Consider the following 57,671-nt stretch of genomic DNA (forward strand, 5'->3'; position numbering starts at 1 on the left):
TCTGTGTCCGCTTCAGCTTCCACTGCTGCTTCTTCGGTGCCTGCTTCTACATTAGTATCAGTGTCCGCTTCAACTTCCGTCACTTTATGATCTTTATTATATTGTACAAATTTGACTTTATCTGTTGCGATGTCTCTCACTTGCCACCCTTTATGAGAGCCTTCTAGCTCTCTTACAGTTTGTGACACCAGTTGTCCGTGATGATTATACGCTTGTTTACTCAGTTCTCCTGCTTCTTGAGCAGATACGGAAGCACCTGCTGAAATGAATGCAGAAGTCGCAAGTGACATCGACATCAACACAGGGAGTAATTTTTTTCGATAGTTTGGTTTTTCAGATCGTTCATTAAAGGGTCTACCTGCTGTCATGATGTTTTACCTCCTTTAAATCAAATCTTCCTCATAGTGTCTGGCTTTAGTTCCCAGTGCTGTATTCTTTTATTTACATTATCATTTATGTATAGGCATCACCTACTTCCTAGTATTTAAGCAGCTTGTATTTGCTGCTTGTCTACTAATGTAAAGTAAAAATGTTTTGATTCTATGATAAGAATAAGAAAAGATTATGATCTATTTTTTAAATCATTTATTAGTAAAGTTGGAATAGGTACCCTAATCTTGATTAAGGTACCGGTATAGATGTTTAAACTCTCCACTATATAATATGACTAAGGCGATAACGTATCGGTGATAACGCTGATCTATAGGAGGTTCATATTCCTTTAATTCCTGGTGTATATTTTGGAGATGAATCACGATTTTGGGGTGACTTGCAATAGATTTTGCCATTCGTTTTGCATATTCTCTTGCTTGTTGATCTCTAGGACACAAATCCACAAGGTCGTTGAATGTCATGTTGTACTGTGCTAGCAAAGACTTATATTGTTGTATCTCATTCATAAGTGCATCTTTTCTCGTCCTTGTTAGCATCTGCCTTAACATATTCATCTCTCCTATCTCTTATAAAAAACCCCTCACCTAGGGAGGGTGAGGGGTACTATGGGTCATAGGGGTAATGTGTGATACAAAAAGTATTTTTGCCTCAATGTACTGCTACATTAGACTTAATCACTCATGATTTCTTTATGGTTTTTATTGATCTTGCTCTTCTTGTTCATTGTCTTCAACAGATTCTTCTTCAGACTCTTCAGAGCCCTCTTCATCTAGTGTGTTATCTCCTAGATCTGTTTCACTGTCTTCAGGTGCATCGACAGGACCATCCTCTTCCATACCGCCTTCAGGAGCGTCAGGCTCTTCATTCATTGACGGTGCTTCCATATCTTCTTCTAGTCCTGGTTCTGCTGGTTCTTCTCCAGCACAAGCCGCAAGTGCACCTATAGACAGAATTGCAACTAATAGCAATAAACTTTTCTTGCTGAATAATTTCATATGATCTCCTCCTTTGATGTTATGAGCTGTGTTTTTTGTGCTGCATGTATAATATACAAAGGAAAGATGACCATTCTATTTTTGAACTGCTAACAATTTATTAAAAAAATATGAAGGAATTGTGTTCGGGTCATGGTCATAAGAAAAAAGAGCCACAGCTTACCCTGTGACTCAGGTTCAAGTGATTAACTTGGACGGGGTTTATCTTCTTATGGCATCGTAAGTCTGAACCAACCCATGGCCATACAAATGAGAATTGCCAAGGTATTGCGCGGTGTTATTGAGTAACTGACGTAACTGAGCGTTGGATAACCATGGTTTTGCTTGCCAAACTGAAGCCGCAGCCCCGGCAACATGTGGCGAAGCCATAGATGTGCCGTTAAGAGAAGAATAACCATTACCAGGCACTGTGCTTAAGATGTTAACCCCGGGAGCAGATATTTCAACCGCCGGTCCATGACTTGAGAAGGATGCACGGTTGTTGTTGCTATCAGTGGCTGCTACGGCCATGACAGAATCATACTTAGCAGGGTAACCCACAGTGTCTCCCCATCCGGAGCTGTTTCCACTGTTCCCAGCAGCAGCTACAAGTAAGATACCTCTATTATAAGCGTAGTCACACCAGTCTTTTAAAATGGATGAGCTTGAAGATCCCCCTAAACTCATATTAATGACATCCATATTATTGTTGATGGACCACTCAATTCCTCTAGCGATCCCGGAGTAAGATCCTCCTCCGTTATTATCTAGCACCTTAACTGCGTATAATTGTGCACTTGGGGCAACGCCCAACACACCAACATGGTTATTAAGGGCTGCCACGGTCCCTGCTACGTGTGTACCATGACCGTTCCCATCATAATAGGGGTCACGATTGGCACTATCTGTAAACACGGAGTACCCATCGTAAACTGTAAGATCTTCATGGCTTCTGTCTATCCCTGTATCAAGAATGGCGACCTGTACACCACTACCGGTATACCCTGCATTTTGAGCATCTGTCCCTTGTACACGTGGAACCCCCCAAGGCACGGTCTGCGTCGCTTCCACTTCAGCATCTATTTCTACGGCTTTTACCTGTGGGTTTTTCTTTAGACCTTCAGCCTGTTTCTCTGTTAGTTCCACATGCACAACAGGCAAGTGCTCAAACTCATATAAAATCTCAGCATCTTCAACACCAAAACTGTTTAAAACATTAGCCTCAATCTCTTCGGTAAACTGTACGAGATACTCTTCTTGCTCTGCTTCTGTGGCAAATACCACCGGTGATACCAGCATGAAACATAAAGATAAAGCTAATGCAATGGACAAAAACTTCTTCATTCAACAGTCCTCCTAAAATTTTGATATGTCTCCCTCAGGAGCACTTTCATTGTATGGAGATTACTGTCCATTTTCAATATTTTATAAACATTACAAAAAATAGATATTTTTTACATGCCATTTTTACTCGGTCAGCATCATGTTTTGTCTTTCTGTCATAAACTTGTGAAAACATACAGCTTCAACTTTTACTTAAATACTCTTTTTATCACCGACATGGGTTTTACCTCAAACAACATGACTCAAATTGATAGTTGACTGAATATTCTTGTATAATGAGGCGTGAGGTGGCTTTATGAATCTTGGTAAACGTATTGATCGGTTAAGGAAAAATCGACACATGTCTCAACAAGCCCTGTGTAAAGGTATCATCTCTTCTGCCCACCTGAGTAACATCAAACGCGGTCGATATGCCCCAGCAGAAGACATTCTTCAATTGTTAGCGGAAAGATTACACGTCCCACTTGATTACCTCCTTCATCATGATCAGGAATGCCCTCAAGTTGAATCCAAACTCCAGCTATTGAAGCAACATCTCTTTTTACACAACGTTGTCATGTCCAAGCAAATGTTGATCCATATAGAAAAAGCGCATCCGTATATTACCTCAGTCACTCAAGAATTTTGGTTCTACACCTTGTCCTGTTTATATGAATTGAGACATGGTACCCCTGAGGAAGCACTGCCCTTTTACGAGCATCATATCGACACCCTCGTAGATGAAGAAGCACTCACTCATCTCCATCATACGGTACAAGAGTCGTACTACCAATTACGCGCAACAATCGCTTTCTATCAAGCCCAATATGAAGAAAGTTTGTATTGGAGTAAAAAACAGAGAAGCGTCACCATACAGCCCCTAGCCAAAGCGGATGTCCTCCATAATATAGGTATGGCCTTTCTGCAGTTATGTCAACGGAACGAAAGCCGCCAAGCTTTAGAAAAAGCATTGCACATTTATAAACAAAATGGTCAATCTTACAAGGCCTGCAAAACATTAAACGTGTTATTTGTCCTACTATGGGAGTTAGAAGATTACACTTTAGCGGAGGAAAAGTTACACCAGGCCTATTACATCGCTTTAGAACACACGTATGACCAACTACTGGCCAGTATCCAATATCATTTCGGTCTGTTATATAAGACGAAGGGCCTCTCTACTTTGGCAAAAGATTGCTTCGCTCACGCTTCTACCCAAATGGAACAATCAGACTCTCGAGATATTAATCATGTTCTCTGCTCCTGGATGGAGCTTTTGCTAGAAGAGGAAAGGGTGGAAGAAGCGACAAAGATATTACATAAGGCTGAACAACATGTTCATTCGGAGGGTGACAAACATCATCTTCTCGTATTAAAAGCGAAAATACATGCGATTAATGGAGAAAACGCTAAGTATATTAAGTTGATGAACAAATCCATTCATTATTTTCATGAGAAAAAACATTGGCGACAGGTGGAACATTTTTCACGGGAACTAGCAGAGCATTTATATCATGAAAGAAGGTACAAAATGTCCGCGGACTTCTTTAGACGTACGGTTGAAGCGATACAGTACCAAAAATAAGGAGGAAAATATGAAGGGTTTCGCAGGTGGAAGTGACCGAGGCGTTGTTGGAGGACTATTCAAAAGGCCAAAGCTACACAAGCTCGGCCTTTTTTATTAGCTTCAATATGAAAGTCTGCTTTTATCTACTTCTGAAAAATTCAGCATATAACCTAGGACAATGGCCCTTACGATACGATCCAAGATGACATATGGTATAGTACAGTCATCAAAAGGAGGGATTGTTCATGGGTTATAACAACTTCGCGTTGATTGTGGTGCTTTTCGTCCTTCTTATCATCGTAGGATGCGAATGCAACATCTACTAAAATAGACTTTGGGATCCATGATGAGACTTCCGGTTTGAAAAAAAGGTTTTTCTATAATCTAAAAGGACACGGCACGCCGTGTCCTTTTTACATATATCATTCGTATCCGTTAGTTGTATTGATGAGTTCTTAAAAGCTAGATCGACGTCAAAACGTTTATTTTTTAAAACATCTCAGAAATGGTTTTCGCTTGCATGTGTAAAATGAGATAATCCGGTCCGCCAGCTTTGGAGTCTGTACCAGACATCTTGAACCCACCGAACGGTTGGTACCCCACAATGGCACCAGTACAGTTACGGTTAAAGTATAGATTTCCTACATGGAAGTCATGCTTAGCTTTCTCCAAGTGAGCTGAATTTTGTGAGATGACAGCGCCGGTTAGACCATATTCTGTGTTGTTGGCAATGTCGATTGCGTGATCGAAATCTTTAGCTTTACTAAATGCGACGACAGGTCCAAAAATTTCTTCCTGCATGATGCGTGCTTCAGGGTCTAAATCAGCGAAGACAGTGGGTTGAATAAAGTAACCTTTGCTGTCATCTCCTTCTCCACCTGCCACGAGACGTCCTTCGTTTTTACCGATATCAATATACCCCATGATCTTCTTATAAGCTGCATCATCAATGACAGGTCCCATGTAGACGTCACGAGAAACGGGTTCTCCGACACTGAGTTCTTTTGTGATCTTAGCCACTTTTTCTAGGACCTCATCATAAACATCTTCATGAACGACGGCGCGGGAACCTGCAGAACACTTCTGACCAGAGAATCCAAATGCAGATACCACAATTGATTCAGCCGCTAGGTCTAGATCAGCTTCTTTGTCTACGACGACAGTGTCTTTCCCACCCATTTCAACGATCACACGCTTGAGATGGTTTTGACCTTCTTGTACTTTTGCTGCTCGTTCATATAACCGAACCCCTACATCACGAGAGCCTGTGAACGTGATTAAGCTGGTCTTCGGATGATCTACAAGATAATCCCCTACTTCAGAACCACTTCCGGGCACGTAGTTGACGACTCCCTTGGGCATACCAGCCTGTTCTAATACCTCTACAAACTTTGCTGATACAACAGGTGTGGTACTTGCAGGTTTGAGTAGAACGGTGTTACCTGTTACCATTGGGGCGACTGTCGTCCCGGCCATGATAGCAAAGGCAAAGTTCCATGGTGAGATTGTCACAGTCACACCTGTTGGCGTGTAGATATAACGATTAAGCTCCCCTTCACGGCTGTTAACAACCTTACCATCTTTAAGTGCAACCATTTGTCGTGCGTAATACTCCATAAAGTCGATCGCTTCTGCTGTATCTGCGTCCGCTTCCTTCCATGGTTTTCCCGCTTCCTTTACAAGCCATGCAGAAAATTCATGCTTACGACGACGAACGATGGCCGCTGCGCGGACTAAAATTTTAGCACGTTCTTCAGGGTCCACTTTTCTCCAAGATTGAAAGACTTCATCCGCAGATACAATCGCTTTCTCAGCGAGTTGTTGGTCTGCTTTAGATACGACCCCAATAATCTCCTCTTTGTTAGAAGGATTACGAGAGATGATTTTATCCTCGGTTGAAACACGTTCACCATTAATGATAAGTGGATACTCTTTCCCTAACTCGCTTTCGACTTGCTTAAGTGCTTCTTCAAAAGCCACTCGATTCTCATCAACCTTAAAGTCTGTAAAAGGTTCGTGTTTATACGGTGTAAACATATTTTCCCCTCCAATATCACTTTTTTGTGAAATTTCCCTCAACAGAAAACGCATTCAAAATCTTTCTACTTAAAGATAACAACTTTTGTGGTGTCTTGTAAATATGAATCTATTTTGCTAGAACGTCATAAATACGCTCAATAGCCCAATCTAGATCTTCTTGGGAGATGATTAAAGGCGGCGCAATACGAATGACATTCTCGTGCGTTTCCTTACACAGTAGCCCTTTTTCCTTTAATTGCTCACAGTACTTTCTTGCTGGTTCATTGAGCTCGATGCCCACAAACAAACCTCTGCCTCGCACTTCTGTAATCATGGGATTCTCGATCTTTCTTAATTGATCTATGAGATAGGTGCCTAGTTCTAAAGAACGTTGGATCAGGTTTTCTTCCTCAAGTACTTCTAGTGCCGCGACAGAAACCGCACTCGCTAAAGGATTGCCGCCGAACGTTGAACCGTGTGATCCTGGCTCAAATACCCCTAAAATATCCTGGTTTGCCGCTACGACGGAAATCGGCATGACACCTCCACCTAGTGCTTTACCGAGTATATAAATATCAGGGACGACTTCATCCCAGTCACAAGCAAACCATTGACCGGAGCGCCCTAACCCTGCTTGAATCTCGTCGGCCATGAATAACACTTTTTGCTCTGTACATAGCTCACGTACCTGCTTCAAGTAACCTTCAGGCGGGATATTAATCCCTGCTTCACCTTGAATCGGTTCTATTAAGAAAGCCGCTGTATGCTCTGTGATCGCTTCTCTTAGGGCTTCTATATCCCCATAAGGAATAACCTTGATGCCTGGTAGCAACGGTCCAAAGCCACGTTGGTACTCTTCACTAGAAGAAAGTGATACAGCTGTTAGCGTACGCCCATGGAAGTTGTCTTCGCACACGATAATTTCCGCTTGATTTTCAGGGACACCTTTGACGTCATACGCCCAGCGACGTGCAGCTTTAATCGCTGTTTCAACAGCCTCTACCCCTGTGTTCATAGGAAGCACCATGTCTTTATTGGTCAGCTTTGAAACCTTTTCATAGAATGGTGCAAGCTGATCGTTATGGAAGGCGCGTGACGTTAACGTGATTTTATCCGCTTGATTTTTCAAGGCTGCAATGATCTTGGGGTGACAATGCCCTTGATTCACAGCGGAGTAGGCACTGAGCATATCCAAGTACTCGTTCCCCTCCGGATCCTTGACCCAGGCTCCTTTTCCTTCCGAAATGACGATGGGCAATGGATGATAATTTTTTGCGCCATAATTTTCCGTTTGTTCAATAATGGTCTTGGTCCTTGTCGTGTTTGTCATACTGCACCGTTCCTCCTTCACTTATTTTCATAAAAGGAGAGCTATCTCTCCGTAAACCTAGTGATATTCATCTTTCATATACCCTCATGCAAATTTTATGCCAACTTTTTTATGGCCATGACAGCAAGAACAAAACAATAAAGCAAAATTATTTTTCTATTAATGAAATATTTTTGCGGTGTTGCGCCCATTTTTTTGTCATAATGGTAATATGACAGTACTTATACTGAAAATAATATTTGCGGACTAAGCCCCCGCCCCTTAAAATAGCAGTAGAGAAGGAGGTCTCATATATGGCACAACAACAGTCTCTCCAAAAGCAATATCAATTGATTAAGATCTATGAAACCCTCCTGAACGAGATTGATGTTGGTGTTCACGTCATAGACCAACACGGTAAGACCCTTATTTATAATAAGAAAATGATGGCCATCGAATCTTTGTCCAAGGAAGATGTTTTAAGTAAAGACTTTTTAGATGTGTTTATGTTTGAAGAGGGTCAAGGGAGTACTTTATTACAAGCGTTACATCATGAAAAAGCATTTAAGAATATGAAACAAACGTACTTCAACAACAAAGGAAACGAGATTACCACAATAAATGATACGTTCCCCATTTACGACGAGGGGGTTGTCATTGGTGCCATTGAAATCGCAAAAGACGTCACTAAAATAGAGCGACTAATAAAGAAAAATATGAGTCGGGATGGTCATACCCGATATACCTTCGAGAGTATTATTGGGGAAAGTCCAGCTATTAAGGACGTGGTGGAAAATACGAAAAGGGCGACACGCACACCTTCATCTGTCCTTATTATTGGTGAGACTGGGACCGGAAAGGAATTATTCGCTCAAAGTATTCACCACGGTAGTGATCGCTCCTCTGCCCCATTTATTTCTCAAAATTGTGCCGCACTACCGGAAACCCTAATTGAAAGTCTATTATTTGGCACTAAAAAGGGGGCTTTTACAGGCGCAACTGAAAAACCAGGCCTGTTTGAACAAGCGGAAGGAGGAACTCTGCTATTAGATGAGATCAATGCGCTTAGTCCCATGCTACAGGCCAAGCTGTTACGTGCCATTCAGGAAAAATCGATTCGGCGAATTGGCGACACAGTCGATCGCAAAGTCAATGTGCGTATTATCTCAACCATGAATGAGGACCCGATTGAAGCGATCGCCAATCATCGTTTACGTAAAGACCTTTTTTACAGATTGGGTGTTGTATCCCTATTTATCCCGCCTTTACGAGAGCGCAAAGAGGACATCATGTTACTCGTCTCTCATTTTATTAACAAATACAATGCATTATTTCAAATGGATGTACAAGGTGTGAGTTCAGAGGTTGAGGCATTACTTTTGAGCTACGATTGGCCAGGGAACGTCAGAGAGTTAGAGCATGTGATCGAAGGGGCTATGAATTTATTAATGGATGAACACACCATAGAAGTCAGTCATCTTCCCTACCACTTTCGTCACAAAACACAATTCAACTACCATTCAGGTCATGACACCTCCCAAATTTCTCACGCTACGGATGAGATGAAGCAACCCCTTAGACCCTTAAAGGATTATTTACTTGAGGCGGAGTCGTATTATATTAATAAAGCGTTAGAGCGACATGATCATCATATGACCAATACAGCTCGAGCCCTGGGGCTAAGTCGTCAGAGCTTACAGTACCGTATCAAACGGTTACAAGAACGCACGTAAGGTCATTGCGTAAAGACAAACACCCTTTCTCAGACAATGTCGTCTTGAAAGGGTGTTTGTTATATCACGGCGATCACAAGTCCATTCATTGAATCCGTTCACCGCATACGCTATTCTTATACGCCATCAAAGCTATAGAATAATATGTGCCATCAGTACGATGACAGGTAACGTGATTAACGTACGCTCAATAAAGATAATCATCAGATCAGTGAATTTAACGGGTAGTTTAGAGGCGAGTAGGAGTCCCCCTACCTCAGACATATAGATGAGCTGTGTCACGGATAGACAAGCGATCACAAATCTGGTAAATTCACTCTCAATCCCGCTACCGATGATGGCAGGTAGGAGCATGTCAGCAAAACCGATAACCATTGTTTCCGCTGCTTGGGCCGCTTCAGGCACTTGCAATAGTTGTAATAACGGCACAAATGGCGCTCCTAAATAGGCGAATAGTGGCGTATGTTCAGCGATAATAACGGCCACTGTACCGATGGCAATGACCACAGGGATAACTGCGAACCACATATCTAGCACATTTTTTACACCGCCGCTGAGGGTTTGGACAGGGTTGCTGTTTTCCTTAGCTCGTGCCACCGCCTTATAAAGCCCTCTTTTTAAAGGAGAAAGACCGTCAGTTTTATGATCCTCCTCTTGTTGCTGCTCTTCTATATACGTATCAGGCTTACGAGATAAGGGTGGGATACGCGGAATAATGACCGCTGCAATCAACCCGGCCACAACAAGCGTGAGATAATAAGGCATAAATAGATGTTCAATCTCCAAATAACTTAAGACAACAATGCTAAACGTAATCGATACGACGGAAAATGTCGTCCCGATCACAGCAGCCTCACGTTGCGTGTAAAACCCTTGTTCATACTGTTTATTCGTGAGTAATACCCCGATGGTGCCATCTCCCATCCAAGATGTGAGACAATCGATGGAAGATCGACCCGGTAATGTAAAGATAGGTCTCATCACTCTATTCAACAGTTCCCCACATAGCTCCAGTAGACCAAAGTTCAAGAGTAAAGGTAGTAATAACCCAGCAAATAAGAAAATAGTAAACAATAATGGCGCTAAATCAAATAATAGTAATCCACCAGTAGCAGCGGACCAAATCCACTCCGGGCCTAACTCATATAAGGTTAAAACGGCTAGAATCAATCCTAACACACGAATCATGACCCAAACAGGATGGACATCAAACAACTCTTTCAGTACTGGGCGTTGTTGTACAAACGATGGTTTAGACATTGAACTCCATACCGTCATGATGGCAACGAATAATAGCATTATCGTTAATAAGGACGGTAAAATGCCCTCTAACAGCTCTCCTAATTGTTCGGCAAGAAAAGCAACCGGAATGGTAATCCCATCCTCTGCGGTTGTAATAGGGAACATAAATAATAAGATCCCTATGACAGACGGTATAATAAAGTATAGATAATCGTAGGCCTTAAAGTTAGCACGCTGCTGAACGTTCGCCTTCTCCGTCTGCTTATCACTCATAATATGACCTCCTTCATTAAAGCGCTTTCTCATCTTAATCTCTTTTAGACATCCTGGTGTCATGTGACTGTTTATGCGATCTATCACTCACTCATCTCAACTGAACTCTCTCGTCAACCGACGTGTCGTGCTATCAAAGATTGTTTTCTAGTTGTATGTTCTATACTTTAACATTCGCATAGATATGACACAATACTAGTATAGCAAAAGTTATTCGTTGCGCCACATCAACACGAGTAAAAATGCTGAGCGAATTGATTTATATTTAACCAACACCTATTATTTGGAAAAATTAATGCTAACTTGAGGCACTTTTTTCGCGTCATTCTTTGTAACATACGAACTATGACTTCCCTTTATCCTTATACTTTCTAACACTCGTTTGAGTCTGCCTTCCCTATCTACTTGAAGCATCATGTTTAGCATTGATGACTAAAATCATATGCTATGTTGAAATGAGACTTTGTCCCCATATGATGAAACTTTTAAAATTTACCCACGTCTAATAATGGTGAGAAACAACACATTTTTCAAACTGATTTGGGAGGGATATCGGCATGAAACTTGGTTATATCTCTTGCACGGCCGTGCTCGGGATGATGTTGATAGCAACGGGATGTGCTAGTACAGAAAATTCTTTGGCCGCAAACGACCCGGGCTTTGATGAGAGTGCCAATACCACAGAAACGGATACGTCTAATGCTGTGCCTCAGGAAGATCCTTTTACAGGCTATGATATCACACAAAAAGGAGAGCCGTTCTCAGCGTTAGAAAAGGCCATCACTAAAATATTGAATGGTGAGGAAAGCTCTTTGTTCAATGAACAGACTGCAGGAATGTTAAACGGCGTGTCCATCATGGTAGATGGGACGACTGTGGTCGATTTTAAGAACTTGAGTGACCAATTAGGTGCGTTATCGACTGCTGAAAAAGGACAATTAGCTCAAGAATTAAATACCGCAGTCTTTCAATTTGAACAAGTATCTAAAGTTTACTATCAATTTGATGGTAGTTTTATAGACTGGTGTCATTGGCTAGAGATTGTCGAGGAACCTGTTACGAGGGGTATGTGGGAGTCATCAAATGCCTCCGCAATAACGTCAATCATGATAGTTTCTGATTTGATCGGTTCTTCGCGTTCATTATTACGGTCTCCATAAGTATAAGAAATTACTATTTCACGGTTATTCACCCATCCTTCAATGAAATGACCATGATGATCTGCAGGCAGGTTTGGAAAATCGATGATCTGTTGATTACCAGTTTCTAGATTTACTATTAAAAAGTGTTTAGGTGGCTTTGTACCATCTTCTTGATATATCGTTGCGGCGTATTCTTGATTTGGAGAAACATGAAATTGGCCTCCTAATCTCCCTGTCTCTGATTCAACCTTTATGACTTCATTAGTTTTAAGATTATATAATCTAAAGTGGTTCCATTTTAAATCCACGGGATAAATAAGATAGTCTCCCTTTGTTTCAACAAATGCTGTCTCAGGTATAATCGTTGTTTTTTCTTTTGTTTCCATGTTGTACTTCCCTACATTTTCTTTTTCATTCCATTTTTTATAGAACAGTGAACCATCATACCAAGTTAGAGGAAGAGCATTCTCCACTGCCAACTCTTCTTTCCCACTTTCTAAATCAACTGTCCAAATATCAAAGCGTTCCTCATTCTCTCTCTTGGTCACATAGGCAACAGCATGACTAATTTCACTAACTTTAGGATTCTTAGCCCACACGTGATAACCTTTATCTTCTCTACTCATGATTTGATCTTTAGAGAAGCCACCAACAGTATCTTTTGTTACTTTACGAACTTGGTCATTGACCGAATCATAGACGAATATATCCTGGTTTTCTTCAAAAGTATAAAACTTTCTATTCTCTGAAACCTGCAGTGCTGGGTTACTTTTTCCCTTTTGTGATGATATAACCGTTTTATCTTCTAAATGAATTTTTATTAATTTTAACTCACCATACTCGTATTGAATGTCCACTTTTTCATGATCTAAATTTGTTAATTCGTTTGATTCATAACTCAATACAGATTCTGAGCCAATGTTAGGTAAACCGTCCTCACCGTAGTCATGTGCCTCCTCCTGTGATATTCTCTCAACTAATACATTTTCGTCAGTTCCGGTCTCTACCACTTTAAACTCGTTTTTGAATGTAGGTAGCCCATGAGTAGGTCCATCAGCAAACAAAAAAACACTTGAAAGAGAAAGGGAGCTTATAATAACTGTTGTTCCAACTATTGTTGCTCCTACTATGGTTAAAGTCTTTTTGTTTTTCACTACTATCATCCTCCGTTATATATAAATGTTCGGCTACTTTAACACAATGCTGTCTAGGTAACCAACATTATGAGAATGGAATGTTGTCTTTAAAATTCCAAAAATTTAAATATATTTCTTTCAAAACAGGAAAAACTAACATTTAAATGAAATAAATATAATAACAAATTTTATCACTTACTAAACTGGAGGAGAAATAGATGAGAAATATTTTATTCACAATAATAGTATGTATTATGGTTATCACTGGATGTTCAGTTCAAAACACTCAATCTTCAGCATTCGATGAGGGTGAGTTAACTGAAAAAGTGGCGAGTTTAGAGGAACATATAAATGATTATGAAGAAGAATTACAAGAACTTAGAGGTTTAGTTGATACACATAAAGCCATGTACACTGAACAAGCTAATATGACCCGTATTGAACTTACACAATTAAAACACCTTATTAATCACCTTCCAAATATCACACATCGACAAGGTTACCTCGACCTTATTAGTAACGAAACAGCGACTATCCAATTGGCATACAAGATAGAATCTGATGAGGCCCCAAACGGCTTTATGATAGAAGAAGGCGAACAGGAAGTTAAAAATGTATCAGAAGATGTCATGATTTACATATTAGAAGGCACTCAATTAAAATCACTTGATTCAGTTAACGCGTTAAGCGAAACTCTGAAAGATCATCAAAGACTGTTTGATTTATATTTTCTGCAAGGGGAATTACTCCTTGTTTCTGAAGTTTATTTACCTTAGCGTGATGTTTAATCAATATCTGCCACTATATTCACATAGTTGGAGGTAAAAGCACACTGCTAGACCCTAGAGGCTAGTCCATATTTTCTGTATATTAAAAATAATAGATGTTGTCAGTCTGTTAGACGTTAAAGAAAGAGGGTATAACATGCTAAATAAAACCATTCAACTATGGGAAAATATAGATCATGTCACGTTACACACCTACATACATGATCATTCATTAGAATTTCAAGCCAATCAAAAGCGACCTGCGATTATCATATGCCCAGGCGGGGGATATCTAGGAACATCTGATCGAGAAGCGGAACCAGTAGCTTTACGCTTCGCCGCTCTAGGGTATCATACGTTTGTGCTCCGATATACCACTTATTATAAAGAGTGGGTGAAGGATACTAACAACCCACCTGCCCCAAATGAAGAAGCAGGATATCCTCAGCCATTATATGACTTAGCCAAAGCGATATTAACGGTACGAGAACATGCCCCCAAATGGCTAGTAGATACGGATAAGATTGCCGTATGTGGATTTTCGGCAGGTGGTCATTTAGCGGCTAGTATGGGTGTTCACTGGGACGGTCAACTTTTAAATGATAGGTTTACCGTTAATCAGGAACTGTTAAGGCCAAATGCAGTTATTCTCGGATATCCTTTAGCAGACTACCAGCTAATGAAGGAAAAAGTTTTCTCGGAAGGAGATGATTTCGCTAAACACTTTTGGAATATTGCTATCAAAGCTTTCTTTAAAACCTCTGAACCGACCAATGAACAGCTTTATGAGGCGAGTCCTGTTCACTTTGTGTCATCCCAAACACCACCGACCTTTATCTGGCACACAGCTGACGATGCTCTAGTTTATGCCGAAAATGCTTTAAACTTCGCAACTGCACTAGCGAAAAATAAAGTGCCATATGAATTACATGTATTTGAAAGTGGCGTGCATGGATTATCATTATGTGACGAAACAACAGCAGAAAACGAAAACCATTTAAATCCAGAATGTAGCGTTTGGGTTGATCTAGCGAATCATTGGTTGAAAAACCACTTTGACTAGTTCCTAAGCTTCGTAGTTTTGGAATAGGAATTTTGTTAGAATTAATAATGTCCGTTATTAACTAGGGCGGTTAATAGAAATCTCACGGTCTATCTTTTTACAGTTGGACTATAAAGGGCTTTTTTTAATAAAATAGTTAAACGCAGTAGCAGAGTATGAACATTCATACTAATACGGGGTGGAAATGATGGATAAACAAAGAACATTATTTTATGGATTTATTATTGGTGTCATATTGATGGTTTTACCTCTACCAAAATTCTTTTTTTGGGAAGATGTTCTGGATGTAGTAAATATTTTATTTGATTACAGTGGCTTTTTCTTGTTTGTGATTTGCGGATTTCCTTTAATAAACAATGTTTTAAGACATCTTATTAGTAATCAAACATAATGGTTTGTTATGAGACACACAGTGTACACTCAGTGTATATGAGATTTAAGGGAGGCCCTATGTATCGGGACTCCCTTCATTTTGATCGATTCGTAAACTACAGAGTCAATCAAAAGACTGTTTATTACGACCGCCGCTTCTGCTTCACTTTGTAAAACTCATGGAAGAGCTTCATGAGCGCCCTCTTCTCAATCCTCGACACGTATGATCTGGAGATGCCTAGTTCTTTGGCAATTTCTCTCTGCGTACGTTCTTTCTCTAAATCTAATCCAAACCGTCCGATGATGACTTCTTTCTCACGCTCATCGAGGACGTGAATATGTTCATATATTTTGTTTTTCTCCATTTGAAGCTGGACGAGATCAATGACGTCATCCATGTCTGCCTTTAGGACATCTATCAGCGTGATTTCATTCCCTTCCTTATCAGTACCGATAGGGTCATGTAAGGAGACGTCTTTCTTCGTTTTCTTAAGAGAGCGCAAGTGCATGAGTATTTCATTCTCTATACAACGTGCGGCGTAGGTGGCCAGTTTGGTGCCTTTGTTAGGAGAGTAGCTCTCCACACCTTTGATCAATCCGATCGTGCCTATGGAGATGAGGTCTTCCGTATCTTCGCCCGTGTTTTCGAATTTCTTAACAATATGGGCAACGAGACGTAGGTTGTGTTCAATCAAGAGATTTCTGGCTTCTTCATCTCCTTCTTGAAGCCTGGCGAGGTAACTGTCTTCTTCTTCATCACTTAGAGGTTGAGGAAACGCGTTGTTTTTAACATAAGAAACAAAAACCATCAGCTCTTTCAGTAATAAAGCGATGGTTGTCATGAGACCTGGCAAAAGCTTTCACCTCCAAAAAGCAGATTACTATTATCCTATGAGGCAAAAGCGTTGTCCGTGTCTGTCCCACTTAAAAATTATGCTAAACATTAATGTCGCATTCATCTCGTCGTATTTGTGTCTGGTATTTGTAACGTGAAAAAATTCCCTTCAATCACCCACCATCGTTAATCGTTATGTGAGGAATGCCTCCCGCTTGTGTGGATGTTTGACTTGGGCTGAGAACGAGACTGTTGCCAATACTGACGGGCAAATAAGACGCCTAAGGCCAAGGCACCTATCACGTCCGTTATCCAGTGAAAATGAACCAGTAAGAGGGCGGTGACCAGAGCTATCCATCTCTCCACTTTGTGGTACGTGCGACATAACCAGTTTTGAATAAAAGAGGCAAACGCAATGATCCCTAGTAAGGCCGTTAAGATATTGACGAGGACGATGGGCCATGGATCGTCTGTGAGTAAGAGTATAGACGGATTTAAGGCGAAGGCAAACGGTAATAGCAACGCCCCCGAGTCGTACTTAAACCCTTGCACCCCTGTACGTAGGGGTCCGGCTTTGGCAATCCCGGCTGTCGCGTAGGCGGGTAGATTAATAGGTGGGGTATCATCCGCTAACACGCCATAGTATAAGACGAATAAGTGTGCGACCAAGACTGGCAGTCCTAATGTGACGAGAACGGGTGCGACAATGGCCGCTAGAATAATATACGTAGCTGTCGTCGGTAAGCCTAAGCCTAATAATAAACAAGCGAACATGGAGAGAATTAAAGCGAAGTACAGCTGCGTATGATCTGTGACCATAAACGCCGGCAACATGGCCGTCAGATCTTCAGAGAATCCGGTCACAATACGGACGAACTTCGTCGATAAGCCTGTTAGTTGTAGCACCCCGATCAGGATACCGGCCGTGGCACATGCTACGACGACAGACAAGGCGTTACGTGCCGCGAGTTCAAAACCGTGCAGCAACTGCTTCCACCCGAATCGCACTGGGGCCGTTTCAATATTAAATGTTTTTTGCATCACAGCAAACGCGAGAGCCAGTACTGTACCTAACACGATCATCAGGGCGATTTCTGCATGCCAGCGAATAAAGTTCTGGTCAACATGCGCTAATAGACGTTCTATCCCATAGGCAAAGCCAAATAATACACCTGCTAAAAACAAACTCCTGCCCACTCTCTCCTTAAACTTATGAGCGAAGTAGGCGAGCACCATTAATAGAATAATGGAAAAAAAGGCTGCGTAAAATACGGAACGTCCCTCAAGAACTAAGAAGTAGATGAGAACTAAGACGGGAACGATTAAATAGCCCTGTGAAATGAGAAGTTGCCGTCCTGACACTAGTTCATCCTTGGACATCCCGCGTATTTTATTTTTGGACGCTTCAAAGTGCACCATGAATAAAATGGCGGTGTAACACAAGATAGCTGGGATAAGTGCACTCTTAATGATATCGATATAAGGTAAGCCTGTGAATTCAACCATGATAAACGCTGCAGCCCCCATGATCGGCGGTAAAAATTGCCCACTGGAGGAAGCGGCTACTTCAATGCCCCCCGACACATGCGGCTTGAAACCCACCTTTTTCATGAGCGGAATGGTAAATGTCCCCGTCGTAACCGCATTGGCCGTAGAGCTGCCCGAAATACTCCCCATCATACCACTGGCCAACACGCTCGCTTTGGCAGGGCCGCCTTTATATCGCCCAAAGGCCCGCAGCGCGAGATCAATAAACATCTTTCCCGCTCCTGTCGCCTCTAGCACAGCGCCGAATAAAATAAAGATAAAGACGTAGCGCGCTGAAGCGTATATGGGTGTGCCAAAAACCCCAGATAAAGTATAGCCCATCTCATGTAAAAAACGAGTCAAATCCCCTCGCGTGTGATGAAACTGCCCTGGCATATACTCACCCAGAAAGAAGTAGAGGATAAAGATACTAGCAATGATCACCAACGGTTTGCCCACGACCCGCCTCGTCGCGTCCAGTACGAGGACGATGAGCAAGGCAGATACGAGTAGGTCTATCCCCGATGGGTTACGATTCATAATATGAGGGGCGGTCATATGAAACATGATGTGAAGACCCACAAATGCAGAGCATAACGCTAGTACACAATCGTACCAGGGGATGGATGATTGACCCAACCCCTTTTTAATAGGAAAGATGAGAAAAACGAGTATTAATCCGAAGGTGAGATGCAAGACGAGGTATTCTCGTGAACCGACCCCTGGAAAGAAGCCAAAACCCGCTATATAGAGATGAAAGAGTCCCATCAGTACACTGAACGACAGAACGATGCGTGCCCAGCCCTGTCTCAGGTGACGGTCGCTTCCTTCTAACTCCATGATATGTTTGTGTTGATCATCCCCCATCCGTTTAACGCCTCCTTTCAAGAAGATTCAAGATTGAATGAAACCGTGAACCATGTGCTGCGCTATTCCTAATCCCTGCCGCTAGAGGGTAGGCAAAATAAACGAGGATAGATAGTATGAGTGTCAGTGTTCTAAAATAGCTTCTAGCCATGTAAGGTGACGGACTTCGATTTTAATTCTTGTACTGGCATAAGGCTCTTCCGATAACATGATACGATGATCTCGAAAATGGAATGTGTGTGGGTATTTGTTAGAAGGTTGCATCAGAAACGCTCCACCATGAATAGGTCGATGCAAATCCTTCAACACATAAAAGCCGTCGACCATCTCGACCGTGCCCTGTTGCTCATACGGTAAGCCAGCGCCAAATGATTTTGTCCAACTTTCCATCGTCAAGATTTCCCCTGCACGATTCACCTTGAATTTCTCTATCACGGGTGATTTCTCAACTGAGTGTAAGTACTCATGGTAGAACCATTCTCCAGCTTGTATATCTTCCTGCCACAGGATTTGACCCGATTTCACATCCTCGATCACCAACACGGTATCGGGACTGAACACGTGAAGGAAAACCGTTAGCAGTAGACATAGTAAGACCGTTGTCAGAGTGATGATAAATATACCTAAAGGCAATTGCTTTTGAAAAAGGGCACTGCGCACGCGCAATACCCTGGCGTTCCGTTTGCATGTACAATTACGGCTCATCGTAGAAGCGTTGCGCCCCTGGGTGAACGTCTATGGACATGCCATCAAGCGCTGTTTCTAAGGTGATATCGTGCCCTCTATCATGGGTGTTTTGTAACACTTGTAGATTATCAAAGATCGCCTTTGTGATTTCATATACCTGCTCTTCTGGCAAATCCTCTCTGACGATTAACATCGCTTGCACAGCAACAGTAGAAACATCAGTATCTAACCCATAAGTATCTGCACTAATCTCAACTTCGGTATAGTAGGGGTATTTGTTCACCAGTGTGTCAATTTGTTCAGCTTCAATGCTAACCAGACGAACATCCGTCACTGCTCCTAGTTGTTGTATCGCCCCCGTCGGCGTTCCCGCAGTGACGAATGCGGCGTCTACATTACCGTCCTGCAGGGCAGTAGAAGCGTCCCCAAACCCCATGAACTCCACGCTAAAATCATCATGTGTGATACCGTGTGCCTCTAAAATTTGAGTGGCATTCGCTTCTGTGCCTGAACCAACATCACCGATGGCCACGCGTTTCCCAACTAAGTCTTGTACCGTTTCTATTCCTGTGTCAGCCGTTGTCACAATTTGTATCGTCTCGGGATAAAGGGTTGCTAACCCTTGAAATCCTGATAATGCTCCCTCAAACATTTGTGTGCCTTCTAGTGCATAATAAGCCATGTCATTTTGGACTAAGGCCATCTCAGCTTCTGCCTCATCCAATTCAGCGACGTTCACAAGCGAAGCACCACTCGTCACACCGGCGGCAGTCATCCCCTCAACATTGGCGTCTAAAATGTCACCTATGGCAACCCCAATAGGAAAATACACACCGGCTTCTCCACCCGTTAGAATAGTGACATCCTTCACCCAGTCAGCATGCTCGTCATCGACCCTATCTTTGGCACCGTCATCTACACCTTGGCCAGGTTCCCCGTTCTGCTGCTCTTCATCGGTACCGCCACAGGCAACGAGCATCAAACCCAAAGCGAGTAAAAGGGCCAATATCACACTTAACTTTTTCAATCATCTTCCCCCCTCATGGTTTTGGTTTCTTTGTACCATTTGAATTAATGGTCCATTAGGCCTTTAATCCCATCTTATTCCGTTGTACCAGCAATTATTATTATCCTGTTCTGATTTACATTTCTTAGCGTTATAAGGCCACAGTGGGCGTGCATATCGAAAAAAAACCTCAATACAATGTATTGAGGGGGCAAAAGCAAATGTATTGAGGGAGCAGATGATGTTTGATGATAAGAGATGTTCGTTAGATTACAATACATATTTTAATTCCTTACGCTATATTTAAGTTCATTTGTTCCTTTTTGAGCAGTATGCCCGTTTTATTCTTCATTGTGAGATAGGTCTTAACACTTATTGACTGATATGTTCGAGATAAGGTGTGATGTCCACGTTAAGACTTTCGGCAAGCCGTCGACCTAAATCTTCATCGGCTCTATAGAAATTGCATACCGCACGTAATACCGTTTCTTCAGCCACATTTTCGAGATCTGCCGTCATATTTTTAATAACGGTTGCTTGTTCTTCTTCAGTATAACGGCGCCACACTTGGCCTGCTTGACCGAAATCGTTCGTTTTTTCGATCTTGTTTCTACCCGCATAGCCTTGAACAGGTGTCTGGTGCTCAGTATATGACGGGTCTTCCTGTGGTGTTTCACTATAGCGATTTGGCTCATAGTTGATGCGATCATTCTGTTGTTTAAACGGCATCGCGCCATCGCGTTGGTTGTTATCCACTTTAGCAAATGGGCAGTTAATCGGGAGTTGCTGATAGTTTGCCCCAATTCGATAACGTTGTGTATCGGAGTAAGAGAAGAGTCTACCTTGTAAAAGTTTATCCTCAGAAGGTTCGATACCAGGGACAAGCACCCCAGGGTTAAAGCCTACTGATTCTGTTTCGGCAAACACATTTTCAGGATTACGATTTAAGGTCATCGTTCCTACGAAGACGGATGGAATATCCTCTTCAAACCAGTCCTTAGTGGCATCTAACGGATCATAGTCAAAGTTATCGATGTCTGCCGGGTCTAGTATCTGCGCGTAGAGATCCCACTCAGGATAGTCCTCCGCTTCAATCGCTTGATATAGATCAATTGAGGCATGATTAAACTCCTCTGCCTGAACCGCTTTGGCTTCTTCCATCGTCAGGTTTTGTATCCCTTGCTTAGGCACCCATTTAAGCTTGACATAAACCATGTTGCCATGTTCGTTCACCCATTTGAATGCATGGACGCTTGAACCCCGCATTTGTCTGTAATTAGCTGGGATCCCTTCATCGCTAAACAGATGCACGAGCATGTTCGTTGATTCTGGGGACAGGGACATGAAATCCCAGTAACGGTCTGGATCTTGCACGTTTGTTTGAGGGTCTGGTTTGAGGGCGTGTACCATATCAGGGAATTTCATGGCGTCACGTATGAAAAACACGGGCAGATTATTCCCTACAAAATCATAGTTTCCTTCTTCAGTGTAGAACTTAATGGCAAAGCCACGTGGGTCACGTAACGTTTCTGGAGAATGCTGTCCGTGAATGACGGTAGAGAAACGGACAAACACAGGCGTTTCTGTCCCTTCTTCTTGTAGGAAGGCTGCTTTCGTATAACGTTTCATGCTGTTTTTAACAACAAACACACCGTGTGCCCCAGATCCTCTCGCATGGACGACTCTTTCTGGTACACGTTCTCTGTCAAAGTGCGCCAGCTTTTCTAACAGCTGATAGTCCTCTAATAAAGTCGGTCCGCGCTGACCTGCCGTACGAGAATTTTGGTTGTCACCAATAGGGACACCTTGATTAGTGGTTAGTTTCCTCTGATCACTCATGTTTCTCCTCCTCCAAGTGATAATTATAATCATTACTTATTTACAATAATTATAATTTAATTATTGTTATTATATATTACAACTCGTGACGGAAGGAGTCAACATATAAAAACGTCTGATGCTCACTCGACATAAAAAAGATTTGTATATTCCTTCTAACCGCAAAAAGCCAAGGCGAAACATCACCTTGACTTTTATCTCTTATATGAGGCTTTAAATCGTATTTAGGTTTAGGTAGGTTTAGGCAACAATCTTACGACGGCTTCAATATCACTTTGATACAGTCATCAGACTTCGTATCAAAAATCTCGTAACCCTGCTCCGCCTTCTCTAAAGGCATGCGATGGGTAATAATGTCTGTTGGGTCAAACTCCCCCTGCTTAATCATGTGGTACAACTCAGGCATATAGTGAATGACGGGTGCTTGTCCCATTTTTAACATGATATTTCGAGCAAAAAAGTCCCCGAGTGGAAAAGCGTTGTAGCGTGTACCGTATACCCCAACCAAAGCCACAGTTCCACCTTTTCTCACCGCTTGCGAAGCAATTTGGATGGCGCCCATGGAACCACCTTGTAGTTTGAGGGCACTTTGTACGAGTTCCATCGTCGTCATCTTCCCGTCCATCCCTACGCAGTCGATGACAACATCAGCTCCACCTTTGGTCATCTCTTTTAAGTGATTGCCGACATTCTCTTCTTTAGTGAAATCTATCGTTTCAACGCTATTAGTCTTCTTTGCATGCGCCAAACGGTATTGAATATAATCGACGGCAATGACCCTTTTGGCCCCTTTTAACCAAGCAAATTTTTGAGCGAGTAAACCAACGGGACCACATCCCAGAACAATGACGGTATCTCCTGACTTCACCCCACCTTCTTCTACCCCCCAATAAGCGGTGGGTACAATATCCGATAGGAATAAAATCTTCTCATCCTCCATTTCGCTATCCTCTGGGACCTTAAATGGCGTAAAATTACCGTAGGGCACTCTTAGATACTCCGCTTGACCACCAGCATAACCGCCGTACGTTTCCGAGTAACCGAAGTAAGCGCCCGCTTCTCCGTGGGGATTAGCATTATCGCACTGACTCTCTAACTGATGTTGGCAGTAATAGCACTGTCCACAGGAAACGTTAAAGGGGACGATGACACGATCTCCTTTCTTGAGATGCTCAACATCCGGTCCCGTTTCCTCAACAATACCCATAGGCTCATGTCCAATAATAAAATCCTCTGGCGTATTGGGGACCATGCCGTGAATTAAATGTAGATCAGAGCCACAAATAGCTGTACTCGTAATGCGCACAATGATATCATCTTTTTTCTCAATCTTAGGGTCTTTGACTTCCTTTACCTTAACGTCTTTTACACCTTGTAATGTTACGGCCTTCATTTCCTATCTCCTTCAATCATATGTATTTACATATAATATCCCCAAGCTTGTCGATTGTATGATATAAAGCTAAACCCTTTACCACAAAAGATCTCTTGTGTAAGATCTTGAATTCTTTGGAGATGACATAAACCTTAGTGTAGGAGATGCAAGGTCCTGTGGTATATGGATACAAAAAAAGCCGTGATCCGCTCGTCACAACTTCGGTTAGACACCATGACCATTTTTTCCTTCTATCTCTTCATAGTTATAGTTATGGTGTTCTATCATATATTCTTACGTCCGTCTTGATCTGCACCTAATCTTCATATAACTGACCTTCATCTATTAGCTTCATCTGTTTGAGCTTCATCTGATTGATTCTCGTTTAGATAACCATGATCGTAACGAGAACCTGGTTTTGAGCGTTTGGCTTCTTCTATTTCGTTATGTGTAAATGATCCGACTGGTATGACGTCATGCGGCATCACATGCATGTCTCTTGCTGTTACATGTGCCATCACATGATAAATCCCTTCTTCATCGAAGGACACTTGAGCTGTATACCGTCCATTATCCTCTAGCTCCGCTGTAAGAAAAAGGGGGTCCTCACCCTCTTGTAGGACTTCAAATTGGACAACGAGGGCATCATCAACAGGCTCATCGCCTTGAAGGATGTGTACCGCGAGTATGACGTTTTCCTGTGGTTCTATGTTTTCCGGTTCATATTCTAAGTCTACCTGAAGTAGGTGTACAGTCTGATCGTCGACTGACTCACCTGAGACACAGGCAGATAAAAGTAGAACAAGGATTAGCCCTAGTAAGCATGTGTTGTATATTTTCATTATCCGTCATCCTTTATGATGAGTACTGAATTTGCATTCTGATAGCGCATATGGATCGGTAATAGATACGTTAGTGCTATTGAGAAAGCGCTTTGGTATCTTGAACCATCTGTTCAAAAGGAATCTCTTGTAGCCCTGAGTACGTCTTAGCAATAACACCCTTTTGATCTATGAGATAAAAACGGGTGCCATGAAGATATTGGTCTGTATCTGTCATTTCTTCGAGCACAGTGTTAAAGTCCTCTGCAAGGTCCTTAACCTCTTCTCTTGTATAACCCGTAAGAAAATCCCACTGTTCAGGATCAATAGAATGCTGTTGTCTATACTCCTGCAGCACGTCAGGTGTATCCCTTTTAGGGTCCACAGTTAACGCTACGATAGGTGGCTTCAGGCCTTTCGCTTCTAGTCTTTCTTGTAATTCAATCATATTCGTTGTCATCATAGGACACACTGTGTCACAGGATGTAAACATAAAATAAGCTAACCACACTTCACCGTGATAATCTGAGATGGTGACAGGCTCACCCTCTTCGTTCACAGCCGTAAACTCATCATCTTCATCTACAGCCCAATCCAATCGCTCTTTGATTTCCGTTTGTCCGCAAGCCACTAGTAATAAAATACTGAATGTAGCGCAGCTGATGATCACGTATAGACGGTGTTTCATGTGAAAAGCCTTCCTTTCCCATGATGTTCTTTTTTCATTCTAACACAATACACTCCCAACATTATGGGCAAAAAGTTACTATTATATGAACGCATCCCGTTGATCGGTCACATTCATAATATTAGGCTTATCCTCTAATGACCTTACTTATAGCAGACCATACATTAAGAGTAACAGAGTGAGAAGGCTGGTGAAACATGATGGCAGAATGTAAAAAATGTGAGGGACTTGGGACGAAGGACTGCGAAGAATGTACGGTAGAATGCTTTAACTTCTTTATAGGTAGAACTTGCCCCACTTGTGCGGGCATGCTTATCATCCCGTGTCCAGAATGTGCAGGGTCGGGGCAAGTTCCTGATGAAGATGACTAGCGACGAGAAGAACAGTTCGGAGGATGGTTCCTCTAGCTGTTCTTTTTGAATTCATCCCCTTTTCCTGTTAAAGGCGGCATTGTTTCACTTACATGAACATCTAACACAACGGGACCCGGTTCTTGGTAAGCTTCTTTGAGCTCCGAAATAAGATCAGTATTTTCACTCACGCGTCTGCCTTTTGCCCCATAGGCGGTGGCTAGTTCTGCAAAATTCGGATTTTGAAGGCTCGCTCCAAAAGATTGTAAACCTTTCTGTTCCATTTTATGCTTTTCCATAGCCAAAGCGTGGTTATTGAGGACAATAATGGTCATCGGTATCTTGTACTTAACGGCCGTTGCTAGCTCAGACATGGACATCTGAAATCCCCCGTCCCCTACTACGGCAACGACTTGGCGATCAGGTTCATTTATTTTAGCTGAGATAGCGCCTGGTAAAGCATAACCCATTGTTCGCCATTTACCCGAATAAAGGACATCCTGTTTTGTCGCTTGGAAGATGCGGTTGTACCAGATGGTGTTATCTCCTGTGTCCAGTACCATAATAGCGTGTGTGTCTACAGTCTGATCGATGGCCGCCATGATACGTTGTGGCGTCAATGCGCCTTTATCACCACCTGACCGTTCTTGCCTGAATTGATCATCTATGGTTGTTTTGGTCCGAGTCACTTGATGAGACCATTGCTCACGATTGACCTGGCTCGGTTGGGATTGTAGTTGCTCATAAAGCTGCGGAAGCACTTCTCTCACGTCACCTACTAACCCATAGACGGTGTTTGGATGTGCTTCTATACTCGTGGCGGCCAAATCGACCTGTACCACTTTGGATTGTTGTGGGACAAAGCCTTCTGGCCACCAATTGGCACCTATGACTAAGACCACATCGGATTGTCGGAGCAAATCCCGCCCCTCTAGAGTGCCTCCTTCGCCGATACCGCCAACGTACTGTGGATGTGTATAAGGTATCGTTCCCTTGGCCCCAAGGGTTTCTATGATGCCCGCTTGCAGGGACTCAGCGATATTTAGAATCCAATCTCTTCCCGCTCTTGCCCCTTCTCCTATGAGTAGCATCGGTTTGCTAGCGTTCGCTAGAAGCATCGTTGCCTCGGGCAATTGATGAAAGGCTTCAATATGTTGTCTTTCAAGCACACCGACAGGAGGTTCAATTGGAGCTGAGCATGGTAAGGAGAATACATCCTTAGGCACACTCACATGGGCAACGCCTTTCTTCATTTTCGCTTGTAGTATAGCCTTCTTTAGGATTTTAACTGTGGCATCAGGATGGGTTAGTTGTTCAGAGTAAACGGCTAAGGGGCCGATTAATTGCTGTTGATTCACGTATTGCTTCGCTTCCGTTCCGATCTTACTAGACTCTACTTGTCCCGTAATAACCAATATAGGGATGCGATCTGCAGCGGCATCAGCAATCCCGTTGAGCATGTTTGCCAGGCCCGGGCCGCTTGTACCGACCGCAACGGCCAGCTTTTGTGTTAGTTTGCCTTCCGTTGAAGCCATCATGGCAGCCCCATTCTCAGAACCAACGGCATAATAATGAATCTTATCTTGTTTGGCGACGGTATCAATGAAGTCGAGTGTGGCATCTCCTATGACGCCATACATGTTCTCAATGCCCCAGACGTGTAGGAGCTCTAACATTGTCTGTGCAACGGTTCTTTGAGCTCCTATCTGACCATCTGTGTTCGCGAGGGGTTGTCTCTGTGGTGATGATTCTGCACTCATGGCAATCTCCTTTCCTACACTGTAGGTTTTTTAGATATAGTACTAATATGTAAATATTTCCCTCTAAATATTCTTACATGAGAATTTAAGGGAGTGCCTACCACTGCTTGGGTTTCAACGATTGTCATAGAGCCAGTCTACGATATCAGAGAAGATGGGGAGCGAACGGTTCTGTGTATTGGCCGGTTGGTCCAGAGTGAGCACAACGATGCTGTACCTCGGGCGTGTAGCTGGATAGTACCCTGCAAACCACTGGTGATTACGACCACCAGAGATTTGGGCCGTACCAGTTTTTCCCCCTACATCCCAACGCTCATGATGGATGGCCGATGCTGTTCCGTGTGTCACGACCCTCGCAAGCAGCTGGCGTAAGCGATAAGCTGTGTAAGGAGAGATCTGATCGCCTCCCAATGGTTGTTGTTTAAAGTCGTAAAAGTGGGCGCCTGTATTGTACAGAATGTCCTGAACGGCTGTTACTTGCCGTTTGTTTCCTCCTTTACTTATGGTGGCCATCATATTGGCCACAGCCAAAGGCGTTACCTGTACATCTAGCTGACCAATGCCCGTTTGGCGTAGGAATGCCTCATCATGACGCACATCGTCCTTTCGGTTGGTGGCAAACACTTGTCCCACTTCTTCATGATCTAACTGCTTAAATTGATGATAGTCGTAAACGCTTCCTTGCCAGCCGTTCAGTTGTAATAGGCCTAGCTTTTCCGCGTAGTTTTGTAGTTTCTCAGGGCCTATCTGTTGAGCAAGCTGACCAAACACTATATTGCAGGATTGAGCAAAGGCTTCTTCAAAACTGATTCTGCCATGCCCCTCCTCCTTCCAACAATGAAATTGGGTCCCTTCTAACGTACCATCACACTCGAACATCTGTTGTGGCTTAACAATACGTTCTTCTAGTGCAGCAGCAGCAGTGACAATTTTAAACACTGAACCAGGGGCATAGCGTTTCAGTGCTTTGTTTTCCCTCGATACAGGTGAAAAAACGTCAGGTGTATAGACGGGGCGACTACTCATCGCTAAAATTTCATTCGTACGGTTATCGAGGACAATAGCGGCCCCTTCTTCTATTCCGTGTTGGTTCAGGGTCGATTCTAATTCAGTCTGTAGTGCACGATCGATTGTCGTCTGGATAGAAAGAGGGTAAAAGGGGTTGTCTTGCCCGTAGTATTTGATATCCATTCCTTTAATAGGGTCCCCATGTGCATCCACATAGTAAGATAACGTTGTTGGGCCGTTTCCCAATAGGAAGGGTTGAAATGTTTTTTCTAGACCCATAATGCCAACCTGACTGTCTAAACGTAATCTTCCTTGAGCAAGTTCCTTGGCATACTCAGTTTGTATCATGGGTGAATTCTCTCCCACATCCCCTATAAGGTGTTGGGCCAACCTATCTTCCGAGGTAAAACGTTGCTGATAGGGAACGGCAATAAAACCATTGATGCCTAGTTCATTCGTCGTGCTTGCTTCTTGTTCCGTTAACTCAAGCAGACGTTGATTGTGCTTGAGAACCTGAGGCTCCTTCACTTCCCTCAAGATGTTCTGCAGTTGCTCACCAGAGAGACCGAGCATATCAGCGACCTGTGTGAGCTGCTGAGGCGTCAGACTCTTAATGGCAAAAGGGAAGGCCACTAGGGCATAGGTATCATAGTGAATAAGAGAGTGATGTTGACGGTCTGTGATATCACCTCTTCCTGATTGGAGGACCACTTGTTGCTGTCTTTGCTGAACCGCTTTTTTGATCAGGTTAATGTGATGCTTTGAGAAGTTCTCAGTGCCAAGAATCTGGATATAGACTAAGCGTCCCGTTACACAGAGCATCCCTACCATCATTAACAGGAGCACGATCAATACCCTTCTTACCATTTTGTCTGTTTACCCCCGCATACGGACTAAGTTAGTTACTAGTACTAGTCTTGCCATTACGGTTATAGCCATACACCATACAAAAAAGCACTGTGAAAAAGAATACACAGTGCTCTCATCCGTCGTATATAAAAACGATAATCCTACGTGTTCACTTCAAGTATCTTCACTTTCATTTCTCCACCAGGGGTTTGCACGAGGACTTCTTCACCGATTTCTCTCCCTAACAAGCTTTGCCCCATTGGTGAGTCATTGGAGATTTTACCGGATAAAGGGTCGGACTCCGTACTTCCGACGATCGTGTACTCTTCCTTATCACCGTCAGGTAGTTCCTGTATCACGATCGTCTTACCCATGCTCACGACCCCTTGTGGACTATCGTCAGCTTCAATGATTTTGGCATTTCGGATCATATTTTCTAATTGCGTGATACGTCCTTCAACGAACGCTTGCTCATCTTTTGCCGCATCATACTCCGAATTCTCACTTAGGTCTCCAAAATCCCTTGCGATCTTAATCCGTTCTACAACCTCTTTACGCTTTTCAGTTTTAAGGTATTCTAGCTCTTCCTGAAGCTTCTCCAGTCCTTCTTCCGTGACGAAAGTTTCTTTCCCTTCCATAAGATCAACCTCCTCAAATGACTTATTTTACCTTATCCTATTACGCCTGAATGAATTCATGTTTGCGTAAAATTGTCTTAATCTTAGTGACCATGAGATCGATAGCCACTTGATTCTCCCCACCCTCTGGAATAATGACGTCTGCATGTTTCTTTGAAGGTTCAACAAACTGTAAATGCATAGGGCGAACAGAGTGTAAATACTGGTCGACGACAGAGTCAAAACTTCTTCCCCGATCACGTATATCTCTCATCATACGCCTAATAATCCTTACATCAGAGTCAGTATCGACAAATACTTTTATATCCATTCGTTCTCTTAGTCGTTCATCCTCTAAAACTAATATCCCTTCAACAATCACCACATCTCTAGGGTCGATCCTAATGGTCTTATCTGAGCGTGTGTGTAATTTATAATCGTAGACCGGCATTTGGATCGCTTGATAGCCACTGAGTTGATCCAAATGTTCAATTAACAGATCGTTATCAAAAGCGAAAGGATGGTCGTAATTGGTCTTGACTCGTTCTTTCATCGATAAATGCGTTTGGTCTTTGTAATAAGAGTCTTGGGCAATCATGACAATCGACTGGTCTCTTAGGGTATTATAAATTTTTTTAGCAACGGTCGTTTTACCTGAACCTGTTCCACCTGCAACACCTATAATGACAGGCTTATGAGATCGGGTCGACTCGGTATGTTTTGGGACACTTCCTGTTGTTTTATCTTTCCCCATCTCATTTCTTCTCCCTTCTCTTAATACTGATAGCGAGTCCGTCTCCAATCGGTACGAATGACGTATCGTAACCGTCGTGGTTGGCTAACCATTCGTTATAGGATTTAATCTTCTTCACGAGTGAGCGGATGCGCTTCTGTTCAACATGATCTTGGAGAACTTCTCCATGGAAAAAGACATTATCTGTAATGATCATGCCGTCTTTTTTCAGTAGAGGACTGTATGATTCAAAAAAAGTGTGATACTGTCCTTTAGCCGCATCGATAAATATACAGTCATACTGCCGTCCTTGCAAATGATCAGCATAACGGGTGGCGTCTGCATGATGGATACGCACACGGTCTATCACGCCTGCTTCAGACAGAAAGCGGCGTGCTGTTTTAATTTTGTCTTCTTCCCGCTCTATGGTATCCAGCATGGCTTGTGGTGCCGCTTTTGCCAACCAAAGTGTTGAATACCCAATGGCCGTTCCAACTTCTAGGATGTTGTGTACTTGATCTTTATTTTGCAGTAGAACGGATATGAGTTGAATGGCAGAGCGGTCAATAATAGGTATCCGCTCTTCATGTGCTAACTGTTCCATTCTGGTTAGTATGGGATCATCTGACGGTGTTAATGAAAGAATATAGTCCTGCAGTTGTGCTGATACAATCATCTGCTTCTCCTACCTCATCGGTTTTAAAAGTTTCCTCGACTCTGGGCATTGTTTCTCTGATGCTCTTCGAACGTACGAGAGAAGTGATGTGCACCTGTCCCGTCCTTTTTTGTTACAAAATAAAAGTATTCATGATCCTCTGGGTTAAGTGCTGCTTTGATTGATTCTCGACCAGGACTAGCGATGGGGCCCGGTGGTAAACCTTCATGCATATACGTATTATAAGGACTTTCAACCTCTAAATCCTCATATAATAATCTTTCCCTCGGTTTTTCTAGTACAAACTGCACCGTGGCACAGGATTGTAAAAGCCAGTCCTCACGTATACGGTTATGAAAGACACCAGCTATCACAGAACGTTCCTCATCAAGCACCGCTTCACGTTCAATAATGGAGGCTAAAGTTATAAATTCATACTCATTAAGCCCCAATCGCTCGATCTGTTCCTCCCATTCGATTCCTTCATCACTCATCGCCTCAAGGGCACTATTGAATTCTTGTTCAAACTGTTTAAGCATGATACGGATGATGTCCTCTTCAGATGCGCCTTTAAATATTTCATAAGTCTCAGGGAACAAGAAGCCTTCAAGACGATACTTTCGTCCTTCGACGTCGTCAGGGATATATTCCAGAAATGAAAATTCACTAAAATCCCCTTCATTGACCAGGTGTAAAAATTGCTCTTGATCAACCAGCCCTTCTTCTTCTAGGTGTTCGGCCATCTGTTGGATCGTGTACCCTTCTGGAACGGTGAAGCGTTCCACCTCTTGGTGCAAACGTCCCTCCTTCAATTGCTCAATCATCTCGTCTAGTTCCATACTAGGTGACAGCTGATACTCTCCTGCCTGGAAACCGCTATGACCATGGTAACGAATATAGTAGTAAAATATTTTTTCATTCTTAATGAGATTATGTTCTTTTAAAATCGATGCAATGGTCGTCCCTGATGAACCCATGGGTACTTCAACCATGACAAACGCTTCACTTTCCGGATCGACTGGCTGTAGATTCGTATATATGTAATATCCCCCAATTCCAGCCACACTTGCACCAATAATGAAGAGAACTAGGAGTGTTATGACAACAATCTTCACTGGTGAAAATGAGCTCCCCTCATCATAATCATCATTTCTTCCCCCGATCATGTCTTCGTGTTCATCTTTCATCGCTTTCCCCTCCTATCCCGTCTATTATAGCGGTAATTGTTTGTTATTGGAATAGTGAGCATACAGTAAAAGAAGACCACCTGCTGATGGCCCTCTTCTATGTTTCCCTTATGGTCACTATAGATGATTTATAGGTCTTCTTCCTCTATCAGTGTCTGGAAAGTGGATTCAACAATCTCCCATTCTTTATCATCTTCGATAATGAACAGGGATAGGTCGTCACCATTTTCCTCGTAACGAAACGCATAAACTTCATCCACTTCTGGGTCCCCATCGACAGGGATGACCATCATATACTGTTTTCCTGTTTGTTCAACATCAAACTTATAGAGCACTTCAAATACTTCTTCATTACCTTCTTCATCGGGTATGATAATTTTTTCTACATCTTCAGCCATTCCCAACCCTCCTTGCCTTATTTTATCGAGTCTAAAAAGCCCTGTAGGATCATGACAGCAGCTACTTTATCTACGACTTTTTTTCTTTTTTTTCTTGTCATATCAGCTTCGATTAACATGCGCTCTGCTGCTACAGTAGACAGTCTTTCGTCCCACATTTGTACTGCAACGTTCGCATATTGTTCAAGGGACTTGGCGAACTCTTTACATAATTCTCCCCTTGGACCAATCGTTCCATTCATATTTTTGGGTAAGCCGACGATGACTTTTTGGACGTCATATTGTTTAATGAGCGACTGTAGGCGCTCTAAGTCTTTGTCCAGTTGGTTTTCTTCCCTACGGATAACCTCCAACCCTTGAGCCGTCCAACCTAATTCATCACTCATACTGACACCGATCGTTTTGTCTCCTACATCTAAGCCCATGTATCTCACAATAATTTATATCCCTACTTTTGTAATTGATCTTGGTGTTGTGATAGGTAAGAGCGTACCAACTCTTCAATGAGCTCATCCCGTTCTAGCTTGCGGATCAATGTTCTAGCGTTGTTATGACGTGGTATATAAGCAGGATCTCCAGACAATAGATACCCGACGATTTGGTTAATAGGGTTGTATCCTTTCTCCGCTAGGGAGTGATAAACATTCAATATCACTTCCTTGGAGTCCATTTCCACTTTCTCTGACTTCACGTTAAATTTCATAGTGTGATCCTTAAAGCTCATCACAAACACCTCTTTCTCCCATGACAATTTGTTCCTTATCTACTATTGTACTCTAATTCTTAAGATTGTAAAACGGATTTAACAAAATCGGGAGCAATGCTTAACGCTTCTTCTAGTTGTTCAGGTTTTTTCCCACCGGCTTGAGCCATGTCGGGGCGACCTCCACCACCGCCCCCACAACGCGTAGCCACCTCTTTTACGAGGTTTCCGGCGTGTAGCCCTCGCGCCATAGCATCTTTAGTGACGCCAGCCACAATACTGACTTTTTGTCCTTGTACTGCACCGAGAACGATGACACCTGTATCCATTTTTTGTTTGAGGTCGTCAACCATTCCGCGCAATTGATCCATATCGTTAGCCGACACTTTTGCTGAGATCACTTGGACGCCGTCAATCTCCTGAGCTTGCTCTAACAAGCTTGCTCCTTCTACATTGCCTAGTTTGGCTTTGAGTGATTCATTTTCTCGTTGGACTTCTTTCAGCTGACTTTGTAAGCCCGTAATGCGCTGAGGGACTTCTTCAGCTCTAGACTTTAATAACACAGATGCCTCTTGCAGTACAGTTTGTTTGCTGGTGAGGTATTGGTACGCCTCTCGACCAGTCACAGCCTCAATCCGTCGTGTCCCTGCACCTATACCACTTTCAGCTACGATCTTAAATAAACCTATTTCAGAGGTCCGATGTACGTGGCATCCTCCGCATAGTTCCAAGCTATAGTCGCCCATCTGGACGACACGTACAGTATCCCCATACTTTTCCCCAAACAAGGCCATCGCACCCATTGCTTTTGCCTCTTCTATGCTACGATACATGGTTTCCACTTCAATGTTACGCCACACGTATTCATTAACGATACTTTCGACCTTTTCAAGCTCTTCTGGCGTGCAGGCATTAATATGAGAGAAGTCAAAACGTAAGCGATCCGCTAAAACAAGGGAACCGGCCTGATTAACATGCTCACCTAGCACATCTTTTAGAGCCTGGTGTAATAAATGGGTGGCAGAGTGATTCTTGATAATATCTGTTCGTGATGCACGATCGACCTCAGCTGTGACATGCTCTCCTTTTCGTATGCGACCCTGTTCGACGGTTCCAATATGCACGTGTTGGCCATTAGGCGCTTTCTGTACATCCTCAACTCTAAACCGGGCATCTCCTACTTGGATGTAACCTCGGTCAGCCACTTGTCCCCCGCTTTCTGCGTAAAATGGCGTTGCTCGGAGCAGGATTTTTCCCTCTTCACCTTGGGACATGAAGTCTACCCACTGTTCATCCACTGTGAGACCAATGACGTCTGATTCTTCTTTTAATCGATCGTAACCCACAAATTCACTCTGTTCTGTGAAGTCTGCTAACACCCCACCTTGAACCTGCATGCTCCCCACTTTCTGTTGCGCCTGACGTGCTCTCTCTCTTTGCTTCTTCATTTCAGCTTCAAAACCGTCGTGATCCACCTCTAGTCCCTCTTCGGAGACAAAGTCTTCCGTTAAATCTAGTGGGAATCCATACGTGTCGTACAATTTGAACGCCTGCTCTCCTGAGAGGACACGCACGTTTTCTTTTTTCATAGAAGCAATCATGTCGTTTAGAATGGCTAAGCCTTCATTGAGGGTCTCATGGAAGCGTTCTTCTTCATTTTTAATCACTTTTGAAATGAATTCTTCTTTGTTCACGACTTCAGGATAAAAATCTCCCATAACTTTCCCTACTGTTGGCGTCAACTTATAAAGGAATGGCTCGTCAATGCCTAATACTTTACCGTAACGTACTGCCCGACGCAGAAGTCTACGGATCACATATCCTCGACCGTCATTAGAAGGGAGTGCACCATCGCCTACGGCAAATGTGACCGTACGCACGTGGTCAGCAATAACTTTGAAAGCCACGTCCTTGTCTTCCTCTTGGTTATAGGACACGCCTGCGATCTGAGACGTATGTTCAATTATGGGCTTGAACAGATCCGTTTCAAAGTTCGTAGGAACATCTTGAATAACAGAAGCCATCCGCTCTAGTCCCATGCCAGTATCAATATTTTTCTTTGGTAACGGTGTATAGGTGCCGTCGGGATTATGGTTGAATTCTGAGAATACAAGATTCCAGATCTCTAAGTAACGTTCATTCTCTCCCCCGGGGTATAACTCGGGGTCTTGTGGATCGTTACCGTAGTACTCTCCTCTGTCATAGAATATTTCTGTATTAGGTCCACTCGGTCCTTCTCCAATATCCCAAAAATTTCCTTCGAGTCTGATGATGCGGTGTTCAGGTATACCGATGTCCTGAAGCCAAATATCATATGCTTCGTCGTCTTCCGGGTGCACTGTAACGGAGAGTTTCTCCGGATCAAAGCCTATCCATTTCGGGTCCGTTAGAAATTCCCATGCCCAATGAATCGCTTCTTTTTTGAAATAATCGCCGATGGAGAAGTTACCCAACATTTCGAAGAAGGTATGATGTCGTGCTGTTTTTCCTACGTTTTCAATATCATTTGTACGGATGGACTTTTGCGCGTTCGTGATACGCGGGTTATCCGGTACGACACGACCGTCAAAATACTTTTTGAGCGTGGCTACACCGCTGTTAATCCACAGCAACGATGGATCGTCATGCGGAACGAGTGGCGCACTGGGCTCAATATCATGTCCTTTTTCTTTGAAAAAGTCTAGAAATCGTTGGCGTATATCTGTCGCTTTTAGATCATTCACGTGGTTTTCATCCTTTCTCTATATTTCATTTTAAGTGTAAACCATTTTATATTCCATTTTATCTTGCCGAACTGTCGAGCCATACAACGTCTCTTTCATGGATGAATCCTAGAACCCTATCTGAGACATGTGAGACAAAATAAAAACCCCTTCGTTCCTAACCTCCTGCTTGGACGTCAGGGACGAAAGAGTTTCTCTCACGCGGTACCACCCTGCTTACACAACTATGTATACCAATTCGTCAACATGATAGGACATACATATGATTGTGTCGCTCTCACACGATAACGGCGTGACCGGCAGGGATTAGCTGCTCTCCAGAATGGCTTTCCACGATATCGCTCTTAAGAATCCTCTCAACCAAGGCTCGCAGATGCATTGGGATTCTCTCTCTGTAAGGGATAACCGTGTACTTCGTTCCTTCGTCAATTTAACTTCGACTATGTTTTAGATATCGACATTATACCTACATTGCTTTATGAATGTCAATGACTATGAAGACCTCTTATACCGAAATACAACGTGCATCACAATCACTTTGACAACCATATAAAATGGTACAGCAAAGATGAGACCAAAAATTCCTCCTACCTCAGCTCCTGCTAACAAGACTAAAATAATGGTCACTGGATGAACATTTAACCTCTTGCCCATGATATAAGGCGCTAATACGTTTCCTTCAACGATTTGAATGACCGTATTCAGTACAATAACCCAAACGATGAGGATGGGATTCGTCACCAATGCGATGAGGAGCGCCGGGATGATCCCTATAAAAGGCCCGAAGTAGGGGATAATATTAGCGATGGTGGCAATAATGGCCAACGAGAGCGCATAGCTTAAACCAATATAATAATAAGCTACAAATGTCATGACCCCCACAAATACACTGATGATGATTTGTCCGCGTATATATTGTCCCAGGGTATAATCGATATCTCTTAGAATATGAAGCACATGTCGCCGATAACGAATAGGGATCGTATGGAATATCGCTTTCTTCAGCATTTTCCAATCGTTTAAGATATAGAACACCAGAAACGGTATGATAAACAGGGAAAATAGGTTACCAATGCCGTCCTTCAAGGTTGTAATCGTTTCCTTGATCTGATTACGTGTATCATCCTCTAGCTGCCCCATTGCGTCATCAATGCCGTAGTGCATACCGTCAGGGAGTTGTTCAATGTGTTGATTCACCCACCAAAACCACTGGAAAAATAAACGCTCAATTTCCGGTAGTTTTCTTAGGATGGCCTGTACTTGCTGAACCACGAGAGGTGATGCATACCAAAACGTACCCGCAATCGTGGCAATAACAATCAAATATAACATGAGAATCGTCATGGTCCGATGCATCCCTAGTGCTTGGCCTTTGCGTACAATAGGATGTAACAGGTAGGCAATGACCAAAGAGGCTAAAACAGGGATCCCTACCGTACGTAGGAGAATCCAAACGGGTAGGAGGTAAGGTGCAATTCGTAATGCGAGATATACACTGACTAACGATAAAGCAATAAACGCCGTGATCAGAACCCAACGTTTTGAAAAGGGAATTTTCACCGCACCTCTCCCCCTTCCTGCAGATTGGTTTAATGTTAGTTTAACCAGCACAGACAAAAACATGATAAAAAAGCTAAGCCCAAGTGGACTTAGCTCCCGGCAGTTTATTCTTAAGTGAATTAACGCGCTTTTTTACGCATGGCACTCATCATTTGTGTCGTATTGTCTAAGACGTCGTTCGTTCCTCTCAGCATGTTATTCATGGTCTGTCTCATTCCATTCTTCATTCGATGGTACCCTTGAGGTTCCTCTTTCCGTCTCATCATCTGCATCACAAAGAGCATAATCCCACAGATGGCCATAAATGCTGTCATGAATGAATTTTTTCTCAAAACGATACCCCCTTAGGCTACTGGGCTTTAACTTGATCTTCAAAAAGGTCATTTAGGGAGCTGAGCGAGCCATCTTCTTCCACTTGATAAATGTCCGCTATCTGTTCATCACTCATGGTAAACTCTATAAAGCATCCCCAACAGTAATACTGATGTGTTCCTATTTTTCCGATATCCTTACATTTGCAATTTGGACATGATAATAGCATGTTCATTTCCTCCTATTTTATGCTATTACCATTTTGGTCCAAATCCCTGTGTTGTATACTTTCTCAACCGTGTCGTTTTTGTATCACCGTGTAAGTGCACTCCCTAAATGAAAAAAAGGGTGTACAGTTGCCGAAGCTGTACACCCTTATGTTACCTCAGTTATCTTTTAACATGCGATCTAAGGTGGACTCCTCTTTTTCCAATCCTTGGTCCATCTGACGATCCTCTGCTTGATCCTCTTCAGCTGTTCTCATTTCGACACCAGGGTCTGGAATCCGTGCTTGTAGGGTTTCCTGCAAAGTGGTCCATCGAGACGTTTCTTCTTGATCATTAATCGCATTAAGAAATGTCCTCTCTTCACCACATAAGATGAGATATTCTTTCCCTCTCGTAATAGCCGTGTACACTAAATTCCGTCTTAACATTCTAGCGTACTGCCGTACGAGAGGAACGACAACAATGGGGAATTCACTCCCTTGGGATTTATGAATGGAGCAACAATAGGCCAGCGTGAGCTGATTAAGATCCTGTCGTTTGTACACCACTTCCGTCTGATCAAAAGTCACAACAATCATATCTTCCTTATCTGTCGTTTCTTTTGCCCATATCATGGCACTCACTTCACCAATGTCACCATTAAACACGTTCTGTTCGGGATTATTGGCTAGTTGTAATACCTTGTCTCCTACCCTGAATGTGGTATCACCATGTTTCATTTCTCTTTTTCCCTTTTTCGCCGGGTTAAACTCTTCTTGTAAAGCGACATTGAGTGCATCTATACCCGCGTCCCCACGATACATAGGAGCTAAAACTTGAATATCCTTTGGTGTATACCCTTTTCTTTTCGCTGAACCACAGATCTGACGGATCATGTCGACCAAATGTTTGGTCTCACATGGAAAGAAACGGCGGTCCGGCTTATCCTCTTTCAAGTCTGTCGGAAACTCCCCTCGCTTCATTTGATGCGCGAGCGTAATAATGGATGACCCCTCAGCCTGACGGTAGATATCTTGTAACTCTACTTTAGGTATCCGTTCACTTAAAATGAGGTCCTTTAGGACTTGACCGGGTCCAACGGAAGGTAATTGATCCTGATCACCCACAAAAACAACCTGAATATTTGTAGGTAAAGCCCTGAATAGCTGATTGGCTAACCATTGATCCATCATGGAGCTTTCATCAATGATCATGACTTTTCCTTCTATAGGTTCATCTTCACTCTTATCGAAATCCTTGCCCCCACGCCAACCTAATAGGCGATGAATCGTAACAGCAGGGACACCAGTTGATTCAGACATGCGCTTAGCAGCACGGCCCGTAGGTGCCACTAATATGACAGGAAAAGGTTCATCTTTATTCACGTAGTCCTTAGGGTCCAGGGAGAACCCATGCAACTCTGCGAAGAGCTCACATACACCCTTGATGACCGTGGTTTTCCCGGTACCAGGTCCACCAGTCAAAATCATCACCTGTGAGTGTAGCGCACGCTCAATCGCTTCACGTTGCGTCGGGGCATACTCAATACCCAGACGCTCTTCAAGTTCACCTAAGGCCTGATAAAATTCCTGCTGATTAAATGTGACGCTAAAATCACGCTGTAGGAGTTGTTTTAGCTTTTTGGCGAAGGCTCTTTCAGCAAAAAAAAGAGAAGGTAAGTACACGCGGTCTTCCTCGATGATCACTTTTTCCAACCGACCCATGTCTTCAATTTGTTCTTTGAGTGTGTCTACGTTTAGCTTCGCTTGTAATTCGGTGTCTTCAGCAGTCAGCCATTTTAATACACCATCTACTAATGGCTCGTATGGATAAAAGACATGGCCACTCTGATCACATTTTTCACGTAGATAATAATAGAATGCGGCCTGAATTCTCTCTGGGGCATCACGCTCAATTCCCATGGCCTGCCCGATCACGTCAGCACGCTTAAATCCAATGCCCTCAATATCTTCAATAAGTTGGTACGGATTCTCCTCGAGGACATTCATGGCCATTTCCTGATACGTTTGATAAATTTGCACCGACAGGGCCATTCCAATCCCGTACTGGGACAGCTTAATAATAATTTGCTCCAATCCTTGGTGTTCCATCAACTTCTCATGTATCGTTCGCTGTAACTTCTCAGAAAGGGACGACACCTCTTGTAATATGTCAGGAGATTCTAGTATACGCCCAATCGCTTGTTCTCCTAACGTATTGACAATCGCTTCGGCTGTCTTTTTCCCTACTCCAGGAAAAAGGTCACTAGATAAATACTGTATAATGCCGTCTCTACCCTGGGGGAGCTCTTTTCGATAATGTTTGATGTGATATTGGAGACCAAATTTATGGTGTTCCTTCAGCTCTCCCCAAAACGTATACGTATCATCCTCATATAAAGGGGGAAAATTCCCCACTACGATCATTTCCTTTTCCTTCACATCTTCCGTTGTTTCAGTGATTCTAATCCGGGATACGGTGTACAGATTTGTAGGGTTATGAAAGATTTCATGAATCAGTTTACCTTTAATATAAGCTTGTTGCTCATCGAACAATGGCAAGGAGGGTTGAACGTCTGCCATGCTTACTCCCCTTCAATTAGCTTTTTTGCATGTAACGCCAGAACGTGGTTTGGTTGTATGTCGATCGCCTTCTGGAATTGGGCTAACGCTTTTTCCCTGTTCTCCTCATGCATATAGACCACGCCGAGGTTATAATAAGCATCCGCGTGTTCTTCCTGGTGGGCTACCACGTATTCAAAATCCTTCTTGGCGTGTTCAAGGTGCCCGATATAAGCGGAACAGAGACCTCGTTCAAAGATCGCTTCCACATCCTCTGGATTTAAATCCACCGCACGTTGAAAATATGCGAGTGACACTGATTCATGACCTTCACCTTTATTCTTGTTGGCCATCCCTAACATATAGTATAGATCTGCATCCTCTAACCCTTTGTTTTCCGCATGTTGGTACATTTCAATCGCTTCGTCCCACTTCTCTAGGTTGTAGAGTGCCGATCCCTTACCGTAGTAGGCCGTGGCCATATCCTGGTCCAACTCCACGGCTTTATCGAACCAACGTATTGATTCCTCGGCCTGCTGAGACGCTGATAATATATTCCCGATATGACAGTATGGATAAGGATTTTTTTCATCCTGTTTTATCGCTTCTAGAAAATATTCGATCGCTTTTTCAACATTGCCTTCATTTAATTCTTCAATCCCTTGTGCATTCAGTGTTTCCGCTTTTTGTTCGTTCATTGCATTCCGCCCCCTTCTGTTATGGTTAGTATATCATGAAAAAAAGCCTGTGAGGAATCACAGACTTTTTGAAGATCAAGTGTCAGTCACGTTGTTAGGGCAGCATCGTTTGTATCTTTAGACAGTTTGACAGTACGGTCAATCGTCGCACCACCTAGACATACATCACCTTGGTAAAACACAACTGATTGTCCGGGCGTAACGGCCCGTTGTTGTTCATGAAAAATGATTTCTAAATCTTGATCATTTATCAGTTTCACCGTGACTTCTTGGTCAGGTTGTCTATAGCGGAACTTGGCTGTGCAGGTAAATGACTCGCTAGGGCACTGACCGTCTATCCAGTTCACCTTGGTGGCGTACAGTTTGTCGGAGTAAAGGTACGGATTCTCAAATCCTTGTTCAACAATCAACACGTTACGCTCTAAATCTTTGTCCACAACAAACCATGGCTCACCTGATCCACCAATGCCAAGCCCTTGTCTTTGTCCAAGCGTGTAGTACATCAATCCGTCATGCTTTCCTTTTTCTTCTCCTTCTGGAGTTTCCATTACACCCGGTTTAGCAGGTAAATAGTTCTGAAGGAATTCTTTGAAGTCACGTTCACCGATAAAGCAAATGCCTGTGCTGTCTTTTTTCTTAGCCGTGATAAGCTCAGCTTCAGCGGCCAGTGCACGCACTTCTTTCTTTTCTAGGTGACCGATAGGAAACATCACTTTGGACATTTGTTCTTGACTCAATTGGTTTAAGAAGTACGTTTGATCTTTGTTCGTGTCCACCCCTCTAATAAGAAGGGATTGCCCGTCTTTTTCCCTTACTTGGGCGTAGTGTCCTGTGGCTAAATAATCAGCGCCTAATGAAAGGGCATGGTCAAGGAAAGCCTTGAACTTAATTTCCTTATTACACATCACGTCTGGATTGGGAGTACGACCCGCTTGGTATTCCTCTAGGAAGTAAGTGAACACTTTATCCCAATACTCTTTTTCAAAGTTCACAGAGTAATACGGAATATCTAATTGATTACAGACGGCCACCACGTCGTTGTAATCTTCTGTGGCCGTACAAAAACCTGTATCATCAGTGTCGTCCCAGTTCTTCATAAAAATCCCGATCACATCGTAGCCTTCTTTTTTGAGCAGGTACGCTGCAACAGAAGAGTCCACCCCTCCTGACATACCGACAATCACACGCGTGTCGGCGGGCGCTTTGTTCCCTCTATGGAAACTCATCCTTGGTCACCTCCATTATCTGAATTGGTGTGTAGTAAACGTTGGTAGATCGCTTGGACTTGTTTGACGATCTCGTCCACGTCTGCTTCTGTATTATTAAAGCCAAAACTAAAGCGAATGGCTGATTCGACTCTGGATTCTCCCACATTCATCGCTTCTAAGACATGCGAGGGTCGTAATGAACCGGCTGAGCAAGCTGACCCACTCGAGGCGGCAATGCCAGCGATATCAAGATTCATTAGCATAGCGTCTGCTTTGACCCCGATGAAACTCACGTTCAAGATATGAGGAAGGGTGTGTTCTGAATCACCGTTCACGATAAAGCTCACATCCGCTTCCTGCAATCCCTGAATAAGACGTTCCCGTAGTTGAAACAGATGCTTTCTCTTCTCAGCAAGGGCTTCATATGAAACCTCTGCTGCCTTTGCTAGACCGACGATGGCTGCGATATTTTCTGTTCCGGCACGGCGATTTCTTTCCTGAGATCCACCGTAGAATATAGGTTGTAATTTTGTATTAGCCTTGACATATAAACAACCGATGCCCTTGGGCCCATTAATTTTGTGTCCAGAAATGGATAACAGGTCAACGCCAAGGGTCTTAACGTTGACTTCCTCAATCCCGAACGCTTGCACCGCATCCGTGTGAAAAACAATATCCCGTTCCTGGAGCATGTCGCCGATTTCAGCTAACGGTTGTAAGGTCCCCACTTCATTGTTGCCATACATCATAGAGACTAAGATGGTGTCGTCTCTAAGGTGTTTCTCAAGGATGTCTCTAGTGACACGCCCCTCATGGTTAACGGGAAGGTAGGTGACCTCAAAGCCCATCTCTTCAAGCTGTTCACAAGCGTATAGCACGGCATGATGTTCCACCTGCGTTGTGATCACGTGACGTCCTTTTGATTTGTGAGCATTGGCAATGCCAAACAACGCCATGTTATCTGCTTCCGTTCCACCACTTGTAAAGACGAGCTCACTTGGTTTCGCGCCAAGATGATTCGCGAGTGACCTTCTTGCTTCATCCAATGCGGCTCGTGTTTCCCGACCAAACTGGTGGATACTTGATGGGTTACCAAAATCGTTTTTAAGATAGGGCAGCATTGCGTCTAAAACATCGTCATGCATAGGTGTTGTTGCCGCATGATCAACATATATACGTGTCATGATAGCCATCTCCTAATTGTCATCATTAGATATAAAACATATATGATTCCTCTGAACCTTCATCTTGATAATGTATAAGGTTCTCTAACGTTGTTGAATCAAGCACCTCTGTAATACTGTCTCGAATACGAAACCAAAGATCTCGCTTAGCAGGATCCTCTTCCTGATCGAATTCAACAGGGCTAATCGGACCCTCTAAGATACGGATAATGTCCCCAGCGGTGATATCTTTCGCCTGTTTAGCTAGCATGTATCCGCCATAAGCACCTCTCACACTCTTAACGAGACCCGCGTTCCTTAGTGGAGATACCAATTGCTCGAGATAATGCTCTGACAAGCGATGTGTCTTAGCGATACTCTTAAGTGAGATCGGTTTTCCCCCTTGGTTTTTTGCTAATTCCATCATAATCGTTAAGCCGTAACGACCTTTCGTTGAAATCTTCATCCTAAACAACTCCTCACCATCAAAAAAGGTACATTGACCTTTATTTCCCCTGAATATATTGTAATGTATGGCTACTCGCTCTACACAGACGTTCCATGGGAATGATCGTTTTTCCCCGTAGCAACCACATCATGGTCTAGGGATTGTAACAGTTTATCGACCATTTTCTGGCAATGGGGTAAGGTGACACCTACGATCGAACCGATACCAAAACAAAACAGTAACGTTCCGATAAAAACAGGTCCACCTAATAACCAGCCAATGGCGAGTACGACAACCTCCATAGCACCACGTACATACTGTACTTTCCAGCTCGTTAATTGAGTTAAAGCTAACATAAGGCTATCCCGAGGGCCTGCTCCGCAATTCGGAGCAATATAAAGCCCAATACCATATCCCATAATCAACATACCCAACACGAGTGTGATCAACTGTATGATGATCCCTTCTGGTTCGAACCAAGCGAGTAAATACACGAATAAATCAATAAACATGCCGACAAATAACATATTCAATATGGCACCTAACTGTGGTCTTTCCTTGGTTAGCAGCGTTGTCAGCAGGATAATAAATATCCCAACAATAATAGACCAAGTTCCGATTGTCAATCCCATTTGTAAGGTTAAGCCTATATGAAGGACATCCCAAGGCGCACTTCCAAGGTCCGCTTTAATCATTAAGACGATGCCAAAGGCCATAACCATAATGCCAATCGTAAAAAAGAGCCACTTTAGTGCTACCTGCTTCAAATGTTGTTTCTCCGCTCCACTCAAAACTGTACCTTCTCTCTTTATATAGTCTACCCAAAATATACTCCGTTACATTATATCATGAACACTTTCCTTCTTGCATTCATATAGCCTCTTCGCTATCCTTGTCTATAGTTAGAAAGGATGAGCCATATGGACTTGTTTAGCTATACACAAGACAATCAACCGACCCAAGGACCACTCGCTTACCGAATGCGACCGCAGACTCTAGACGAAGTGACGGGTCAGGACCACATTCTAGGGCCAGGTAAACTGCTGAGGCGTTCGATTGAAGCAGACCAGCTGTCACCGATGATCTTTTATGGTCCACCAGGTACAGGTAAAACCACTCTAGCCAAGGTCATTGCCAACACGACAGAGTCAACCTTTGAGCAATTAAATGCTGTCACCTCTGGTGTGGCCGACATTCGGCAGGTCATTAAGGAAGCTAAAGAACGCCAAGATTTATATCAGATGAAGACGGTCTTATTTATAGATGAGATCCATCGTTTTAATAAATCACAACAGGATGCCCTCCTGCCATATGTAGAAGACGGTGTCATCATTCTCATTGGAGCCACAACGGAGAGCCCTATGTTCGAAATCAATTCTGCCCTTCTATCCCGCTCCCGTATCTTTAAGTTGGAGCCTCTCACAAATAACCATATCAAGGCCATCTTGCAGCGTGCGCTCACGGATGAAACGAGAGGGCTTGGTAGTATGAACATCCACGTGAATGATGACGCACTGGCACACCTCATACACACCGCAGACGGAGATGCCAGAAACGCCCTTAACGCTCTCGAGTTGGCGGCCTTAACAACCCCACCTGATGAGGAGGGTAGCATCAATATTACGTTAGCAGTCGCAGAAGAATCTATCCAACAAAAAGTCTTGCAGTATGATAAAGATGGCGACCAACATTACGACGTCATTTCCGCTTTTATTAAAAGTATCAGAGGGTCAGATCCTGATGCCGCATTATACTGGTTAGCACGGATGATTTATGCGGGTGAAGACCCACGTTTTATTGCCAGACGTCTCTATGTCCATGCTGCAGAAGATATCGGTATGGCAGACCCTAGAGCTTTACAGATGGCCTATGCAGCGGCCTACGCCGTCGATTTCGTGGGGATGCCTGAAGCGCGAATTCCTCTAGCCCAGGCGACCGTCTATCTGGCCACAGCACCAAAAAGCAACGCTGTCATCAAGGGGATCGATGATGCGCTTCGTTCTGTTGAAAAAGAACAATCAGGACAAGTCCCTAAACACCTGAGAGACGCACACTATAAGGGGGCAAAAGATCTTGGTCACGGCGTGGGGTACCTGTATCCTCACTCATTTGAAGGCCACTACGTGGACCAACAGTACCTGCCTGACCATCTCATAGACAAGCAGTTCTATGCGCCTTCCTCAAACGGCTATGAGCGCACGATTGCCGAAAGATTAAAATATTGGAAGCATGATGGACAGCGGTCATGACATCGTGCCTTCATAAGGAGGTCATTATTCATGCTTGAGTATACTGGGGAACGTGTCATACCTGAGATGATGAAACCAACCAATGGCATGCTACTGGAGCATATTGCTCGTTATTACTTTGCGGCGCCTTATACAAAGGGACGTGTTTTAGACTATGCTTGTGGCGTGGGGTATGGCATACATATGGTAGCGAGACTACGTCGCAAGGAAACCCATGAGCTCATAGGCATCGACATTGATGAAGACACCATCGCTTATGCCCAGAAACAGTACTATAATCCTAAGATCAATTACTTGAGACACGATGTGGTTGACCCAGACCTCCCACAGCAATTGGGGTTATTTGATACGATTCTGAGTTTCGAGACGATTGAACATGTTAGTGAAGAGGAGCAATTTATGCATAATATTAAACAGATGTTAAAACCGGGAGGGACGCTCATTCTGTCAACACCCTTTGGACAAGGAAGGGGTAAGCCGACGAATGCCCCTTACCACGTGCACCAATTGACAGAAAAAGAGTTTAAGGGATTGTTTGCTGAGGAGCAAAATGTCACTTTTTATTATCAGCGTGGCGTCACGTTTGAAAACGAGAAGCGCGAAGGTGTTCGTTACCCCATCGGTATCGTAGTATGGCAAAAAGACCCTGAATGAGTATAAGAAGAAAGACCTTTGAAGTTTAAAAAGAAACTCTAGTAATTTAGCGCTAAATTGCTTTATATAATTATACGGTTGAAGGACATAAAAAAAAGAGCCCCGACAATGCCGTGGCTCCTGAGTTTTGAACCTGCTCTCTCGCAGGTGGGTGTCCTGCTGCCAAATTCCCATGTCCACTCATTGGAGGCGTATGTTCCCTTGACAGACTCAGACTCCCTTTGTAAAGGTGTTGGCTCAAAACTTCGGTTTCCCACGTGCATCTCAGGACTCTTTATTTGTGTCATTATACTATCACACGATGTGATCATCGCGCAAGCCTATCCTTACAGCATTAGGCTTTTTTTTCTGCCTTCTTTTTAATTTGTAAATGCAACTCGTCTAACTGTGCTTCATCCACTTCAGACGGTGCTTGGGTTAACAGGTCTGTTGCACTAGCCGTCTTAGGAAAGGCAATCGTTTCGCGAAGGTTCGTTCTTCCCGCTAATAACATCACGATGCGGTCAAATCCAAAGGCAATGCCCCCGTGTGGCGGCGTCCCATATTCAAACGCCTCAAGTAAGAAACCGAATTTTTCATTTGCCTCTTCTTGAGTGAAACCTAATGTTTCAAACATTTTCTCTTGTACATCACGTTGATAGATACGCATACTTCCGCCGGCAACCTCATATCCGTTCAGTACAAGGTCGTACGCTTTAGCCCGCATCTGTGCTGGGTCTGATTCAAATAAGTGCAAGTCTTCCTCACGCGGCATGGTGAAAGGATGGTGAAGCGCGACGTAGCGGTCTTCTTCCTCGTCATACTCCACGAGTGGGAAGTCTGTGACCCACAAGAAATTAAACTTAGTCTCATCGATCAAATCTAACGCTTGACCCAGTTTCGACCTTAAGGCACCGAGGGCGTCTGCCACGACGGCCGGTTTATCTGCGACGAATAGGAGTAAGTCACCATCTTCCGCTTCTAAAACATCCTTCAAGCCTTCAACTTCTGCTTCAGAAAAGAATTTGGCAATCGGACCTTTCACTTCTCCTTCTTTTAGGGCGAGCCAAGCGAGGCCTTTTGCACCGTACCTAGCCACATACTCACCAAGTTGATCAATGTCCTTACGACTATAATGACCGCAACCTTTGGCATTGATCGCTTTCACTTGTCCCCCGTTTTCGACGGTGTTACGGAACACCTTGAAGTCGCTCCGCTCGACGATAGAGGAGACATCTTTTAATTCCATACCGAAGCGTGTGTCTGGTTTGTCAGAACCATAGCGATCCATTGCCTCCTGGTACGTTAAGCGGGGCAAAGGTAAGGGAAGATCGACGCCAATCGTGTCTTTGAGCATGCGTTGCATCAGTTCTTCAATCATGGCGTGTAGTTCATCCATCTCAAGGAAGGAGGTTTCTATATCGACTTGAGTGAACTCAGGCTGACGATCGGCACGTAAGTCTTCATCTCTAAAACATTTGACGATTTGGAAGTAACGTTCAAAGCCTGAAACCATCAATAGCTGTTTAAATAACTGTGGCGATTGTGGTAAAGCGAAAAACTCACCTTCGTGAACGCGACTTGGCACGAGATAGTCCCTTGCGCCCTCAGGTGTACTTTTCGTTAAAATAGGCGTTTCAACCTCTAAGAACCCTCGCTCATCGAGGAAGTCGCGGAATAGTTTCGCCGTTTTATGCCTCAGTCTAAATGTTTCTTGCATCTCGGGTCTTCTAAGATCTAGATAACGGTATCGCAGACGAATGGATTCATCGACATCGACCTGATCTTGGATGAGGAAAGGAGGATTCTTCGCCTCGTTAATGATGTCAACATCTAATACCTGTACCTCTACCTCACCCGTGGCGATTTTATCATTGACTGTCCCTTCGGCGCGTTCAACAACACGACCACGAACACCTAGTAGATACTCACTTCTCACCTTTTCAGCCGTCTGATGTGCGGCTTCTTGGTTCGGGTCAAAAACAATCTGAACAACCCCGCTTCGATCTCTTAAATCGATAAAGATGAGTCCACCTAAGTCTCTCCGTTTCTGAACCCAGCCTTTTAACTCTACTTCTTGACCAATATGTTCTCTCCGCATGCTGCCGCAAGTATGTGTACGACCAACGCCCATTATTGTTCCTCCTTATCCACTTCTGTTTTGATCTTTTCTATGGCTTCTTTTTCGTTTAATTCCATCTGCTCACCCGTTGTCATATCTTTTAGTACCACAACGTTGTTTTCCAATTCTTGTTCACCTAAAATGGCGACGAATCTAGCGCCTAGTCTATCCGCCGATTTCATTTGAGGCTTCATTTTACGCCCTAGATAATCTTGATCCACACGAATGCCTGACGCTCGCCAATCCTGAGTGAGTTGGACCGCTTTTTTCTTAGCATTTTCACCTAACGCAACGATGTAGCAATCAATGTGGCGCTTGATTGGTAATGAGATGTTTTGTGTCTGTAATGCTAGAACGAGGCGCTCAATACTGAGGGCAAACCCAATCCCTGGCATGTCCTGATTACCTATCTCTTCGACTAATCCATTATAGCGTCCGCCACCACATACGGTACCAATGGCTCCGATACCATCAACCATGATTTCAAAAGCCGTTTGCGTATAATAGTCCAGGCCACGCACGAGATTGGCGTTAACGTGATAGGTGATTCCCATTTGATCTAGATACGCTTGAAGCTGATCAAAATGCGGCTGACAGTCATCACATAAAAACTCTAATATTGAAGGCGCACCTGCAGTCAATTCTTGGGTTACTGGATGTTTGCTATCTAGTACTCGTAACGGATTACGTTCCAATCGAGAGCGATCCTCTTCAGGCAGTTGGTCTTGTACGCCTTTCAAATGTGAAATAAGCGCTTCTCTGTGCCTAGGTCGACACGTTTGACAGCCTACGCTATTAATTTCCAAACGTAGATCTTTGATCCCAAGTTCAGTATAAATCTGCATGGCCAGCGCGATTGTTTCCGCATCGATACTTGGATCGTTCGCCCCGATGGCTTCCACCCCGAACTGGGTGAATTGTCTCATACGTCCGGCTTGTGGACGTTCATAACGGAACATAGGACCGATGTAAAATAACTTAGTCGGTTGTTGAGGCTGACCGTACATCTTACTCTCTACATAAGATCTGACGACGGACGCAGTCCCCTCAGGTCTTAGCGTGATGCTCCGGTCCCCTTTGTCTTGAAACGTGTACATCTCTTTTTCAACGATATCAGTCGTTTCACCGACCCCTCGTTGGAACAACTCTGTATGTTCAAAAATGGGGGTCCGTATTTCGGCATAGTTATACCGACGACAAAGATCATTGATCTTCTCTTCGATATACTGCCATATTTCTACTTCACCAGGTAAAACGTCTGCGGTTCCTCGTGGAATTTTAAAAGCCATGGTTTCCCTCCTAATACGCTTTTCTCTACACTTACGCCTGTATATGTCTGACTAATAAAAAAACTCCCGTCTCTGACTATGATAGTCAGGGACGAGAGTTATTTACCCGTGGTACCACCCTTATTGGTAAGAGCCTTCTTACCCTCTTGTTCTTTAACGCAGAATGACGCCAATCATTTACTAATGGTGTTGAGATCTTATTATGTATGGTTCCCCGATTAACAGGGACTGAAGATCAGTTAAGCCCTGTTGCTCAGTTATCTATCATACCGGTCATGAACACCACGTTCAATAATGGTCCTCTAGGGTGTCTTTCCATAAGATCGTATATAGAGAAGCACTTGCAGCCTATGGTGCCTCATCTCTGTCTATGCCATATCTTATGTACTCTCCCTGTCATAGGATCAATTGCATGTGTTAAGTTATACCTTCGGATTATCATTTATAAGCTGTTAGTTGTATTATATCATACTGACTCACTATCATGGTGTCAAGTTATTTATGTAAATTTTTCTTTGCAACGGTTGACAGTCCCGTAAGCGGGTCTGTCTCTCTTGGTACATGTGTTTCACGAGTAGACGTTTCCTGTTCTACGCGGTTATAAAAATCAACATGATATAGATTTGCAATGGTTGTCTGCTTCATCATATCCTTTTTTCCTACGCGCAATACAATCCCCTCTTCTTTGCCCTACATTTGATGGCCGATTTCATAGCTAAGTTATTGATGTTTCGCCGTTAGATCGTCATCAGATGGTATCATTAACTTTATCTCCATTTTGCCCACTTTTTTTATGTTTCTTTCATCCCAATTCAGTCATTTAGCAGGAAAATCGGGCTAAGGCGAAGAATAATATCGTGATAAAACCAAGACTAGGCTGAGAGGAAGGATTGAGTTAGTATGGATGTGGTCAAAATAAAACACCCGTCTCTGCTGAGTGCATTATTCATTTGTTTGCTCTGTATACTATTTCCATCATCTGCACTCGCCATGGGTGACGTTACGGTAGAGGCGAATTCGCTGAACGTACGATCTGGTCCGGGACTGGAACACGATGTGATTGAAGGTATTCAAAAAGGAGAGACCTTCGGAGTCACTGACGAAAGTGATCAATGGTATGAAATTAAACTAGGCGATGGGCAAACGGGTTGGGTGGCCGGGTGGCTCGTTCAATTTACCGCATCCTCGGGTGAAATTGAACAAGTAGAGGCTGCCGTTAATCCACTTAATGTGCGTTCGGGCCCAGGCACATCTTTCTCAATTAAAACACAGATCCACCCCGAACAAACCTTTCCCTTTGTGCAGGAGCAAGGAGAATGGGTACAGATCAAGCTTAATGATGATGATACGGGCTGGGTCGCTAAATGGCTGGTTCACCGACATCAAGCAGAAGCGGATCAAGCCACAACGGTTAAAAGAACAGCTACGATTAAAGCCACAACCCTAAATGTACGAGCCCAACCCAGTACCTCGGCTAACATTATCGGGACATTGAATCAAGGCAGTGAAATTGAAGTATTAGGCGCTAATGATGGTTGGTATAAAATCATTTATCAGAATCAAGAAGCTTGGGTGGCTGGGGATTATGTTGCGGAAGAATCGGAGAATGACCAAGCATCATCCGCAAGTGGAAGGGACTCCACACGCGTCGAGGTAGAGACCAGCATACTCAATGTGAGATCAAACGGATCTCTTGAAGCTGCCATTATCGATCAATTATCACAAGGGACTATCGTGGAAGTCATAGATGAACAAAATGAATGGTATCACGTTCAGTATGATGAACATAAGGGTTGGATTGCAAAATGGTTGACGAGTCAAGTCAGTGATCAGGTGTCGAACCAGCCTAAGGTGACCATCCTCAACCATGGCACAAACTTAAGAGAAGGACCTAGCACTGATCATAAAGTGGTTGGGCGCGCGAACCAAGGGGACGAATTTGCCGTCTTAGAAACGAAGGGTGATTGGTTCCAAATTCTATTATCAGACGGATCAAAAGCGTATGTAGCAGGATGGATTGTTTCAGCCAAAGGGATAGATAATATTGAACGCGAAGGTATTGACCAATATTTAAAAGGTAAAAACATTGTGATCGACCCGGGACACGGAGGTAGAGATGTTGGGGCCGAAGGAAGTTATTTCAATACTCTTGAAAAAGTGATCAACCTTGATGTATCTCAACTGTTAAAAGAAAAATTCAAGGCGGCTGGGTCAGAAGTGAAGATGACACGTGCTTCCGACCGTTTTATCACCTTGCAACAGCGTGTAGATGCCAGTATCAATGATAAGGCAGATGTATTTTTAAGTATTCATCATAACACGAACAGTGATTCCCGCATTAATGGCTCAATTACTTATTTTCACTCTAAAGCTGATCGTCAACTTGCTAATTACGTACAAAGGGAACTCGTTAAAAATAACGGCCTAAATGACCTTAAGGCACGTCAAGGTAACTTTTTTGTATTACGTGAAAATCCAAGGCCCTCGGTCTTAGTAGAGATCGGCTTTTTGAGCAATCGACAAGACGAAATGAAGATTAGACAAAGTCGCTTCCAAGAGCAATCAGCAAACGGTATTTTCTATGGCATAGCCGAATACTTCAAAGACCAAGATTCATAGTGAGTTATCGTCTCGCTTCGTTTATGGACACACATGAGCGATGAAAATGGGAATAAAAACGAGTAGCGTCGAGTAGCGTCATGAAAAAAAGCAAAGCTAGCCAAAAGGCTAGCTTTTTGTTTATCTAAGACTTCCTATCTTGGCTTTCTAAAATCAGGGTGACGGGTCCATGGTTCTGTAGGTCGACGTCCATCATATGACCAAACTTCCCTGTCTCTACGGGAATCCCTTTATCTCTTAACATCTGATTAAACGCTTCGTACAGCGTGTTTGCCTGATCCGGTTTGGCCGCCTGCATAAAATTAGGTCTTCTTCCCTTTCGACAGTCACCGTAAAGCGTGAATTGAGAAATGGACAGCACCTGCCCGCCGACATCCAGTAAGGAGAGATTCATTTTCCCTTCCGGATCTTCAAACACACGTAGATTTGGGATTTTGTCTGCAAGATACTGTGCATCCTCCTCAGTATCTTCATGTTGTACTCCCACTAAGAGCACAAATCCATGCTCGATTTGACCTGTTACTTCTCCTTCAACCGTCACTTTTGCCTCTTTGCTGCGTTGAACAACCACTTTCAACAATACTCACCTCTATCTCTTTGCAGTCACTTGTATATCTCATTTAACATCTATCGTAATGTCCCGCTCGCAGTATCTCGGGTTACTCGTGCGACGTTTGCCCTACTAAATGCCTCACGTTATTGCATAATACGCTGGACTGAGAAGATATCTTGAATTCTCTTAATCCGTTCAACCACTTTATGCAAGTGATCGACATTGTGGATGGAAACAGTCATTGAGATATGCGCCAACTTATGCTTATCCGCTCTCCCTGAGACCGCGAGTATATTGGTTTTGGTTTCTGTCACCGCTTGTAACACTTCGTTTAGTAGTCCTTTACGATCCATACCTGATATCTCAATATCCACACTATAGTTCTGATCTGTGCTACCTTCCCACTCTACAGGTAAGATACGACTCTCAGCTTCTTCATTTTGGATATTAAGACATGTGGCCCGGTGTACAGAGACCCCTCTACCTCTCGTGACAAAACCGACAATCTCATCACCAGGAACAGGGTTACAACATTTAGAAAAGCGCACTAATAGGTTGTCTACTCCCTTCACACGCACACCGTAGTCGAGCTTTTTACGTTTCGTTGTAGGCTTTACTTCCGGGATCTGTATAGGCTCTTCCTCTTGCTTTTCTTTACGTACATGATCCGTTAGTCGCGTTGTGATTTGAGCGGCCGTAATGCCCCCATAGCCAACAGCAGCAAACATGTCCTCTTGGCCCGCAAAGTTAAATTTCTTGGATACGCGTTGAATGTTCTCATCTGTGAGTACTTTTTTAATATCGTAGCCATGTTTTCGTATTTCGGCTTCAATCATTTCACGGCCTTTTTCGATACTTTCTTCACGCTTCTCCTTCTTGAAGAACTGTTTGATTTTACTTTTGGCATGTGAAGACTTGGCAATCTTAAGCCAATCACGACTCGGCCCATAGCTGTGCTTAGAAGTGAGTACCTCGACGATATCACCCGTTTTTAGCACATAATCGAGTGTCACCATACGTCCGTTCACTTTGGCGCCAACACAACGGTTCCCCACCTCTGTGTGAATACGATAAGCAAAATCGATCGGAACGGAACCGGCTGGCAATTCAAAAACGTCCCCTTTGGGCGTGAAGACGAAAACCAAGTCGGAGAACAGATCCAGCTTCAGAGATTCCATAAACTCTTGGGCATCTTGAGCATCCTGTTGTGACTCTAGAATCTCTCTGAACCATGTGAGTTTATCTTCAAATGTTGTTTCTGACCCCGTCAGGTCCTTGTGTTCCTTGTAGGCCCAGTGTGCGGCAATCCCATACTCCGCGGTTCGATGCATCTCTTCAGTACGGATTTGGACTTCAAGCGGCTCGCCTTTGTTAATCACAGTGGTGTGTAGGGATTGATACATATTAGGCTTAGGCATGGCGATATAGTCCTTGAATCTGCCCGGCATCGGTTTCCAACACGTATGGATAATACCAAGGACAGCATAACAGTCTCTTATATCCTTAACGACAATACGTAAAGCCATGAGGTCATAGATCTCATCAAAGCTTTTCTTTTGATACTGCATTTTGCGATAAATGCTGTATAAATGTTTTGGCCGACCCGAAATGGTCGCTTCTATCCCGTGTTCTTCTATCTTTTCCCGGATCATTTCGCGCACATGACTGATATACTCTTCCCGCTCCGCTCTCTTTTGTTTCATAAGCTGTACAATACGATAGTACTGTTGAGGGTTAAGGAAACGCAGAGAAATGTCTTCTAACTCCCACTTGATCGTTGATATCCCTAACCGATGAGCTAACGGCGCGAAGATCTCTAACGTTTCTTCCGCTTTTTTGCGCTGTTTTTCTTTCGTTTGAAATTTCAACGTCCGCATATTGTGGAGCCTGTCTGCGAGCTTAATTAATATCACACGCAAGTCCTTTGCCATGGCGACAAACATTTTTCGATGATTTTCTGCTTGTTGCTCTTCATGAGACTTGTATTTAATCTTCTTTAACTTGGTCACGCCCTCCACAAGCAACGTGATCTCTTCACCAAATGAGTCCTCCATCTGTTCAGCGCTGACGTTCGTGTCTTCAATCACGTCATGTAAAAAGGCCGCAGCGACTGTGACTGCGTCCATTTGTAAGTTGACTAATATACCAGCGACTTCCACTGGGTGGTGAATATAAGGCTCTCCCGATCTCCTGTACTGTCCCTCATGTGCTTCCGCAGCAAACTGATAAGATCGTTGTATAAGATCAACATCCGTAGATGGTAAATACGTTTTTACTTGTTCAATTAATGCTTCAATTGTCATGACATCACCTTTGCCCTTAGGCTCATACTTTAACCACTATTATTATCTAAATAGAACGAGTTGTAAAGTTATGTTATGCTGGGAAGCTTTTCCGTTCACTTTAGGCCTAAACAAAAAAGGGCCATTGAGAAATATCAATAGCCCATGTTTAATTGTCACTAATACTGCATCAGAGTATGAACAGGGTACTGAGACCCTATTTTTTCTCGTCCGTCTAAATAAGTTAATTCAATTAAAAAGACACAGCCTACGACTATCCCACCTAGCTGCTCAATTAAGTTAATCGTGGTCGAAATCGTACCACCTGTGGCGAGCAAATCATCTGCGATCAGAACTTTTTGCCCTGGTTGAATCGCGTCCTTGTGCATCGCTAAGGCATCCTTGCCGTACTCTAAATCATACTCGCTTTCGATTGTTTCGCCTGGTAGCTTACCAGATTTGCGAACCGGTACAAAACCTTTTTCCAAGTGGAAAGCGATAGGGGCGCCTATCACAAACCCTCTAGCCTCAGGACCCACGATAACATCGATATCTGTGTCCTGCACATGGCTTGCAAGCTGTGTAATCGCTTCCTTGTACGCATGACCATCCTGCATTAATGTCGTAATGTCCTTAAAACGAATCCCTTCTTTTGGAAAATTCTCAATAACACGTATCTTAGACTTAAAATCCATGTGGTAAAGCCTCCTCTTTCTTCTCCTTCGGCTTTAGGAGCTCTTCTATAGATAAAATCAGGTCTTGAAATGATGAATATATAAATGCCTGTTCTAGCCGAACGTCTTCTTGCTTTTGTTTGTATATGGACGACGTTTCTAATTCCTTTTTTACCGGTTTTGCTACAAGGCTAATCTGTCCATTACTCATTGTAGCAAATCCCAGCTCTAAAAACACGTCAGTCATAAATTTAATGCTTTCCAACGTCCAACCTTTATGTTTGGCCAGCTTTTCTCCTAAACGATCTATGTCAAAGGGCCCCTGTTGTTGTAAGAAAGCAAAGTACCATTTAAAATGATCGCGGCTAGGTAGAGTTGAAAAGAAGTGATTCTCTTGATGATAAAAACACATATATAGTCTTGTAGCAGCGGATAAGTCCTGACATACTTTCTGTAATTGGTCTTTAGAATAAGGAAGATCAAAAAAGATTATCGTATCGTATGTATGATCAGACTCTTCTAAAGTATTCTCTCTTTCACCTTCTTTATTATAGCGTAGAATGTGAAAAGATGCTTCATCTAAAAACGAGAAATCAAATGTCGTCGGACGAAACACGCAAACGGCCACTTTGTGGTCAAAATAGACATGGGTATGATTTTTCTCTAAGGAGGACGGTGCTCTCCAGTCGAAATATTGCCTTGCAGTTACCCTTAGGTCCTTCAATTGTATCTGAGGTTTGCGACGCCCGTTCCATTCATTAATATCAACTTGTCCCACGATATCTATGTGTGCTGTTGGACTGACCTGATGTACGGCTTCTCCTAAATAGAATCCGATGCCTTCTAATTCAATATCTGTGTCTTCCTGTGTGAATTTACACTTCAAATGGTTTTGGTGCGCTCCTACTGGTCTGAATTCTTTTATTTGAAGCGTTTCTAGCAGGACGTGTGGGCGTGGATGTTCAACACCAAAGGGCGCTAATTGGTTGAGCTCTTCTATAGCCTCTAAGGTAATCTCCTCAACAGTACAAGACAGATCAATGGAAGTGATAGGTATATAATCTTCTTCCGTCAACCATTGTTCTGCTAGTTGGTCTAGTCTTGTTCTGAGATCATCGACATGTTCAGCCTCAAGCGTCATGCCTGCAGCCAT

At 43.3% G+C, this 57,671-nt stretch carries 52 protein-coding genes, 1 other RNA gene and 1 other annotated feature (1 of these 54 running past the window's edge); of the genes, 11 read left to right on the plus strand and 42 right to left on the minus strand.

All coding sequences use genetic code 11. The annotated features are described in order from the left end of the window. The 4 genes from JKM87_RS09575 to JKM87_RS09590 form a co-directional block, all read right to left on the minus strand. Positions 1 to 368: hypothetical protein (locus JKM87_RS09575; protein ID WP_202080135.1), on the minus strand; the 368-nt coding region annotated here is incomplete at its 3' end. A gap of 243 nt (positions 369 to 611) precedes the next feature. After that, entirely contained in the window at positions 612 to 899 is a 288-nt protein-coding gene (locus JKM87_RS09580) for a hypothetical protein (protein ID WP_202080136.1), read from the minus strand. A 192-nt stretch (positions 900 to 1,091) separates the two neighbouring features. Further along, a complete protein-coding gene (locus JKM87_RS09585) occupies positions 1,092 to 1,388 on the minus strand; it encodes a hypothetical protein (RefSeq protein ID WP_202080137.1) in 297 nt (98 codons plus the stop codon). Positions 1,389 to 1,589: 201 nt separating this feature from the next. Continuing rightward, positions 1,590 to 2,711, minus strand: a complete 1,122-nt coding sequence (locus JKM87_RS09590; protein WP_202080138.1) for a S8 family peptidase — start codon at positions 2,709 to 2,711, stop codon at positions 1,590 to 1,592. 295 nt (positions 2,712 to 3,006) lie between these two features. Here JKM87_RS09590 and JKM87_RS09595 point away from each other — a divergent pair, with 295 nt between their 5' ends. Together JKM87_RS09595 and JKM87_RS09600 are read left to right on the plus strand one after the other, a co-directional pair. Then, the gene (locus JKM87_RS09595) at positions 3,007 to 4,275 is read left to right on the plus strand and encodes a helix-turn-helix domain-containing protein (RefSeq protein ID WP_202080139.1); all 1,269 of its coding nucleotides are present in this window, start codon (positions 3,007 to 3,009) and stop codon (positions 4,273 to 4,275) included. Positions 4,276 to 4,502: 227 nt separating this feature from the next. Beyond that, positions 4,503 to 4,583, plus strand: coding sequence for a YjcZ family sporulation protein (locus JKM87_RS09600; protein ID WP_202080381.1), 81 nt, complete (start codon positions 4,503 to 4,505; stop codon positions 4,581 to 4,583). A 163-nt stretch (positions 4,584 to 4,746) separates the two neighbouring features. Here the strand turns inward: JKM87_RS09600 and pruA are convergent, their stop codons facing one another. Together pruA and JKM87_RS09610 are read right to left on the minus strand one after the other, a co-directional pair. Then, positions 4,747 to 6,294 (minus strand): L-glutamate gamma-semialdehyde dehydrogenase, encoded by a 1,548-nt coding sequence (gene pruA, locus JKM87_RS09605; protein WP_202080140.1) that lies wholly within the window; start codon positions 6,292 to 6,294, stop codon positions 4,747 to 4,749. Between the two features lie 109 nt (positions 6,295 to 6,403). After that, positions 6,404 to 7,606, minus strand: a complete 1,203-nt coding sequence (locus JKM87_RS09610) for an ornithine--oxo-acid transaminase (RefSeq protein WP_202080141.1) — start codon at positions 7,604 to 7,606, stop codon at positions 6,404 to 6,406. Positions 7,607 to 7,899: 293 nt separating this feature from the next. Between JKM87_RS09610 and JKM87_RS09615 the strand changes: the two genes are divergently transcribed. Continuing rightward, the gene (locus JKM87_RS09615) at positions 7,900 to 9,318 is read left to right on the plus strand and encodes a sigma-54 interaction domain-containing protein (protein ID WP_202080142.1); all 1,419 of its coding nucleotides are present in this window, start codon (positions 7,900 to 7,902) and stop codon (positions 9,316 to 9,318) included. 132 nt (positions 9,319 to 9,450) lie between these two features. On the opposite strand, the gene JKM87_RS09620 is transcribed toward JKM87_RS09615, so the two are convergent. Next, positions 9,451 to 10,833, minus strand: a complete 1,383-nt coding sequence (locus JKM87_RS09620) for a YjiH family protein (protein ID WP_202080143.1) — start codon at positions 10,831 to 10,833, stop codon at positions 9,451 to 9,453. 557 nt (positions 10,834 to 11,390) lie between these two features. Here JKM87_RS09620 and JKM87_RS18260 point away from each other — a divergent pair. The 4 genes from JKM87_RS18260 to JKM87_RS09640 all read left to right on the plus strand — a co-directional run bounded on the left by JKM87_RS18260 (position 11,391) and on the right by JKM87_RS09640 (position 15,332). Continuing rightward, entirely contained in the window at positions 11,391 to 11,993 is a 603-nt protein-coding gene (locus JKM87_RS18260) for a GerMN domain-containing protein (protein WP_419761854.1), read from the plus strand. A 1,336-nt stretch (positions 11,994 to 13,329) separates the two neighbouring features. Beyond that, positions 13,330 to 13,887 carry a hypothetical protein gene (locus JKM87_RS09630; RefSeq protein ID WP_202080145.1) on the plus strand — a complete coding sequence of 186 codons (558 nt, stop codon included), beginning with the start codon at positions 13,330 to 13,332 and terminating at the stop codon, positions 13,885 to 13,887. A gap of 148 nt (positions 13,888 to 14,035) precedes the next feature. After that, positions 14,036 to 14,941: an alpha/beta hydrolase gene (locus tag JKM87_RS09635; RefSeq protein WP_202080146.1), complete on the plus strand. Its 906-nt coding sequence runs from the start codon at positions 14,036 to 14,038 to the stop codon at positions 14,939 to 14,941. Between the two features lie 187 nt (positions 14,942 to 15,128). Continuing rightward, on the plus strand, positions 15,129 to 15,332 hold the full coding sequence (locus tag JKM87_RS09640; protein WP_202080147.1) for a hypothetical protein: 204 nt from the start codon (positions 15,129 to 15,131) through the stop codon (positions 15,330 to 15,332). A gap of 124 nt (positions 15,333 to 15,456) precedes the next feature. On the opposite strand, the gene sigK is transcribed toward JKM87_RS09640, so the two are convergent. The 8 genes from sigK to JKM87_RS09680 all read right to left on the minus strand — a co-directional run bounded on the left by sigK (position 15,457) and on the right by JKM87_RS09680 (position 24,958). Continuing rightward, positions 15,457 to 16,155, minus strand: coding sequence for an RNA polymerase sporulation sigma factor SigK (gene sigK, locus JKM87_RS09645; protein ID WP_419761856.1), 699 nt, complete (start codon positions 16,153 to 16,155; stop codon positions 15,457 to 15,459). A 179-nt stretch (positions 16,156 to 16,334) separates the two neighbouring features. Beyond that, positions 16,335 to 18,542: a TRAP transporter permease gene (locus JKM87_RS09650; protein ID WP_202080149.1), complete on the minus strand. Its 2,208-nt coding sequence runs from the start codon at positions 18,540 to 18,542 to the stop codon at positions 16,335 to 16,337. A gap of 123 nt (positions 18,543 to 18,665) precedes the next feature. After that, the gene (locus tag JKM87_RS09655) at positions 18,666 to 19,202 is read right to left on the minus strand and encodes a DUF1850 domain-containing protein (protein WP_336885159.1); all 537 of its coding nucleotides are present in this window, start codon (positions 19,200 to 19,202) and stop codon (positions 18,666 to 18,668) included. Positions 19,203 to 19,236: 34 nt separating this feature from the next. After that, positions 19,237 to 20,256, minus strand: a complete 1,020-nt coding sequence (locus JKM87_RS09660) for a TAXI family TRAP transporter solute-binding subunit (protein WP_202080151.1) — start codon at positions 20,254 to 20,256, stop codon at positions 19,237 to 19,239. A 351-nt stretch (positions 20,257 to 20,607) separates the two neighbouring features. Further along, the gene (locus JKM87_RS09665; protein WP_202080152.1) at positions 20,608 to 22,074 is read right to left on the minus strand and encodes a catalase; all 1,467 of its coding nucleotides are present in this window, start codon (positions 22,072 to 22,074) and stop codon (positions 20,608 to 20,610) included. Positions 22,075 to 22,327: 253 nt separating this feature from the next. Next, positions 22,328 to 23,467: a zinc-dependent alcohol dehydrogenase gene (locus JKM87_RS09670; RefSeq protein ID WP_202080153.1), complete on the minus strand. Its 1,140-nt coding sequence runs from the start codon at positions 23,465 to 23,467 to the stop codon at positions 22,328 to 22,330. A gap of 320 nt (positions 23,468 to 23,787) precedes the next feature. Beyond that, positions 23,788 to 24,291 carry a FixH family protein gene (locus JKM87_RS09675; RefSeq protein WP_202080154.1) on the minus strand — a complete coding sequence of 168 codons (504 nt, stop codon included), beginning with the start codon at positions 24,289 to 24,291 and terminating at the stop codon, positions 23,788 to 23,790. 76 nt (positions 24,292 to 24,367) lie between these two features. After that, positions 24,368 to 24,958, minus strand: a complete 591-nt coding sequence (locus tag JKM87_RS09680) for an SCO family protein (protein WP_202080155.1) — start codon at positions 24,956 to 24,958, stop codon at positions 24,368 to 24,370. 200 nt (positions 24,959 to 25,158) lie between these two features. Between JKM87_RS09680 and JKM87_RS09685 the strand changes: the two genes are divergently transcribed. Then, on the plus strand, positions 25,159 to 25,329 hold the full coding sequence (locus tag JKM87_RS09685; protein WP_202080156.1) for a hypothetical protein: 171 nt from the start codon (positions 25,159 to 25,161) through the stop codon (positions 25,327 to 25,329). A gap of 32 nt (positions 25,330 to 25,361) precedes the next feature. On the opposite strand, the gene JKM87_RS09690 is transcribed toward JKM87_RS09685, so the two are convergent. The 19 genes from JKM87_RS09690 to JKM87_RS09780 all read right to left on the minus strand — a co-directional run bounded on the left by JKM87_RS09690 (position 25,362) and on the right by JKM87_RS09780 (position 44,888). Beyond that, the gene (locus tag JKM87_RS09690; protein ID WP_202080157.1) at positions 25,362 to 27,068 is read right to left on the minus strand and encodes a thiamine pyrophosphate-binding protein; all 1,707 of its coding nucleotides are present in this window, start codon (positions 27,066 to 27,068) and stop codon (positions 25,362 to 25,364) included. 114 nt (positions 27,069 to 27,182) lie between these two features. Then, positions 27,183 to 28,943, minus strand: coding sequence for a peptidoglycan D,D-transpeptidase FtsI family protein (locus JKM87_RS09695; protein WP_202080158.1), 1,761 nt, complete (start codon positions 28,941 to 28,943; stop codon positions 27,183 to 27,185). Positions 28,944 to 29,086: 143 nt separating this feature from the next. Next, complete coding sequence (greA, locus tag JKM87_RS09700; RefSeq protein WP_202080159.1) at positions 29,087 to 29,563, minus strand: transcription elongation factor GreA; 477 nt, start codon at positions 29,561 to 29,563, stop codon at positions 29,087 to 29,089. Positions 29,564 to 29,603: 40 nt separating this feature from the next. Further along, positions 29,604 to 30,296: a uridine kinase gene (gene udk / locus JKM87_RS09705; RefSeq protein ID WP_202080160.1), complete on the minus strand. Its 693-nt coding sequence runs from the start codon at positions 30,294 to 30,296 to the stop codon at positions 29,604 to 29,606. A gap of 1 nt (position 30,297) precedes the next feature. Then, positions 30,298 to 30,951, minus strand: a complete 654-nt coding sequence (locus JKM87_RS09710) for an O-methyltransferase (RefSeq protein ID WP_202080161.1) — start codon at positions 30,949 to 30,951, stop codon at positions 30,298 to 30,300. 23 nt (positions 30,952 to 30,974) lie between these two features. Continuing rightward, on the minus strand, positions 30,975 to 32,117 hold the full coding sequence (gene mltG / locus JKM87_RS09715; protein ID WP_236838734.1) for an endolytic transglycosylase MltG: 1,143 nt from the start codon (positions 32,115 to 32,117) through the stop codon (positions 30,975 to 30,977). A 128-nt stretch (positions 32,118 to 32,245) separates the two neighbouring features. Next, a complete protein-coding gene (locus JKM87_RS09720) occupies positions 32,246 to 32,515 on the minus strand; it encodes a DUF1292 domain-containing protein (RefSeq protein WP_202080162.1) in 270 nt (89 codons plus the stop codon). 17 nt (positions 32,516 to 32,532) lie between these two features. Then, complete coding sequence (gene ruvX, locus JKM87_RS09725; RefSeq protein ID WP_202080163.1) at positions 32,533 to 32,949, minus strand: Holliday junction resolvase RuvX; 417 nt, start codon at positions 32,947 to 32,949, stop codon at positions 32,533 to 32,535. Between the two features lie 14 nt (positions 32,950 to 32,963). Continuing rightward, positions 32,964 to 33,239: an IreB family regulatory phosphoprotein gene (locus JKM87_RS09730; protein WP_202080164.1), complete on the minus strand. Its 276-nt coding sequence runs from the start codon at positions 33,237 to 33,239 to the stop codon at positions 32,964 to 32,966. A gap of 59 nt (positions 33,240 to 33,298) precedes the next feature. Continuing rightward, entirely contained in the window at positions 33,299 to 35,941 is a 2,643-nt protein-coding gene (gene alaS, locus JKM87_RS09735) for an alanine--tRNA ligase (RefSeq protein ID WP_202080165.1), read from the minus strand. 492 nt (positions 35,942 to 36,433) lie between these two features. Then, complete coding sequence (locus JKM87_RS09740) at positions 36,434 to 37,501, minus strand: AI-2E family transporter (protein WP_202080166.1); 1,068 nt, start codon at positions 37,499 to 37,501, stop codon at positions 36,434 to 36,436. Positions 37,502 to 37,620: 119 nt separating this feature from the next. Continuing rightward, a complete protein-coding gene (locus tag JKM87_RS09745; protein ID WP_202080167.1) occupies positions 37,621 to 37,833 on the minus strand; it encodes a hypothetical protein in 213 nt (70 codons plus the stop codon). A gap of 17 nt (positions 37,834 to 37,850) precedes the next feature. Further along, positions 37,851 to 38,042, minus strand: a complete 192-nt coding sequence (locus JKM87_RS09750) for a hypothetical protein (protein WP_202080168.1) — start codon at positions 38,040 to 38,042, stop codon at positions 37,851 to 37,853. Between the two features lie 156 nt (positions 38,043 to 38,198). Continuing rightward, positions 38,199 to 40,601, minus strand: a complete 2,403-nt coding sequence (recD2, locus tag JKM87_RS09755) for an SF1B family DNA helicase RecD2 (RefSeq protein ID WP_236838737.1) — start codon at positions 40,599 to 40,601, stop codon at positions 38,199 to 38,201. A 2-nt stretch (positions 40,602 to 40,603) separates the two neighbouring features. Further along, a complete protein-coding gene (locus JKM87_RS09760; RefSeq protein WP_202080169.1) occupies positions 40,604 to 41,278 on the minus strand; it encodes a tetratricopeptide repeat protein in 675 nt (224 codons plus the stop codon). A gap of 86 nt (positions 41,279 to 41,364) precedes the next feature. After that, positions 41,365 to 42,504, minus strand: a complete 1,140-nt coding sequence (gene mnmA, locus JKM87_RS09765) for a tRNA 2-thiouridine(34) synthase MnmA (protein ID WP_202080170.1) — start codon at positions 42,502 to 42,504, stop codon at positions 41,365 to 41,367. Next, a complete protein-coding gene (locus JKM87_RS09770; protein WP_202080171.1) occupies positions 42,501 to 43,670 on the minus strand; it encodes a cysteine desulfurase family protein in 1,170 nt (389 codons plus the stop codon). Before JKM87_RS09770 ends, mnmA begins: the two co-directional genes overlap by 4 nt. Before the next feature lie 25 nt (positions 43,671 to 43,695). Beyond that, on the minus strand, positions 43,696 to 44,115 hold the full coding sequence (cymR, locus tag JKM87_RS09775) for a cysteine metabolism transcriptional regulator CymR (protein ID WP_202080172.1): 420 nt from the start codon (positions 44,113 to 44,115) through the stop codon (positions 43,696 to 43,698). An 80-nt stretch (positions 44,116 to 44,195) separates the two neighbouring features. Next, entirely contained in the window at positions 44,196 to 44,888 is a 693-nt protein-coding gene (locus JKM87_RS09780) for a YczE/YyaS/YitT family protein (protein ID WP_419761855.1), read from the minus strand. Between the two features lie 129 nt (positions 44,889 to 45,017). Here JKM87_RS09780 and JKM87_RS09785 point away from each other — a divergent pair, with 129 nt between their 5' ends. Together JKM87_RS09785 and JKM87_RS09790 are read left to right on the plus strand one after the other, a co-directional pair. Beyond that, the gene (locus JKM87_RS09785; protein WP_202080173.1) at positions 45,018 to 46,346 is read left to right on the plus strand and encodes an AAA family ATPase; all 1,329 of its coding nucleotides are present in this window, start codon (positions 45,018 to 45,020) and stop codon (positions 46,344 to 46,346) included. Positions 46,347 to 46,376: 30 nt separating this feature from the next. After that, complete coding sequence (locus JKM87_RS09790; RefSeq protein WP_202080174.1) at positions 46,377 to 47,000, plus strand: class I SAM-dependent methyltransferase; 624 nt, start codon at positions 46,377 to 46,379, stop codon at positions 46,998 to 47,000. Between the two features lie 95 nt (positions 47,001 to 47,095). On the opposite strand, the gene ssrS is transcribed toward JKM87_RS09790, so the two are convergent. The 4 genes from ssrS to JKM87_RS09810 form a co-directional block, all read right to left on the minus strand. Further along, positions 47,096 to 47,274: non-coding RNA, 6S RNA (gene ssrS, locus JKM87_RS09795), on the minus strand. Between the two features lie 60 nt (positions 47,275 to 47,334). Further along, positions 47,335 to 49,113 (minus strand): aspartate--tRNA ligase, encoded by a 1,779-nt coding sequence (gene aspS / locus JKM87_RS09800; RefSeq protein ID WP_202080175.1) that lies wholly within the window; start codon positions 49,111 to 49,113, stop codon positions 47,335 to 47,337. Continuing rightward, entirely contained in the window at positions 49,113 to 50,390 is a 1,278-nt protein-coding gene (gene hisS, locus JKM87_RS09805; protein ID WP_202080176.1) for a histidine--tRNA ligase, read from the minus strand. Before hisS ends, aspS begins: the two co-directional genes overlap by 1 nt. Positions 50,391 to 50,474: 84 nt before the next feature. Then, positions 50,475 to 50,799: a binding site (T-box leader), on the minus strand. An 86-nt stretch (positions 50,800 to 50,885) separates the two neighbouring features. Next, positions 50,886 to 51,059 carry a hypothetical protein gene (locus JKM87_RS09810; protein WP_202080177.1) on the minus strand — a complete coding sequence of 58 codons (174 nt, stop codon included), beginning with the start codon at positions 51,057 to 51,059 and terminating at the stop codon, positions 50,886 to 50,888. Positions 51,060 to 51,290: 231 nt separating this feature from the next. Between JKM87_RS09810 and JKM87_RS09815 the strand changes: the two genes are divergently transcribed. Then, on the plus strand, positions 51,291 to 53,009 hold the full coding sequence (locus JKM87_RS09815; protein ID WP_202080178.1) for an N-acetylmuramoyl-L-alanine amidase family protein: 1,719 nt from the start codon (positions 51,291 to 51,293) through the stop codon (positions 53,007 to 53,009). Between the two features lie 124 nt (positions 53,010 to 53,133). Here the strand turns inward: JKM87_RS09815 and dtd are convergent, their stop codons facing one another. The 4 genes from dtd to recJ form a co-directional block, all read right to left on the minus strand. Further along, positions 53,134 to 53,586, minus strand: coding sequence for a D-aminoacyl-tRNA deacylase (gene dtd / locus JKM87_RS09820; RefSeq protein ID WP_202080179.1), 453 nt, complete (start codon positions 53,584 to 53,586; stop codon positions 53,134 to 53,136). Between the two features lie 119 nt (positions 53,587 to 53,705). Further along, positions 53,706 to 55,865 (minus strand): RelA/SpoT family protein, encoded by a 2,160-nt coding sequence (locus JKM87_RS09825; protein WP_202080180.1) that lies wholly within the window; start codon positions 55,863 to 55,865, stop codon positions 53,706 to 53,708. A 158-nt stretch (positions 55,866 to 56,023) separates the two neighbouring features. Then, complete coding sequence (locus tag JKM87_RS09830; protein WP_202080181.1) at positions 56,024 to 56,539, minus strand: adenine phosphoribosyltransferase; 516 nt, start codon at positions 56,537 to 56,539, stop codon at positions 56,024 to 56,026. Beyond that, positions 56,529 to 57,671 carry the end of a single-stranded-DNA-specific exonuclease RecJ gene (gene recJ, locus JKM87_RS09835; protein WP_336885160.1) on the minus strand. 1,251 nt of this gene lie beyond the right edge of the window, so the window shows 1,143 of its 2,394 coding nt (coding positions 1,252–2,394); its start codon lies off the right edge, out of view — the gene reads right to left on this strand; its stop codon occupies positions 56,529 to 56,531. The genes JKM87_RS09830 and recJ overlap by 11 nt, the downstream gene beginning before the upstream one ends.

The organism is Caldalkalibacillus salinus, assembly GCF_016745835.1.
Lineage (GTDB): Bacteria > Bacillota > Bacilli > Caldalkalibacillales > JCM-10596 > Caldalkalibacillus_A > Caldalkalibacillus_A salinus.

What these genes read in the sequence shown, in the direction of transcription:
- JKM87_RS09815 (WP_202080178.1), top strand. Translation starts at nt 51,291, where the DNA reads ATGGATGTGGTCAAAATAAAACACCCGTCTCTGCTGAGTGCATTATTC.
- JKM87_RS09665 (WP_202080152.1), bottom strand. Translation starts at nt 22,074, where the DNA reads ATGAGTGATCAGAGGAAACTAACCACTAATCAAGGTGTCCCTATTGGT.
- pruA (WP_202080140.1), bottom strand. Translation starts at nt 6,294, where the DNA reads ATGTTTACACCGTATAAACACGAACCTTTTACAGACTTTAAGGTTGAT.
- aspS (WP_202080175.1), bottom strand. Translation starts at nt 49,113, where the DNA reads ATGGGCGTTGGTCGTACACATACTTGCGGCAGCATGCGGAGAGAACAT.
- JKM87_RS09720 (WP_202080162.1), bottom strand. Translation starts at nt 32,515, where the DNA reads ATGGCTGAAGATGTAGAAAAAATTATCATACCCGATGAAGAAGGTAAT.
- JKM87_RS09620 (WP_202080143.1), bottom strand. Translation starts at nt 10,833, where the DNA reads ATGAGTGATAAGCAGACGGAGAAGGCGAACGTTCAGCAGCGTGCTAAC.
- JKM87_RS09790 (WP_202080174.1), top strand. Translation starts at nt 46,377, where the DNA reads ATGCTTGAGTATACTGGGGAACGTGTCATACCTGAGATGATGAAACCA.
- cymR (WP_202080172.1), bottom strand. Translation starts at nt 44,115, where the DNA reads ATGAAGATTTCAACGAAAGGTCGTTACGGCTTAACGATTATGATGGAA.
- JKM87_RS09595 (WP_202080139.1), top strand. Translation starts at nt 3,007, where the DNA reads ATGAATCTTGGTAAACGTATTGATCGGTTAAGGAAAAATCGACACATG.
- JKM87_RS09630 (WP_202080145.1), top strand. Translation starts at nt 13,330, where the DNA reads ATGAGAAATATTTTATTCACAATAATAGTATGTATTATGGTTATCACT.
- JKM87_RS09830 (WP_202080181.1), bottom strand. Translation starts at nt 56,539, where the DNA reads ATGGATTTTAAGTCTAAGATACGTGTTATTGAGAATTTTCCAAAAGAA.
- JKM87_RS09695 (WP_202080158.1), bottom strand. Translation starts at nt 28,943, where the DNA reads ATGGTAAGAAGGGTATTGATCGTGCTCCTGTTAATGATGGTAGGGATG.
- JKM87_RS09730 (WP_202080164.1), bottom strand. Translation starts at nt 33,239, where the DNA reads ATGAGCTTTAAGGATCACACTATGAAATTTAACGTGAAGTCAGAGAAA.
- JKM87_RS09590 (WP_202080138.1), bottom strand. Translation starts at nt 2,711, where the DNA reads ATGAAGAAGTTTTTGTCCATTGCATTAGCTTTATCTTTATGTTTCATG.
- JKM87_RS09600 (WP_202080381.1), top strand. Translation starts at nt 4,503, where the DNA reads ATGGGTTATAACAACTTCGCGTTGATTGTGGTGCTTTTCGTCCTTCTT.
- JKM87_RS09680 (WP_202080155.1), bottom strand. Translation starts at nt 24,958, where the DNA reads ATGAAACACCGTCTATACGTGATCATCAGCTGCGCTACATTCAGTATT.
- JKM87_RS09650 (WP_202080149.1), bottom strand. Translation starts at nt 18,542, where the DNA reads ATGGGGGATGATCAACACAAACATATCATGGAGTTAGAAGGAAGCGAC.
- JKM87_RS09825 (WP_202080180.1), bottom strand. Translation starts at nt 55,865, where the DNA reads ATGACAATTGAAGCATTAATTGAACAAGTAAAAACGTATTTACCATCT.
- JKM87_RS09675 (WP_202080154.1), bottom strand. Translation starts at nt 24,291, where the DNA reads ATGAAAATATACAACACATGCTTACTAGGGCTAATCCTTGTTCTACTT.
- JKM87_RS09610 (WP_202080141.1), bottom strand. Translation starts at nt 7,606, where the DNA reads ATGACAAACACGACAAGGACCAAGACCATTATTGAACAAACGGAAAAT.
- JKM87_RS09670 (WP_202080153.1), bottom strand. Translation starts at nt 23,467, where the DNA reads ATGAAGGCCGTAACATTACAAGGTGTAAAAGACGTTAAGGTAAAGGAA.
- JKM87_RS09640 (WP_202080147.1), top strand. Translation starts at nt 15,129, where the DNA reads ATGGATAAACAAAGAACATTATTTTATGGATTTATTATTGGTGTCATA.
- udk (WP_202080160.1), bottom strand. Translation starts at nt 30,296, where the DNA reads ATGGGGAAAGATAAAACAACAGGAAGTGTCCCAAAACATACCGAGTCG.
- JKM87_RS09685 (WP_202080156.1), top strand. Translation starts at nt 25,159, where the DNA reads ATGGCAGAATGTAAAAAATGTGAGGGACTTGGGACGAAGGACTGCGAA.
- JKM87_RS09760 (WP_202080169.1), bottom strand. Translation starts at nt 41,278, where the DNA reads ATGAACGAACAAAAAGCGGAAACACTGAATGCACAAGGGATTGAAGAA.
- JKM87_RS09580 (WP_202080136.1), bottom strand. Translation starts at nt 899, where the DNA reads ATGAATGAGATACAACAATATAAGTCTTTGCTAGCACAGTACAACATG.
- JKM87_RS09785 (WP_202080173.1), top strand. Translation starts at nt 45,018, where the DNA reads ATGGACTTGTTTAGCTATACACAAGACAATCAACCGACCCAAGGACCA.
- recD2 (WP_236838737.1), bottom strand. Translation starts at nt 40,601, where the DNA reads ATGGCAGACGTTCAACCCTCCTTGCCATTGTTCGATGAGCAACAAGCT.
- JKM87_RS09750 (WP_202080168.1), bottom strand. Translation starts at nt 38,042, where the DNA reads ATGCTATTATCATGTCCAAATTGCAAATGTAAGGATATCGGAAAAATA.
- mnmA (WP_202080170.1), bottom strand. Translation starts at nt 42,504, where the DNA reads ATGAGTTTCCATAGAGGGAACAAAGCGCCCGCCGACACGCGTGTGATT.
- hisS (WP_202080176.1), bottom strand. Translation starts at nt 50,390, where the DNA reads ATGGCTTTTAAAATTCCACGAGGAACCGCAGACGTTTTACCTGGTGAA.
- JKM87_RS09710 (WP_202080161.1), bottom strand. Translation starts at nt 30,951, where the DNA reads ATGATTGTATCAGCACAACTGCAGGACTATATTCTTTCATTAACACCG.
- mltG (WP_236838734.1), bottom strand. Translation starts at nt 32,117, where the DNA reads ATGAAAGATGAACACGAAGACATGATCGGGGGAAGAAATGATGATTAT.
- JKM87_RS09770 (WP_202080171.1), bottom strand. Translation starts at nt 43,670, where the DNA reads ATGACACGTATATATGTTGATCATGCGGCAACAACACCTATGCATGAC.
- JKM87_RS18260 (WP_419761854.1), top strand. Translation starts at nt 11,391, where the DNA reads ATGAAACTTGGTTATATCTCTTGCACGGCCGTGCTCGGGATGATGTTG.
- JKM87_RS09635 (WP_202080146.1), top strand. Translation starts at nt 14,036, where the DNA reads ATGCTAAATAAAACCATTCAACTATGGGAAAATATAGATCATGTCACG.
- JKM87_RS09585 (WP_202080137.1), bottom strand. Translation starts at nt 1,388, where the DNA reads ATGAAATTATTCAGCAAGAAAAGTTTATTGCTATTAGTTGCAATTCTG.
- JKM87_RS09615 (WP_202080142.1), top strand. Translation starts at nt 7,900, where the DNA reads ATGGCACAACAACAGTCTCTCCAAAAGCAATATCAATTGATTAAGATC.
- greA (WP_202080159.1), bottom strand. Translation starts at nt 29,563, where the DNA reads ATGGAAGGGAAAGAAACTTTCGTCACGGAAGAAGGACTGGAGAAGCTT.
- JKM87_RS09690 (WP_202080157.1), bottom strand. Translation starts at nt 27,068, where the DNA reads ATGAGTGCAGAATCATCACCACAGAGACAACCCCTCGCGAACACAGAT.
- sigK (WP_419761856.1), bottom strand. Translation starts at nt 16,155, where the DNA reads ATGACAACCATCGCTTTATTACTGAAAGAGCTGATGGTTTTTGTTTCT.